Raw genomic sequence first — 57,671 nt, forward strand, 5'->3', positions numbered from 1 at the left:
AAACACTACGTTATTTAAATTCCGAAAATTAAAACAAAGACTTGCTTTGATACCCGTTTTAACATCTCAAAAAACGAATAAAATTTTTCCAAAAAAATACTATCCCAATAAAAAAAGCATCAAAACTAGCCCAGTTTACTAGTTTTGATACTCTTTTTAGCTATATTTTTATCAATGAAAATTATTGATCAACACGTGCTAAGAAATATTTCTTCTTTCCACGACGAACAATCACAAATTTACCATCAAAGCTTTTGCTTGGATCTAACACGAAATCCAAATCTTGTTGTCGTTGTCCATTAATATAGATTGCACCGTTTTGAACATCTTCACGTGCTTGGCGTTTTGATGGTTCAATCCTATTGGCAACTAACCAGTCTACTAAGTTAGCCGCTTGGGAGCTAACATGTACAGTCGGCATGTTTTTAAAGCCTTGTTCGATTTCTTCAACGGTTAAATCTTTAACTTCACCTGAAAATAGTGCCTTAGAAATATGTTGTGCTTGTTGTACTGCTTTTGCGCCATGAACAAAAGTAGTTACTTCGGTCGCTAAAGTTCTTTGTGCTTCACGCTTTTCAGGACAAGTCTTAACTTGTTCTTCTAAGTGAGCAATTTGCGCTTGATCTAAGAAAGTAAAGTATTTCAAATATTTAATGACGTCACGGTCATCTTGATTTAACCAGAATTGGTAAAATTCATATGGTGTTGTCTTTTCGGCATCCAACCAAACAGCACCACCAGCGGTTTTACCAAACTTAGTTCCGTCTGCTTTAAGCATCAATGGAATCGTCAAACCATAAGCTTGCACATCTGAGCCTTCCATTCGATGAATCAAGTCAATTCCCGCCGTAATGTTACCCCATTGATCGGCACCACCAATTTGAAGTTGCACATCATTTTGCTTTAACAAATGATGGAAATCAATCGATTGTAAAATTTGGTAGGTGAATTCTGTATAAGAAATCCCAACTTCCAACCGACTCGCAACCACTTCTTTATTCAACATGGTATTTAAATTAAACAATTTACCATAGTCACGCAAAAAACCTAACAAATCAATCTTAGATAACCAATCATAATTATTAACAATCGTAATATTATCTTGTCCAAACAAAGCTTTCATCTGTGCTGTCAAGCATTGTTCATTATGATGGATTGTTTCCATTGATTGTAACTTTCTTTCAGAGTTTTTACCAGAAGGATCCCCAATCGAACCCGTTCCTCCTCCAATTACAATGTGTGCACGATGGCCTGCCATTTGAAATCTTTTCAACATCATAAATGGAATCAAATGACCAATATGAAGACTATCTCCTGTTGGATCAACCCCACAGTATAAACCCACGGATTTTTCACTCAAAAGCTTAGCCAAGCCTTCTTCGTCTGTGATTTGATTCAAGGCATCGCGCCATTTCAATTCTGCCAATACGTCTTGCATCTACAAAAAACCTCCTAAATTAGTTTGAATCAAAGCCAAATCGCGCTAAACAGGCAATAAAAAAAGTCCCCAATGCTCCAAGGCATCAGGGACGAAAATAACATCTTCCGCGTTACCACCCAGATTACTCATCATAAAATGAGTCAACTCTGCCATCGTTATCGGAATGACCCGTTTAATAACTCCATAGTGTAATTCAAAGCAACGATATGCCTTGGTTTGCAGCTTCCACCAAGTCTCTAAGCCAGTGATCGTCCTTTTACTGCGCTACTTCAACGTCAATTCTTACCATCATATTATGCTATTCATTTTAAAAAAGCAAGTATTATTTAGCTTGATAATGTTGCTGACACTCTGGGCACAAGCCATAAACTTCATATTTGCTATTATAGACATGATATCCAGTAACTTGAGCAGCATCGTTTTCTAAATCACGGTAAGCGCCATTTTCAACATCAATAATCTTATCGCAATTAACACAAATAACATGATAATGTGGTGTTCCCAAATAATCATAGCGCATATGTCCACTATTATCTGGTGCAACTTCGACGATTAATTTGTGCTTTAATAACAATTCCAAGGTATTATAGACAGTCGCTAAACTCACGCTAAAACCATTTTGGCAAACATATTCATAAATCATTTCGACTGAAGGATGCTTGCGCCCGGTCATTAAATAAGCCAAAATAACTTGTCTTTGTGGTGTATTTTTAATTCCATTTTTCTTTAAGCTATCTGCAGCTGCCAATAAAACTTCTTGGTCCCGCAACATATCATCGCCCCCTTTTATCTTTTGAAAGTTTATATCTTAATAAAAATTGTAAATGTGTGTTTTCTTGCCTATATTATCGCTCAAATCAGCCTAAAAGTCCAATTAAAGTATCTTAATCATATGCAACGTTGCAATGCCAAAAAAGCATCTTGAAGATGAATCATCCACGTTTGCGGAAACAAGTTAACCAAAGTTCCACTGACAAGTGCATGTATTTCAAGCAATAACAAACATAAAATCAAACCTAAAACCAAAATCTCTTCGATTCCACCTGTGCGATAGTAGAGTAGTTTACCCTTGCGTTTATTGCGCTTTTGTTTTTTTAACGGCCATAACCAACGAACTGTTTCCTTAGAAAAAGTATCTTCTAACAAATGAGCTAAATAGCCTAAAATCAGCCAAAAACCCACGTATTGAGCCGCATTGGTCAAATATTTATCTTGTAGCCAAGCCATAATCACAAAAACCACCACAAGCGCCAATAGCGAATGTGTCGCTCCACGATGCCCTAAGGTTTTATTGGTTACTTTGCTGACGATTTTATTACGTTTACCTAAAAAAGACTGCGGATGGTCAATATCTGGCAACAATGCACCTAAGCCCAAAGCAAATAAATTGAGCGGACTAACTTGTTGAACGCTAGCCATCATAGGTAAGCCTAACACAACAGTCGTTGCCAAATGAGTTTTATATTGCACGAACGTTTTCCTTTCTTAACATAAATCAGTTTATTTCTTGATAGCTAACTTGGCTTTTACCATTTTTATTCGTAATAATCAATTTAGCCGGGATTCTTTCTCGCAATTCTTGCACGTGACTAATAATACCAATCATTTTGTTTTTACCTTCGATGGTTTGCAAGACATTCAACGCAACATCAAGTGCATCGCTATCTAGCGAACCGAAGCCTTCATCAATAAATAAAGCATCGATTTGCACGCCACCAGCTTCATTTTGAATGACTTCACCTAATGCCAAGGCTAAACAAAGGGCCGCAATGAAGCTTTCACCACCCGATAAAGTCTTGACTGAACGAATGGTTCCGATATTACCATCATAAATATCTAATTCCAATCCTGTACTTGATTGAGCACGCCCCTTTTGATTATCTAAGCATAACGCATAACGTCCATAGGTAAGTTGGTTTAACCTTTGATTTGCTAAGCGCAAGACTTCAATGAATCTTTGCCGTAGCACATAACGTTCAAAGCTTAACTTCAAAGGATTCTTACCACTCATGGTTTCACTTAATTGCATATATTGCATAGCTAACTCTTGTTTTGCGGCATTTTCTTTTAATAACTTTAATATCTGAACTTGAGCATTTTGATTATTTTGATAGTTAGCCTGTGCTAGCATCGTTTCTTTATTGATAGCTTCTTGAGCTAATTTAGCCGCTTGTAATTGCGCTTTAGTTTGATCTAAGTTTGGTCGTTGCTTAGTTGCTAACAACTCGTTTGCTTGCTCAATAATCTGTTTGGCTAACTGATAATTTAAATAAAAATCGTTGACCTGTTGGCGTTTAGCATTAAGTTGATTAAGTTTTGTGCTTAAAAGTTGCATTTGCTGATAATCTTTGACTTTTGCATCGGTAGCAAAAAGAGCCGCTAAATCCTGTCTAGCTTGTTGCAAAATTTGTTTTTCTGCTTGAATCTGTTGACTAAGTTCTACTTTTAACCCTTGAAGTCTCCCAAGCTCGATTGCTTGTTGATATTCTTGCTCTTTTACTTTGGTCAATTCTGCTTTGTAGTCTTGTAAGACTTGTTGTTTAGCCGTTAAATCTGTGCGCAATTGCGCAGTATTTTCATATTGTTTAGGAACATGTTTTTGTTGTTCTTGTTTACGTGCTTGTAAAATATTACATTGCTCAGTAACTTGTTGATAATTATCTTGTTGTTCCTTTAAGGCTTGCTCAGCTTTTTTTAGCTCGTCTGTTAAATAATTTAATTTTTGCGCCATTTCTTCTTTTTGAGCGCTTTGTGTTTCAAAATATTTTTCGTCTTTTTCTTGGCGCTTAACTAAGGCTTGATAGAAATTGTCAAATGTTGTTAAGCTTGGTGTCTGCGCCAATTGCCACTTAGCAAAAGTAACCGTCAAAGTCTGCGTTAACTCCTCTTGAAGTGCGTGCAGTTGCGTGGTACGTTGCTGTTGAACACCTAGCATATTATTTAACAACGAACTTTGTTTTTCTGCTTTTTGACTCAAAGCATCAAGTTGTTCTTGACTAAGAACTTGTTTTGTCATATCTAAGCTAGCTAGATTAGGATGATGAATCGAGCCACACAACGGACATGGGGTACCTGGCTTTAGTTTGGCCGCTAACTGGGTAATTTGGTGCATAATCGCATCGTTTTGTTCTTTTTTTAATTGCGCATTTAAAGCGGTAACCTCTTTTTGTTTAGCATCAATTGTTTTTTGTGCTGTACTAACTTCTTGGTAAAGTTTATCCTTATTGTCGGCTAATTTATGCAGCTGTTTTTGATCATTAGCGAATTCAGTTAGTTTAGCTGCATTAGCTTGCAATTTAAGCTTTAATTCTTCTAGATTCTCTAACTTTTCATAGCGTTCGCTTAAATCTTGCTGTTGTTGACTTAACGTTGCTTGCTTTTCATTAGCAAGTTTTACTTTTTGCGCTATTTTCGTTTGAGCCTGCATTTGCGCTGCGAGCTGCTCTAGCAATAATTCTAATTGTTCAAATACAGCTAAACTAGTTGTTAATTCCTGAATTTCTTGTGCTAAATCTTTCATCTTAGCATCTTGTTGCTCAAGTTTAGCTAAATCGCTTTGCGTTTGTTGCTGTTTTTTTTGAATTACTTGCAAATCATTTGTAAGATTAGTTTCTTTATCTGCTAACATCAAGCTTTTAGCCTGCGAATCTTGCCATTTTTTCAAGATTATCAAATTTTTTTGAACCCATTCTAATTGATTGACCTCATCAGATAAAGCATCCATCTGAGCTTTTTTAGCCTCTAATTTTTCTAGTTTAAAGGTTGCTTCATCTAAACGTTTAAACTCAGCGCTCAAACTTTCTTGTTTTTGTAATTCTTTAGCCAACTGCTCGACTAAGTCATTTTTTTGTTGCATTTTAACTTGTAAATCAGCGGCTTTTTGTTTGAGCTCATCCAAATAAACGGTAAAATCTTGCAACCACTCTTCATTTGTTTTAGTACTGTCTAAATTCGTGATTTGTTGTTTGATTTGGTTAATTTGCTCATTTAACTTTTGCACATCGCCTTGTTCTTTTTTGGCGCGCTCTTGTACCTTTTGTCCCCAAAGATTAAACAAGGTAGTCCCAAAAAGATCACGTAAAACCTCTTCTTTTTTATTACTATCGGCCAATAAAAAGGTTTGAAACTTTCCTTGTGGTAATAAAATCGTTTGAACAAACTGTTCGGCTTTTAACTTCAACAAATTTGTGATAAAGTCTTGAACTTCACGCGTCTTTGTCAATTCAACTTGTGTTCCATCATCTTTTTGATAACGCAAACAAACACTGCTACTTTTTGAGACTGTTTTATCTTGGCGTTTAGATTGGAGAACTTGTGCAGGCATCCTAGTGATTTCGTATAGTTTTTGTTGATGTTCAAAAGTAAAATAAACACTAGTTGGTTGCGTTGGTTTAGCAAATTCTGAGCGCATTTGTTCGGCACTACGTAAATTGCCCGAAGTTTGGCCGTATAAGGCATAACACATTGCATCAAACAAGGTACTCTTACCACTTCCGGTCTTACCGGTAATCAAAAACAACGCTTGATGGGTAAAGCGCTCAAAATCAATTTCTTGATCGACATAAGGACCAAAATTTTGCAGTCTTAACATACGTGGCTTCATCACTAGACCTCCTTTTGCACATCTATCAAAGCTTGTTTAGCCCATTGTAATTGTTTTTGACTAATAGCGTTTTGATTAACCTCTTCAAAAAAGCCCTGCAATAATTCGATTGGTTCTAGGTGTTTAAGTTCTTCTTTAGGCGTAAATCCTAACAAATCATTGCTCCAATTAACGCGCTTTAGACTCAATATTTTAGGGTAACAACTACGCAAGCGCTCTATTGCATTAACAATTATTTGTGTATCGGTTAGTTCGATACCAATATAATCATCGCGATTGATAGTCGCAACAAAGCTTGGCTCTGTTAAATCAGCAAACGCTCCTTTAAGAACTTTAACATCATGTTTAGGCTCTAACGCAATAAATTCACTGGTTTGTTCTTTCGTATCGACTAACCACACACCTTTTTGACTGTTAGCTTCTGCTAAAGAATACTTCAAAGGCGTACCACTGTATTTGATGTTAGGATGTTTAAGAGCATTTTTATCATGCAAATGTCCCAAGGCAACATAATCAAAAATTTCTAAACAATCCGTTCCTACTGGGCTAAGTCCCCCGACTTCTAATAAGGTTTCGGATGCACTTTTAGTACTACCGGCCGCAAAAAAATGTGCGATTAAAACATGCTTTTTATCTGGTAAAAACAACTTTTGCATCTCTTTAACCGCTCGTTTTACCGCCTGTGCTGTAGTAGCAATTTCTTGATCTTCAAAGTAATTGCGTGCTTCTTGTGGTTCAAAATAAGGCAACATAAAAAACTGCACGTCAGCAAAAACAACTGGCTCAAAAGCTTGAGCAAATGAGGTGCGCAAATAAAAATCCGTCGCATCAAACCATTGACTCCCTGTATCTAAACGTACCGCTGAATCATGGTTGCCATTGATAACAAACAAAGGTAGTTTAGCTTGCAAGTTTAACTCTTCTAAAAGTTGATTAACCGTTTGGACACACTGCTCGTTTGGCAAGGAGCGATCATAGATATCTCCTGCAACCACTATTGCATCTACTTTTTTATCTAGACTGATGTTTTTTAATTGTTGAAAAATATAAAGTTGATCTTCTAGCAGATCAAAACCATGTAATTTTTTGCCAACATGCCAGTCTGCCGTATGAATAAAGCGCATCTTAACCACCCTTTTTTCCAAAATCTCTCTGTCTTTTATTTTACGGTATCTAGCCGGCAAGTGCTAGTTTTTGACAAACATTTGTTCAGTAAAAAACCGCCCACTTCAACCAAAGCGTGGGCGGCCTTTCTTAGGCTAATTTTTCTTTAATCGCTTGAATCATTGCTAACTCTTCATTAGTTGGAATTACCAAGACTTTGATACGAGCATCTTTAGATGAAATTTCACCTACTTTAACGGTGGCATTTTTTTGTTCGTCGATTTGAACGCCTAAACAAGCCAATTGATGGCAAATTTGCGCACGTAATGCCGGATTATTTTCGCCAATTCCTCCAGCAAAGACTAAAACATCGGTTCCACCTAACTCAACAAAATAACTTCCGACGTATTTAACAATTCGATTAACGAAAATGTCTAGCGCTAACTGACAACGTGGATTATCTTTTTGTTGTAGCAAATCACGCATGTCAGGCGAAACACCCGATATCCCTAATAAACCTGCTTTTGTGTTTAATAAATCTAAAACTTCATTTACATTAAGTGCTAATTTATCCATCAAAAATGGGATTATAGACGGATCACAATCTCCACTGCGCGTCCCCATCGTCACTCCAGTTAAAGGAGTAAAGCCCATCGAAGTATCATAAGCCTTACCGTCTTTAAGTGCTGCTAACGAAGAGCCACTTCCTAGATGCAAAGTAATCATCTTCAATTCTTCTAGTGGTCGCTTTAGATAAGCCGCAGCTTGTTTAGAAATGTAATCATGACTGATTCCATGTTCACCATAGCGTCTAATATGATACTTTTGTGTTAAATCATATGGCAAACTAAAAATCGCATTTGTTTCTGGCATTTGCGTAAAAAAGCTACTATCAAAAACCGCATATTGGGCAACATCTGGCAAAACTTGTTGCATTAACTCAATATATTTAGCCTCCATTGGATTATGCAATGGTGCGTGATCGCTTAAAGCCTTAATTTTAGCTAGACTTTCTTTAGTAATCAACGTTGCTTCGTGGAATTCTTCTCCTCCTGCAACAACTCGATGCCCGACACAAACAATCTGCTCTAACGTCGTGATTTTTAATTCAACTAATTTTTCGATAATCAAACGTGCTGCTGTTTCATAATCTAAATTATCAATACTCGTTTGATAATTTTGCACACCATAGCTAATCTCAAACAGCGCACCAGGCATCAGCATTCTTTCAACCAATCCTTTAGCCACAACCGCTTCGGTATCTGCATCAAAAAGTTTCCATTTAACCGACGAACTGCCGGCATTCATTAATAAAATATTTGCCATTTTGCCACTCCTTAACATTAATATTTAAATTATATAATACTTTTCAGAAAAATCAGCTTTATTTTCACTAAAAATGAAAAAATATCGCTTACAGCAAGATTGTGCTACAATTGAATCAAAGTAATCTAAGGAGGTTTTCATATGATTACTAAAAGTACCATCCGCACGGCACAGACTACTTTTATTTGGTATGACATTGTGTCGACATCAGCAGCTGAACGCGAAATTTTATTAACCAAACATGGGTTCACACCTAAAATGCTAGATTATGTCAACGATCAACACGAGCATCCACGTTATGATTTACGTGAAGATGCGGCAATGTTGGTTTACTCAACTCCTGAAATCTTAGACAAAAAACAAGCGCGTTACATCACTAGCCCGATTACTTTTGTTTTAAAAGACGATACATTTTTTACTTTTCATTCACCTGGAACACAATACATTATCGAGCTTGTCAAAAATGATGAACACCTAGAAAAACTAGACGGGATGGCAGAATTCATGTTACTAACACTTTATTATGCAACGACTAGCTTTACAGAGACCATTTTAAAAATCAATGATGTTAAAAACCAGTTAGATACTTCCTTAAACGTCGCGATTACCAATGATAAATTACGTTTTTTAGCAGAAATCGAAAAAAGCCTAATCTACATCACAAGCGCAACGCAAACGAACTTGTTAATGCTAGAAAATCTCAAATACATGACTATCGGTCAAAAGCTAAATCACAGCAATCGTATCTTGTTAAAAGACATTTTATTTGATGCTCGCCAAGCCCAACGCATGGCGCAAATTTCAAGTGACGTGACCGCACGCATCTCGGCGACCTCAAACACGATTCTAAACAACACCCTCAACGATACGATGAAATTTTTGACAGTTTGGTCACTTGTTTTGACTATTCCTACCATCATCACCGGCTTTTATGGCATGAACGTCTTATTACCAGCCGCCAATAACGATTGGGCTTGGGCCTTAATTATCTTATTGAATCTACTCTTTATCGGTGGCTTAATCGCCTTTTTGAAAAAACACCATTTATTGTAAATAAAAAGGAGTTTTCATCGCAATAATGAAAACTCCTTTTTTAATTAATCAACTAATTTGCCGACTACCGGTAATTTAGCTAAAACACGAGGCCCATGCGGTGATTTTGCCAATCCCGCTGTCACGTCATTACCAACCTTATTACCATGGTGAACCAATTTTTGCCACCCTTTAGCATTGGTCACATCATATATCACACCATCAACTGCGATATATGCTGGTTTACCTTCACCGTTATAAGTTGCCAATTGTTCTTTTGTAAATGTTTGTTCTGTCATCTTAAAGCCTCCCTTAATTCGCACGTGCTAACTATCTTAAGTGTAACACTTCTAGCTTGCTCACACAAAAACGATGCCTAACTTATTTAGCTGGTCTAAGAAAACATTCTAAGCCTCGTTCAAACCCGCGATCTAAAAAGCGCGCAAAGTCTTCTTGGTTAAAATCGATTTCTGTTTCTTCTAAATCCATTAAAACATCATCAACCACAAAATCGACTAACACATCATGTAATTGTTCGATAAAATCTGTGTCTTCTTCAGTTAAATTAAACTCTGCTTGATCTTTTTTTACATTAGCTTGCACCTTTTTTAAGATCGTCAAAGAAGTGTATGCTCCCGCGTGTTCACCTAAGGCATCAACAAAAAAACTAGCAGGTCTAGATATACCTAATAGTTGCTCGTAACATTCTTGTTGTTTTTGTAACAACCCATATTGTTGCAACAAGAAATGACTTAAGTCTTCTTTTTCTTTACTTAAATTGTACATCTGCTGACCTCCTTAAAATTTAAATAACTTTACCTTGATAAGTCGAGCTAACAACATGTCTAAAATCATAGGTTGCTAATTCGGAAAGTTTGATAACGCGTGTCACCCCTAAGGCCACCATCAAGTTGATTGGAGCTTCGTTATCATCGGGCACAACTAAAACAGCTTGCTTGTTGTTGCCCCGCAAGAAACCACATTCAAAGGCTACCCCATCATCAAAACATTCTGGGGTATACAACATGATCCCTAGATCTGCTCCCATCATTCCTTCGATATCTGATACATAAGTCCGACTTTGCCATTCAACATCTTCTAATAATTCAGGATGTTCTTCGACGCTTAAGCCTTTGTATGAATAGTCTAAAGGCCAGTGCGAAAATTTCCGAGAAATAGATGGATTTTGTTCAATCGCAGCTAAGCCTGCCTTCATATGTGCAACTTGTTTTTCGTTAAACCAGCTACATGCGATATAAGCCTTAACGGGACTTGGTTCAAATTCTGTTTGTGTCATCTAAAACACTCCTTTGGTCATTCATTACTTAAGTTTAATTCTATCAAAAAGACGCACATTTTAAAACATAATTGCAAAATTTAAACATTATTTAACGTAAACTTCACTAAAAAAGCGTTAATCAACTTATTAATGTTCATAATTCATCTAAAATATAAATTTGTTACTTATCATTCCACTAGATCTTGACAACTAAAAGCGCTCTCCATATAATAACGGTAATTTGTTTGTTATTAGAAAATTGGGGATTACTATGAAAAAAAGGTATCTAATAATTATTTATGCTTTATTATCTCTTGTCTTTAGTTTTATCTTGTTTGTACTTTTTAAGATTGAATTTAAATGGTGGACAACGCTAGCTATCAGCATCAGTTTCATATCCTCATATTTATATATTATAGATAAAGAAAAAAAGAATTAGTTACAAAAAAGCGAGCCTCTTTTATGGGGCTCGCTTTTCTTAGTAAAGAATACTAATTAAAGTTTTTCTTTACCAACGATGTTTAATTTTTCATCTAATGTGTAAACAACTGGTTGACCTGTTGCCATTTCAACATCCATGATATCTTCATCAGAGATTTGTTCGATGTATTTTGTCAAAGCACGTAAAGAGTTACCATGAGCTGCCACGATAACGTTCTTACCAGCTAACAAGTCTGGTGCAATGTGATCTTCCCAGAAAGGAATTACACGTTCCAAAGTAACTTTTAAGTTTTCGCCACCTGGGATTGCATGTGGATCTAAGTCAGCATAACGACGATCATTTGCTGCAGAACCTTCATCATCTGCACTCAAAAGTGGAGGTAATACGTCATAAGAACGACGCCAAATGTGAACTTGTTCGTCACCATATTTTTCAGCTGCTGCTGCTTTGTTTTTGCCTTGTAATGCACCATAGTGACGTTCGTTTAAACGCCATGACTTCATTTCTGGTACCCATAATTGGCCAGATTCTTCTAATGCGAAGTGTAAAGTCTTGATCGCACGAGTTAAAACAGATGTATAAGCTTGATCAAATTCGATACCAGCTTCTTTTAATTTACGACCAGCTGCCTTAGCTTCTTGTTCACCTTGTTCACTTAAATTAACGTCTACCCAACCTGTGAAAAGATTCTCTAAGTTCCATTCACTTTGGCCGTGACGGATAAATACTAATTTTGGCATAGTATTCCTAACCTCTTTCTTTATTTTAGATTACATGCCCTATTTTACACTGAAAAGCAAAAAATTCCTAGTCTTTGCGACAGAAAATTAGCTTTGTTTTGCTTGCAAGGCATTTAACAAGGATGTAACAGCTTTCTTGATATTATCTGGTGTCGTAGCTAAGTTAATGCGAATATGTCCGCTCCCACCAGCTCCAAACCAATCTCCAAAATCAACGGCCAACTTAGCATCGTTGATAATAAAACTTTCTAAACTATCATCAGCTACCAATTGGTTCAAATCAATCCACGCTAAGTAAGTACCTTCTAGGTTTGAAACCACAATCTTTGTTGAAAATTCTGTCAGTTTTTCTTTTAGGTAAGCAAAATTATCGGCAATCACGCCATTCATGCACGCTAACCATTCACTTCCATCTTCATAAGCAGCCTGTGCGGCAATTTTGCCTAAAATATGTCCGCCTGGAGCAGCTAATCTTTGCTGTAATTCATCATATCGCGCGCGTAATTGCGGATTAGGAATTGTAACATGACTAAAAATCAACCCTGCCATGTTAAAAGTTTTAGATGGAGCATCCACCATCACAAGGTTATCACGGTATAACCCGTTTTTAACTTCAAGTACTGAGACAAATTGTTTTTTAGCATCGATGATTAAATCATGATGAATCTCATCTGCAATTACTAAAACATGCTCTTCACAACATATTTCAAGCAAGGTTGTAAGTTCTTCTTCACTCCAAACCCTACCAACTGGATTATGTGGGCTACATAAAATAAGTACTTTAACAGCATTGGTTTGTATTTTAGCTTTGATGTCTGCAAAATCCATTTCATAATATCCATTAGTATTTTTAAGCTCAGAGACGACTAATTTACGCTCATTATTTTCTATTACATTCATAAATGGATAATAAACTGGTTGTAAAACCATGATAGCATCGCCTGGTTGTGTCATAAACTGAACACAAGTGCTCAATGATTGCACCACGCCCGTGCCAAAACGCAACCAATCACGCTGCATTTCGATACCATAGCGTTGTTTTTGCCAGTTAAAATAAGCATTATAGTATTCTTCAGGTGTCAATGAGTATCCAAAAGCCCCATGTAAAACCCGTGTAACCAAGGCTTCTTGAGCTTTTTTGGGAATCTTAAATTCGGTATCGGCCACCCACAAAGGCATTAAGTCAGCCCGACCGAATTTAGCCGCTAAACCATCCCATTTGACAGCTGCGGTATTTTGCCGTTTAACGGCATATTCCTTAAGAAATTCTTCTTTATTCATCGCTTGCATCCTTCTTTCTAAAGCGGGTCTTTTTTTTCTTAGCGCAAACGGGTTTAACCCCTAAAACATCTAACGCAAAAGTAAAGATCGGTATCCCAACAATCAAGCCCCACACCCCAAATAAATGCTCGGCTACCAACAAGACCACGAAGGTATAAAAGATTGGTAATTCGGTTCTACTCGACATGAATTTAGGATTAAGAACATATGACTCAAGCGCATGAACCACTAGTAACATTATCAAGACATAAATCACAAGCCGAATACCCCCATCGCTATATGCGATAAATGACATCGGAATCGCCGAGATGATCACCCCAGCAACCGGTACTAGACTCAAAATAAAGATCATCACGGCTAAACTAATTAACTGCGGCATTTGCATCACGGCTAAGCAAAGAGTCGTCAAAATTGTGTTGACAATCGCAATCATGAACTGCGCTTCTAACACAACCCCAAAGGTATTGACAAAAATTTTGGCAAAATAATAAATGTCTTTAAAAAGCCACGCGTAAGGGCCTGTTAAAAAGCTCTTAGAAAACTGAGCCATCTCGTCTTTTTCGACCGTAAAAAAGAAACTCAACAATAACGACATGATTAACGTAAAGCCCATGCTACCTAAGCTTGTAATGTAATTAAGAACGATCCCCACACCATTTTTAAGTTGTTTGACGATATCTGATTTACCGATATAATCGTTGATATATTGAACAAGTTCGCCGGTACCTTTAGGCGGATGCTGATAAAAATGCAAGACCGATTTGACCATTGCTTCTGATTGTTCTAGCAAGGTTGGCACATAAACCGTGATTGCCAGATAAATCAACGCAATAATCAAGACATACAAGGCAACGACAATGAGTTTAGGCGAAATCTTGATGTAGCGTTGGACCGCTTTAATCAAGCGGACAATCAAAAAAGTAAAGATAAACGTCAATAAAATAATACTCATCATGCTGCGGGCCAAATACAAAATAGCCACTAAAAACAATAAAACTGCCATGCGGCGCAAGCGGACATTGCTTAAAAAGCGATCCCATAAATTCATAAGCTCTTTCTCCCTTTTAAGATTACTAATCTTATTTTATTATAGTATCGTAAATTTATCTAATACCTTAAAATCCTACAGATACTAAAATCAATGAAATTTTTTCATGCTTTCTTACTTCAAGAAAAGTATGTACTAACAGTAGGCAAAATAACGTAATGAGCCCTGTAAAATATAAAGTTGTTATAATGAAAGAAGAAATTGTACTATCCATAAAATTATCCCTTTAATTCAGCTCTTTTCTTTGCAATCAGATTGCTTAATTCTTTAAGCGTTTCTTCATTGTCTGATTGTTTAATAAAGTTACTTGCAAGTTTTGCAAATGCAGACTTATTAATAAAAAAGGAGAAATAATCTGCTTCATCTATAGATGGCCGAAATAATCTAGTCAATGATTTTTTGTTCAATTCTATATTTGATATGTGAATGTAGTTTATTTTTAGTAATTTATGTAAAGTTTGCTGAACAGTATTCAAACAAATCCCGTTTGAGGCATTCATAATGTCATTTGCTGACATTGGCTTATCACTATCCCAAAGAATTGACATAATTTCCTCTTCTTTTTTTGTTAATTTTGAAATTTTCATAAAATCACCACTCTTTCATTTATATTATATTATAACTTTTACTAAAATGCAGAAGCTTTTTAAAAAAATAAAAACGTTATCTAATACAAAATAGATATAAGTTTTATTTATTTTGAAAGAAAGGATGCTGGTTTTATGGACCTAAAAACTTCAGTTGGTTTGATCCGGTTAGGGCGTAACAATTATGAACAAAAAAACATTTAAAATAAACTTAATCAATATAATATTGAGCATAGTTGTATCCTTATTAGGATATTTTGCATCTAATATATTTTATGGAATTATTACATTACTAATTTTAAATTTGTTTGCTTGGTTTGATTATTACATTAAAAAACTTTAGTAATAATGTTAAAGCGTCCAAAAAAAGATGCTTATTTGAAATTTTTAGTTCATCATTAATATCTGTCTTTTTGCTATATATATTCTATAAAATAAATGGCATAAAAATAATGTATTTGTTTGCTTTTATACCAATTCTAGCGGCAATTTGGCGCTGGTGGAAAGAAAAAATATATAACATTGATATAAATAAAAAAGAATGCTATAGCGTTAAACTTTTCGAAGACACTACAGCATTTTATTTTTTATAATTTCAAAGGTACTATATGCTTAATACATTGTTCTTTTCTGTTTTCCTATTTTTTCATATAAAATATTACTTGCATTCAACTAAATTACATTATATAATGTTCAGGTAACAGTTTGCCACTTTAGCTCAGCAGGTAGAGCACCACCATGGTAAGGTGGGGGTCACCGGTTCAAGCCCGGTAAGTGGCTTAGCAAAAAGCCAGTCGTTTTGAAGTGTAACAAAAAAGTTAGACAAAAATAAAATATTTTTAAGCAACTAAGACATGGGTTCGGTAATCAACCGGACTCATGTTTTTTGTTTTATTGGAAATTCGGTCATTATTGTACCAATTGACATACTTGTTAAAGAACTGTGTGAACTGAGAAATATTCTTACACTTCTTTATTTCAGGCTGTGATTCAACTTTAAAAAGATGGAAAAAACTTTCCATTGGAGCGTTATCTAGGCAGTTTCCCTTGCGGGACATACTTTGAATTAAACCTAATGAATCAATCTTTTCACGATAATAGTCTAATTGGTAGTGCCATCCTTGATTAGAATGGATAATTGGATTAAAGTTATTGGGGAGGTTATCCTCAAGCTGACTTAATGTATCCATAATCAACAGTTTATTTGAGCTTTGGCTAACAGAAGCGGCTAAAACTTCTTTGGTAGCTTGATCTAAAATGACTGACATGTAAGCCCAGGTCGAATCACCCAAACGTACTTGTGAAACATCCGTATGGAGAACAGTAAAAGGGGATGTAGCATCAAATGTTTGGTTTAACAAGTTATCCTTACCAACTGTACCTTTATAAGAAGAATAGTGATTATTTTTACGGCGATTATACATAGCTGGTTGTACACCTAATTCGTTCATTAAGCGACGTAAAGCAGCTTCAGCCATGTGATATCCAGCTTTCTCAAGAAGTGGCATTATACGGCGATAGCCGTATGTGTAAGAACCTCTCCATTTACCTTTTTCCGCTATTTCCTTGATTACCACCTTAACATCAGCATACTTATCATTTTTATTGATGATACGTTTGCGTTCGTCGTAATAAGTTGGTCGCTTCAAGTCAATCATTTTTAGAAGCTCACCAATCCCATATCGCTCCTTTTTTGGCAAGTTTTGTTGTTCAACCCTGATCTGATCCACAATTATTGTTTTCTCCTTAGCTTTGAGGGTCCGAACAGGATCAACGATTTTTTTAAGATATCACGCTCCATTTTGGTTTGACGTAATTCACTCTTTAGTGCCGCAATTTCATTACTTTCCTTTTTTAAAATTTTACGTGCATCCTTCTTTGTCATTTTTGACATCTTACTTGGCCTACCTTTCTTCTTGGATTTCAAGGCCTCAGATCCACCTTCCATAAACAACTTCAACCAGATAGATATCTGTGAACACAAAAGATTATGGGGAGCCGCCACTTTGGACATTGAAACATCATTATTTAGGTAGTAGTTTATCACACGAAGTTTAAAATCAACAGTAAATTTACGTTTGAAATGTCGTAATTTCAACCCTTCGGGTCCTTTTAAATTGTATACAGTCCACCATTTTTTTAAGGTATCCTTTGGTAAAGAATATTTATTTTCTAGACATCGTTGTGAACAGCCAGTATGGTTCTGTTGCAAAGTTTTAAATAAAGAATAAAATCCCTTACGGTATCTATGATTTAAGCTGGGATTCCCAATAATACCTTGATTTCAGTACAGACCGAAAACCCGAAGAGAGTGCCTTCTTTTCGGGTTTTCTTATATAATCCTCGAATGGCTTCCATGCCTTTAATCGTGGTAGAGGCAGTGCGTAAACTTCGATAGAATTTATTGCGTCTCTTTACTGGACGATGGTCTTGTTCAATCAAATTATTCAGGTATTTAATGGTACGATGTTCTGTCCCTTGATAAAAGCCGTATTCTTTTAGTTTCTTAAAGGCACTTGTAATAGAGGGGGCTTTATCTGTGACTACAACCTTCGGTTCATCAAACTGCTTCACTAACCGCTTAAGAAAAGCATAGGCTGCTTTTGTGTCCCGTTTTTTACGTAACCAAATATCCAAGGTTAAACCATCTGCATCGATGGCTCGATACAAATAATGCCATTTTCCTTTAATTTTGATGTACGTTTCATCCATTTTCCATGAATAAAAGGATTTTTTATTTTTCTTTTTCCAAATTTGATAGAGTAGTTTGCCATATTCTTGCACCCAACGATAAATCGTCGTATGAGAAACGTTAATGCCACGATCATATAAGATTTCTTGAACTTCACGATAGCTAAGGTTATAACGAAGATAGTAGCCCACGGCTACAATAATCACATCCTGCTGAAATTGCTTTCCTTTAAAATGATTCATCGTCATTCCTCCTGCTATCTTTTTCTATTATTCTACCTTATTTGATAGTAGATTTAAAACTTTGCAACAGAACCATTTAAAACTTAGTTTATATGTGGTAAAATGTTTTAATCAAGTTTAGGAGGAATTAATTATGAAGTGTAATTAATGTAACAGGGTTCAATTAAAAGAGGGAAGCGTATCATTAACCCTATAAACTACGTCTGCCCTCATTATTGGAGGGTGAAATGTGAATACATCCTATTCACAATCGAATTTACGACACAACCAAATTTTAATTTGGCTTTGCATTTTATCTTTTTTTAGCGTATTAAATGAAATGGTTTTGAACGTCTCATTACCTGATATTGCAAATGATTTTAATAAACCACCTGCGAGTACAAACTGGGTGAACACAGCCTTTATGTTAACCTTTTCCATTGGAACAGCTGTATATGGAAAGCTATCTGATCAATTAGGCATCAAAAGGTTACTCCTATTTGGAATTATAATAAATTGTTTCGGGGCGTTAATTGGGTTTGTTGGCCATTCTTTCTTTTCCTTACTTATTATGGCTCGTTTTATTCAAGGGGCTGGTGCAGCTGCATTTCCAGCACTCGTAATGGTTGTAGTTGCGCGCTATATTCCAAAGGAAAATAGGGGTAAAGCATTTGGTCTTATTGGATCGATAGTAGCCATGGGAGAAGGAGTCGGTCCAGCGATTGGTGGAATGATAGCCCATTATATTCATTGGTCCTATCTTCTACTCATTCCTATGATAACAATTATCACTGTTCCGTTTCTTATGAAATTATTAAAGAAAGAAGTAAGGATAAAAGGTCATTTTGATATCAAAGGAATTATACTAATGTCTGTAGGCATTGTATTTTTTATGTTGTTTACAACATCATATAGCATTTCTTTTCTTATCGTTAGCGTGCTGTCATTCCTGATATTTGTAAAACATATCAGGAAAGTAACAGATCCTTTTGTTGATCCCGGATTAGGGAAAAATATACCTTTTATGATTGGAGTTCTTTGTGGGGGAATTATATTTGGAACAGTAGCAGGGTTTGTCTCTATGGTTCCTTATATGATGAAAGATGTTTACCAGCTAAGTACTGCCGAAATCGGAAGTGTAATTATTTTCCCTGGAACAATGAGTGTCATTATTTTCGGCTACATTGGTGGGATACTTGTTGATAGAAGAGGTCCTTTATACGTGTTAAACATCGGAGTTACATTTATTTCTGTTAGCTTTTTAACTGCTTCCTTTCTTTTAGAAACAACATCATGGTTCATGACAATTATAATCGTATTTGTTTTAGGTGGGCTTTCGTTCACCAAAACAGTTATATCAACAATTGTTTCAAGTAGCTTGAAACAGCAGGAAGCTGGTGCTGGAATGAGTTTGCTTAACTTTACCAGCTTTTTATCAGAGGGAACAGGTATTGCAATTGTAGGTGGTTTATTATCCATACCCTTACTTGATCAAAGGTTGTTACCTATGGAAGTTGATCAGTCAACTTATCTGTATAGTAATTTGTTATTACTTTTTTCAGGAATCATTGTCATTAGTTGGCTGGTTACCTTGAATGTATATAAACATTCTCAAAGGGATTTCTAAATCGTTAAGGGATCAACTTTGGGAGAGAGTTCAAAATTGATCCTTTTTTTATAACAGGAATTCAAATCTTTTTGTTCCATTAAAGGGCGCGATTGCTGAATAAAAGATACGAGAGACCTCTCTTGTATCTTTTTTATTTTGAGTGGTTTTGTCCGTTACACTAGAAAACCGAAAGACAATAAAAATTTTATTCTTGCTGAGGTTCTGTTGCAAAGTTTTAAATAAAGAATAAAATCCCTTACGGTATCTATGATTTAAGCTGGGATTCCCAATAATACCTTGATTTCAGTACAGACCGAAAACCCGAAGAGAGTGCCTTCTTTTCGGGTTTTCTTATATAATCCTCGAATGGCTTCCATGCCTTTAATCGTGGTAGAGGCAGTGCGTAAACTTCGATAGAATTTATTGCGTCTCTTTACTGGACGATGGTCTTGTTCAATCAAATTATTCAGGTATTTAATGGTACGATGTTCTGTCCCTTGATAAAAGCCGTATTCTTTTAGTTTCTTAAAGGCACTTGTAATAGAGGGGGCTTTATCTGTGACTACAACCTTCGGTTCATCAAACTGCTTCACTAACCGCTTAAGAAAAGCATAGGCTGCTTTTGTGTCCCGTTTTTTACGTAACCAAATATCCAAGGTTAAACCATCTGCATCGATGGCTCGATACAAATAATGCCATTTTCCTTTAATTTTGATGTACGTTTCATCCATTTTCCATGAATAAAAGGATTTTTTATTTTTCTTTTTCCAAATTTGATAGAGTAGTTTGCCATATTCTTGCACCCAACGATAAATCGTCGTATGAGAAACGTTAATGCCACGATCATATAAGATTTCTTGAACTTCACGATAGCTAAGGTTATAACGAAGATAGTAGCCCATGGCTACAATAATCACATCCTGCTGAAATTGCTTTCCTTTAAAATGATTCATCGTCATTCCTCCTGCTATCTTTTTCTATTATTCTACCTTATTTGATAGTAGATTTAAAACTTTGCAACAGAACCGCCAGTATCTAGGTATTCTTGAATAAGATCTAATTTGAATTTTTAAGTATATTTAGTCATACGAAAAAAGCACCTCACAATCGCTAGACTTTGTCTAACAATTGTAAGGCACTTCACTAACTAGTCTTTTTAGTATAATATTTTAGGCTTTCTTACCTGGTTGCGATGCGATGATTTGTAACTCACCGTCAAGTGTCCATTCTTTTACAGCAAATGGCAAGATGAAATGCACACCTTTTTGAATTGGGTAAACTTGATCTTCAACCGTGATGGTTCCTTGACCATCTAAAACTGAAACTAAAGTATATAAAGCATCATCACGTGTGAAATGAGCTTTACCTGCGACATCCCATTCATACACTTCAAAGAAATCTGTCTTGACATAAGTTGTAACTGTCGCATCATCAACTTTAGTCTTTTGAATATCAAGTTTTGGATCAACATGTGGCACATTGGTGCAATCTAAGGATTGTTGAATGTGCAATTCACGTTTTTGACCTGTTGTTTGATCAACGCGATCAAAATCATAAACTCGATAAGTTGTATCACTACTTTGTTGCGTTTCTAAAACCATGATTCCTTTGCCAATAGCATGAATCGTACCACTTGGAACATATAAGAAATCACCAGCTTTAACTGGAACACGGCGTAATAATTGATCCCATTTACCTTTGGCAATCATTTCAGCCAATTCTTCTTTACTCTTAGCATGATGCCCATAAATCATCTCGCTACCTTCATCAGCTTTAATGACATACCAGCATTCCGTTTTACCTAATTCATGTTCATGTTCCATAGCATAAGCATCATCAGGATGAACTTGGACAGATAAATCTTCTTTCGCATCCAAAATCTTAGTTAACAATGGAAAAACATCTCCACTCGCATTGCCAAAGACTTCACGATGCTTAGCCCAGACTTCATCTAACGTCATACCTGCATAAGGTCCATTTTGCACTTTGGCTGGACCGTGTTTGTGGGCTGAAATTGCCCAGCATTCACCGGTGTGATCGCTTGGAATATCATAGCCAAATTCGCTATGCAAACGATCTCCTCCCCAAATTTTTTCTTGGAAAACAGGTTCTAAAAACATTGGTTCGCTCATAATAATACTCTCCTTAAATCATATTATACTTACTCATCCGCTACCTATCATAACACGACTAGGTAACATAATACTAGGTCATCCATGTTCTTTAAATTAAGACCACTACTTTTTTCAAATTTTTCTACTTGATATTGCAACGTATTGCGATGAACATAAAGTTTTTTAGCTGCTAAAGTCATATTTCCTTGTGCTTGATACAACGCAACAATTAATTCACGTAAGTTCTTTTGTTCACTAATTTGTTGTTTTAAGGGTCTTAAAACCAGACTTTTTTGTGCTCTTTCTTTTCCAAAATAACGCAAGGCTGTCGTTGCTAGCGTGCTGACACCACCGCGTTGGCTGGCCTTAAAAATTTGTTGTTCTTCATTGAAAACTTGCCGCAAATCATTTTTAAGTATAGCAACATCATTAAACTCACCCACATATATTTGTCCTTTGGCATCAAAATCTAAGGCCAAAGTCTCCCAGATTCCCTTAAAATCAGCAACATTATAGTTATAGTTAGCCCTTTTTTCCACGATGACACCACTATTTGGCGTTAACATCACATTGGCTAAAACAGGAACGGTAAACATCTCGGCAAAAGCAGTAGTCCAATCGGTAAACTTAAAATCCACCCCGACTTGAACTTGATAGAGAATAAATCTAACTTCACCTTCATCAAGTGGCACTTGGGAACTCAACTCACTAAGATAAGCTTGCCATGGTTCTACTTTAACTTGACGTTTTTGCTCTTTTAGCCAAAGTTTTAAAAGTGCTTGTTCTTTTAATGTTAAATCTTTTTTAGGAATACATAACCATTGCTCTTCTAAATATAAATTCAAGAACTCTTCACTACTCAACGGAGCTTGACTTTTTAAAGCCTGTGGATAGAGTTCTTTAATCTTAGTTGTCAGCATTTCCATCATCCCATCTTTCTTGCAGTATTGGTCATCGCACGATATTCTTTAGGCGACATTTTTGTATGTTGCTTAAATATCCTAAAAAAGTAACTTGAGTTTTGATAGCCAACCTGAACTGCGATTTGATTGATGTCTTCATCGGTCTTTTGTAAAAGTTCAATCGCTTGAGCAATTCGCCACTCATTTAAATACTTGGCAAAACTAGCCCCTACTTCTTGTTTAAATAATGCACCTAAATAAACCGAATTAAGATGTAGTTTGTCTGCAATATCAATCAAAGTCAAGGGTTGTGAATAATCTTTTTCAATTATCTCCAGTACGCGGGTAATGTTAAATGAATACCGCTTGACTACTCCTCTTGTTCCATCAATTTGGACGTTAGCCAAGACCGCCTCAATTTCACCGATCGTCTTGGCAGAATTAATGACCGCAACATTTTCAGGCGCAGTCAAGCTATAGCGAATACTACTTTCCCGTAAGGCTAAGGCTACAAGTAGCGCATACTGACGTACCAAAGCAACTGTCACATGTTGTTTTTTCAAATCATTTAACTGTAAATTAAGCCATTGCTTGAAATCTTCGACATCTTTTAATTGTGCAATTGCTTCTTTTAGCTTACTGAATTTAGGAATTACAGCCATGATTTGGGTAACCTTACCTTCTTCAAGCATCGTCAAGCCATGAGACGATTCAAAAAAGTACTGGCGGCCAATTTCTGCCATGATTTCCCCATAAGCTCTAAACAGCAAGGCTGGATCATCCATCTTGCTACTAACGATTACTGGACGATACAGTGGCGAAACTTTGACAGGTAATTCATGTAAAAATTGATTCAAACGGGAGCGCTTGCCTACAAATAAAAACAAGACGTCTCTTTTTTCTTTAAAACAACCGCAAACTTCTGGAATATTTTCGAGATGATCTAACAACAACTCAACTGGAATCGGATTCAAAACAGCCAATAAATACATGCTATCTGTTGTTTGTAATCCTAAATTTGCTAAGAGATTTTCTTTTTGATAAGCTTTTTCAAGCGTTAATAATTCTCTTAAACGTACCCCTTTAGCCATATTAGCATTGGTTTGATTTTGTTGTTGCTTTGTTACCTTTTTGATGGCAACTTCAAGCGTTTCTTTTAGTTCATCTGGATCAACTGGTTTACGTAAATAATCGATTGCCCCTTGTTGAATACCTGCCTTGACATACTCGAAATCTGCATAACCTGATAATACAATCAAGGCAATTCCAGGTTGAATTTGATTGACCTTTTGCAAAAATTCAGGTCCTTTCATCTCTAACATATTCATATCAGAAATCAAGATATCCACATGATTTTTACGCAAATACTCTAAGGCTTCGAGAGGATTTTGAAAGGTCATTTCGACTGTTAAATCTAAGTCTGTCAGCGCAATCAACTTAGGTAAACCGCGCAAAATCATGTATTCATCATCGACTAATACTACTTTCATGTTCAATCCTCCTTAGGTTTAAAGCGTAAAACAACCGTTACTCCGCCATAAATATTACCTTGCAAGCGCATGTTAAAGCTTGGACCAAAATAATTTTGCGCACGTGCATAAACATTTTGCAAACCTATCGACTTGCGCTTTTCACCACTCAACTTATCTAACATCCGCACGTTAAGGGTGGCTAGCTGTTCTTGGGTTAAAGGTCGTCCATTGTTGATGATTTCAATGTAGACGTACTCATCTTTTCGGTATGCTTTAATCGAAATCACATTATCACTTCGACTAAAATCAACGCCATGAACAAAGTAGTTTTCCACTAATGGTTGGAGCGTAAACTTAGGCAATTCAATTCCTTTTAAATCATCATCTATTTTAATTTGGTACGCCAAGCGATCTGGATAACGCGTTTGATATAGGTAAATATATTTATCGATAAACTTTAACTCAGAACCAAAACTTGTCACCTGTGCTTGATCGATATTATTTTGCAACAGCGCTGAAAAACTATAGATTACTTTGGCTAATTCATATTGTCCCGCATCTAACGCCGCCATTCGAATGTATTCTAATGTATTAGCCATAAAATGCGGATTGATTTGTGAGCGCAAGGCCTTCATGTGTGCATCTTGTTGTTCAATTTGCAGTTGATAAATCGTATACACATATCGATCAATCTCATCTAACATATAATTAATTCCTATAACCAACTCGTTTAAGTCTGTATATTTTTCACTTTGATTAATCCGTGCTTTCAAATCACCGTGACTAACTTTTTTCATCGTATCTAAGATTGCTAACAGCTGCCTTTGATAAGTCTTAAAAGTCACTTGTAGCATCACCAATAAGAAAATCAGCACTAATAATCCAAGCAAAGCAATCGGAACCAAGCGTCCAAACAACACACGCTCGCTACCTGAATTACTAAACAAAATTGACATCTGATAATTACCACTCAAATAGTCGGTTTGAATGGAATAACCCTTCAAAAGATTAAACTTATCATCGCTGATTGCACGTTTTACTTCTTGGCGCTCTTTTTTGGTAACCATCGGATCATCATAGTGCAATAACATGCGCCCTTCATCGTTTAACACCACGATTTGCATATGCGCTTGGCTATTAATCTGTCCTAATTGTCGCAATAAATCTTGCGTTTTAAATTCCAACTCAATTGTACCAACTACCCCTAGCGTCTGCGGGTTAATTAAGGCACAAGTAAAGGAGTTTTTGGTTGGTAAAGTGCGATTGTTAATCACATAGCCGCTGCGATTTTTTTGTGTCGCTACAAAGGTTGCATCCATATTGGTCAAACGCAATTCAAGGCGTGCGATTTCTGGATGTTTAATCAAATAACTCGTTGTTTCACGTTCCCAACTAAAGTACTTGCCGGTCTTTATACTTTGATCGATTGTATATTGCGCATAAGTTGGTGTATCCAATTGGAAGTATTGTTCTAGATTACTTAAAAAATCGACATCAGACGATAAATACTCCCCGTATTCATTGGTCGTTGCCCGATAACGTTCGATCATTTCGCTGACACAGTTACGTGCTAAAATCTCGGCTTGTTTGCGATTGATAAAGTATTGCTTAACGTTGTTGGCCATCAAGATAGCCGTAATACTACTCATGACTACAATTAACAACACCATGTATAAGATCATCAAGCGTTGAAAACTAAATTTTAATCTATCATTTGATCTATTTTTTGATGCCATTTACGTGAGCTCCAATCCGTCCAAACAATAAAAGTTGCAATCGTAATAAACAAAATAAAGCCCGGCCATAATTTGGTAACAACCACCAACACGACGATTCCAATTAAATACACTAATAAGTCTTTAAAGTCTGCAAAAAAATGACCTAACGCCAATTTTAAGGCCGATTTTAAATTCGTATCGTAACGACTAAGCAAATCTAGTGTAAAAGCTGCCGAAACAAAGGTTAAAACCAAGGCAAAGACTAAGATAAATTGTACAAATAAGATCCACGCTTGTCTGATTTGTAGGCTTAAATACAAGTTATATATCAAGATAAAAAAGACTACTGCAAACAAATAAAAGTGAAGATTGGCCACCACGAAATATTTTTTGTAAGTTTGCCAAGCATCCTTAAAATGGTAAGCTTGATATTCATAGCGGTTATCCATAAATTGTTCAGTTACGGTCCGTAAGGCAGGCCCTATTCCTAAAACAACCCCTCCTATCAAGGTAAACAACCAAAAAATCAAGTTAAGGCGCAAAATCACATAGATTTTGACAAAAACATTTTGCATCACGCTTGCTAACATAGTCTTTCTTCCTCTCTAAAACATAATCATATTTTCTAATATATCGCCTAAATTATAACACAAAAATCGCCCAGCAATTTTTGCAAGGCGATTTTGTCGCATTCATTATTTCTTGTCAGCTAAGAACTTATCGTATTGTTCTTGTAAGGTCTTTTGTACCTTGTCGAAACCAGCGCCTTTGAGTTCTTTATCCATCTTTTCAATTGTAGGAATTGGATCTGCGGTACCGGTGTTTAAGATATCAGAGTATTTACTCATAACATTTGAAATGTTAGTAATTTCTGTCTTAACTTTTGAAGTATCAGGCACAAAGCCTAAAGCTGCAGATTCTTTAGCATTTGCAATGTTATCTTTACGTTCTTGGATTTGTTGTGGTGTAATTGTATCTTGTGTGTATAAGATATCGTTGTTACCCATCATCCAAGCACCGATAAAGTAGCCTGCTTTATACTTGTTAGTTGTCTTAATCTTACCAGCTGCTTTATCTGTAAAGTTCCATTGTTGCCCTTGTAAGCCCCAAACGATGTTGTTTAACAACTTAGGATCTGTGTTTAACAAGTTCAAAACTTGCATAGCTTCTTTCTTGTGTTTAGAAGTCTTAGAAATTGTCCAGATAGCAACTTGAGCTTGAGCTTCACTCTTGTATGCATCTGTGATTGGTTCTGTCACAATCTTATCTTTTTGACCAGCAGAGTTGTTCAATGCTGTGTTGCCATAATCGTATGGTCCAACTGTTTCTTGACGAGTGAACCAAGTGTTATCTTGCAAGTTGTATTGTGTACTTGAAGTTGCAGCATCTTGAGGAATGTAGCCTTTCAAGTAGTAGCTATGCAAGGTTTCTAAAATATGTTGCATTTCTGGTGTATCATAAACATTTTTAACTTTTGTATCTTTACCATCAGAATCAACAACAAATGGTAAGCTGTTTCCTAATGGGAATTCCATTGCACGTGGGCTAGCTTTGAAGCCTTGACCAATAGCAAATGCTGCCACGCTAGGGTTTTCTTTATGGAAAGCTGCCAATAATGGTTCTAAGTCATCATAGGACTTAACGTTGCTTGGATCTAAGTTATATTTCTTCAAGAATGTATTGTTGAATGCGATTGTATTTTGGGCATAAACGTTAGCGTTAATTGGGAAACCATAAATCTTGCCGTTAACGGTTAAACCTTTCCAGTAAGCTGGATCAACTTTTTCATAGGCTTTCTTAGCTGTTGTCTTTAACATATCAGTCATATCAGCATAAGCGCCTTTTTGTGCGTTAGTTGTGTAATCTTGTGAGAATGCCAAATCATAGTCATCACCAGATGTCACCATAACTGAGAATTTTTGTGCATATTCACCCCAGCCGATAAATTTCATATCCAATTCAATCTTAGGATAAGTTTTTTGGATTTCTTTATTGGCTGCTTTAATCATAGCCGAATAGTTCTTTGGCTTATCACCTGGCATATACATCGAAACAACTGTTTTGTCCGAGTCACTCGAACTGCTCCCCTTGCTTCCGCAGGCTGCTAAAGTTAAAGCACTCATAGCAACTGTTGCAAAAGTAAGAACTTTTCCCCATTTTTTCATATGAGAAGTCCCTCCATAAAAAATATAATTTGAAATAATTAAAAATTATTACCGTAAATTAAAATAACTAACCTTTAACCCCACCAATAGTCATACCTTTGACGAAGTACTTTTGGAAGAATGGATAGGTTAAAGCGATTGGTAAGGTTGCAACCACAACGATCGCAAACCGCATACCTTCAGTTGGTACTTGTTGACCAGCAGCGATAGTTGAACCACCTTGTTGCATTTGTTGTGTAAGCATTTGGATATTGTTTTGAATCCGAACCAACAAATATTGTAATGGCATAACATTTTCGTTGGTTGTATACAACATAGCGTTAAACCAGTCGTTCCAATAGCCCAAACAAGTAAACAAACTAATTGTAGCAATCCCTGGAATTGCCAAAGGAACAACGATACTTCTAAAGATCTTAAGTTCTGTTGCACCATCAATTCGTGCGGATTCTAGAATCGATTCTGGAATCGAAGTCTTAAAGTATGTCCGCATGATCAACACGTTATAAACCCCAAAACACATTGGTAAAATCAAAGCCCATACATTATCGCGCAAACCAAGCATTTGAGTTACAACCAAGTAAGTAGGTACCATACCTGGTGCAAAAAGCATTGAAATCAAAGCAAAAATCGTAAAGAAACGCGCATAAGCAAAGTCACGTCGTGAAATCGCATAAGCATATGTCGAACTAAACAAACTGTTCATAATCGTTCCAACAACGGTTACAAAGACTGTCACGCCTAAACTACGCAAAACTTGTGTCCCCATAGAAGACAAGTATTGATAACTTGCAAGCGTCCAATGTTTTGGCCAGAATTGATAACCATACTTAGTAATATCGGTTTCATTTGTTAACGACAAAATAATGATGAAGAAAAACGGTACGATACAACTTAAGGCAAAAATTGCTAAAAGCACGTTAAAGCAAAAGTTAGGTCCCGCACTAAAACTACGAATATCGACCGCTGAAATGTGTTTTTTCTTACGCAATTTTTCCACCTCCTAGAATAATGCTGATTCTGGTTGCAACTTACGTACGACTGCATTAGAAACCAAAATCAATAATAAACCAACGATTGATTGCAACAACCCTGCGGCAGTTGACATCCCAATATCGTTAGTAGATGTCAAGGCACGGTAGATGTAGGTATCAAAAGTTTGTGTAACATTAATCAATGTCCCAGAACTTCGTGGAATCAAGTAAAATAGCCCAAAGTCACTTCTGAAAATCCCACCGATATTTAAGATTAACATCAAAGTTGCAACAGGCAAGATGTGTGGCAAAGTAACGTTTTTAATTTGTTGCCACTTGTTAGCCCCATCAATCATCGCAGCTTCATAGTAGGTTGGATCAATACCCATAGCGGTTGCAAAATACAAGATACTGTTGTATCCAATACCTTTCCAAACACCCAAGAAGACTAAAATAAATGGCCAAACTGCTGGCGTATTATAAAAGTCGATTGGTTTGCCGCCAAATGCTTGAATAATATGATTTAAAATCCCTTTATCTGGACTTAAGAAAGCATAAATGAAGTATGCTAAGATAGCCCAAGATAAGAAATATGGAAAGAGCATCGCTGTTTGATAGCACTTAAGCAACTTACGGTTACGCAATTGACTCATAACAATCCCAAAGAAAATTGCAAAGAAGAAATTAAGTAAAAGGAATGTCAAGTTATATCCTACAGTGTTACGTAACACAATCCAGAAATCGGCTGATTTAAAGAAGAATAAGAAGTTCTGTAATCCGACAAATGGACTATGGAACAAGCTGTAAATAAAACCATTTTCTGAATATTGGAAGTCTTGGAAGGCCACCACGTTAGCTAAGACAGGAATATAGAAGAAAATAATCAAAAATAATGTCCCTGGTGTAACTAATAAGAAAAATACCCGATTTTCCCAGAGTTTTTGAAAGACATTCTTCTTTTTCTTTCCATTGTGTTTTTTGGTAGTAGGTGTTGTTGCTTCCACCTTCTTCAACCCCTTTCAATCTTTATAAATTAATATTAAAGCGTTTTCTGTATTTTCTAAATATACAAACTAAAGAGGTTAGTGCATAAACTAAAGATTGCGGATATATCTTATACCCAAACAATATACCAACTTTACTTTTTTTAATAAAAAACCCAAAGACTAGCAAGGCTAATCTTTGGGTTCATTTTTACGGTTGTATAATATTTAGGACTGATAATGTAAAATTTTTTTGCATTACGGTCCTTCTTTTATTTTCTCCATTTTTACGGCAAAATAAAAGAGATGGCCCACAACGCCAATCTAATTAAAGAAAGGACACCATCTCTATGGATAATAATATCAAACTTTTACTTGGAATTACAGACCCTAATTTAACTATTGACCCTAAATATCAATATACTTCGTATATTGAAGAAAAAATTATTAAAAATAGTAAGGCTTTGCTCTGTCATCTATATTTGTCTTACCCTATGTATTGCCCTAATTGTAAAGCATTGATGTTACATAACGGCACTAAAGTAGTTAATAATATTCATCTTTCTTCTGCTGGTAAAAAGCTTGTGCTTTCTATAAGAAAACAGAAGTATCTGTGTCCTGAGTGCAAAAAGACTGCGACAGCTAAATTTAAAGATACTAACTATCATGATCATTTTTCTAATGCTGTTAAAGCCAAACTTGTACGTGATTTAAGTCTATCCAGACCTATGTGTGAAATTGCTGCGGACTCTTTTACATCTTCAAACACAATTATTAGATCTTTAGAGAATGTAGAAAATAATTTTAAAGTCAATTGTAACTGGCTTCCTAGTCACTTATCCTTAGATGACTTCAAATCTGGTAAAAGATTTTCATCTAGTGGTATGAGTATGTGTTTAATCAACGCAGTCAATCATCGGATTATAGATATAATTCCTGAAAGAAATAATAAATTCCTTAGGAATTATTTCATTCAATATAGTTACAAAGCTAGATTATCAGTAATGACTATAACTGTTGACTTATATGCACCTTACCGCAGTTTGATTAAGGAGCTATTCCCTAATGCATTTATTATTGCAGATAAATTTCATGTGGTTACACAGGCATATACAGCTATGAATAAAATTAGAATTAGGGTTATGAAAGAATATGGAGCTGGAACCCATGAGTATCGAGCTTTGAAACGTTTTTGGAAACTACTTCTAAAAAATCAAGATGATGTTGATTATCATCGATATTATCCAAGGATAAATTTTAAATACGCTGAATTAAGCGATTCTGAAGTTTTAGATCGTTTATTTGATATGTCTTCTGAATTGAAAACAGCCTATGAATATTATCAGTTACTTCTACAAATGTACCGTAAAAACAGTTGTCAATTACTAAATTTATTAACTGATACAGTTTCTTGGAATCCTCCACCAGAAATGAGACAAGCTTTAAAAACTATCAAGAAGCATAAGGCAGAAATAGAAAATAGTTTTGTTTTACCTAGACTTACCAATGGTCCTATTGAAGGCGTCAATAATCACATTAAAGTAATTAAGCGTATAGCCTATGGCTATAATAATTTTAAGCATTTTAGACTCAGGATTCTGCTTTCGCTAAAAAATAATGTAATTTTCTTCTCCACCTAAAACAAAAAAACTATTAGACTTCCATCTAATAGTTTAAAAATAATAATTAAAATTTTGGCATCAGTCCTTTTTGACAAAGAACCATTTTTACCAGGAAATATCACTAGCACTAGCGATTTCCATATAGCGACCATGTCCAATTGGACCACTCGTAAATTTATCCATCAAAACTTTTGGTGCAAAGACATCACTTAATTCATCTCGACCATCTAACCAATTATTTAAGCGAACCTGCGCAGTTTGAATTCGTGCAAGTTGTCCACCCAAGCGAATATCGATGACTTCATAGCCTTGTGGATGACGCTTATCATGCCAAATAGTCCGGAAATTAGCGCTAAAGTCTAATAAACTATTACGGTATGCCACCAAGGCTTCTTGGGCTTGTGCGACTGTTTCTTTAGTTACTTCTTGAATCAACTTGACTGCTTTGGCCTTTTTGCTTAGCGTTTGTGCTAACAAGTAATAATGTCTAAAGAGCAATTCATCTTCAGCACTAACCTTAGCTTTTTTAAGCTTAGCGGCTAATTGTTGATAGTAGCTTTCTAAATCATAGCCTTGATAATTCAAATAATAACGTGGATTTAACAAATCTTCATACAACATAATCTTACTTAAATTATCGCCATCATGGTTTACTTCACCTTCAAGCAAATCAAATCGATCTAACAGCATAAAACTGTCATAGTCTTTCTCTTGCAAGAGTTTAAACATTTTGCGCAAATGCTTTGCATCAACATTGTCATAGTAATTATATTCGGCAAATGTCTGCCACCCAAGCCACATTGCTTCAAATGGTGTTTCTGCACCATCATCATGCCAAGAAGTAGCTGCAATTTGTTTAATACCGGTTGCTTTGGCTGCTGCCGTTCCAGCTTTTAAGGTTGCAAGCATCTTTCCTTGACTTGGTGCCATTCCAATCCAACTCCAAATCCCAGCCGCAAAGACTACATCATCAGTCAATTCAAAATGACGTTTCATCAAAGGTTCATAGTGATCTTGGTATTCATTATAGTAATCCCAATAAACTTGGCTGATATTTGGTAATTTATCATAGATGCTAAAATCAGCGTCTAGGTCATACATTTGGTGTTTTGGACTTGCGATTGTAAACCACATATCGCTCCACATCATAGGTTTTAAATCTAATTGTTCACACAATTCATTGACCACATCAAGATGTTCTAAAATTAATTTAGATTGATCACGATAACCCATCTCATCCATGTAACGGCCACGCCCTAATTTATAAGCTTCATCCATCCCTAAATGAATCTTTTTAGTTAAAAATGGTGCACTAGCTGCTTTTAGTTCGGCTAATAAGAAATCTCTTGTTTCTTTTTTACCGACAAATAAGTTTTCATCAGAATCGCGAATCGTTTCAAAAGCTTGCCATTTCAAAGCATTACGCAAATGTGCTAACGTTTGGATTGCTGGAACTAAAACCAAGCCTAACCGATCAGCATAAAGAGCTAATTCGTGTAATTGTGCTTGACTATAACGCCCACGTTGTGCTCCAAAATAAGGATATTCCGGAATTTCAAATTCATCTTCAAGGTATAACCACAATTCTGTGTAGCCTAAACTAGCCAAACGAGCAATCATTTTCTTTAAATAAGCAACGTTTGCTACCCCATTACGAGCAACATCAAGCATTGCTGCGACTGTTTCAAAGCGTGCATCTTCATCCACTTTAAAGTCTGCTTGTTCTTTGGCTAACGCTAAATACATATTGAGTCCACGTAAAAAGTTAGTTACACTGCTAGCTTGAATCTGTCCTTTTGAGCCTTGTTTAATGATGCTTATCCCTGCTTTTGGACGTGGACTAACCGTGATTTCGTCGTCTAATACATAAGTTTTTGTAGCTAAAAATTCAGTAGCGGCTGTTTGATATTGCTTTGATAAATCAACAAAATTTAACTTCATTTACTCCACCTCTAATTTTTAAAATTGATAGGTTCTAATTTCTGCTGGACGTAAGGTTGTATTTGGTGCAACCACCATTTTAGCATTGTTCAAATCAACCACACTATCAGCCTCTTGTCCTTGATACTTAACAACTACATCTTGTGCTTGCGCAGTCATATTATAACCACGTACCAAAACCTCACCACTTGGCAATTTTTGTGTAGCTGTAATCGCAAATGCAGGATTATCTACGCTTAAATAAGTTGCACTTGGAGCTAATGTTGCTGCGTGATGTTGGCTTTGAACGCTCAAGAGTTTAACTTGGGCACTTCTAGCTTGTTTATAAGCCATTAATTCTTCTACTTGCGAGCCATCGGTAAATGCTAATGAAAGTTGCGCATTGAAAGGTCCTTGACATTGCGCTTGTGGTGTTGGGAAATAACCCCAGTCACCCATTTCACCGACACACCGCAATAATGTCACTGCAATTTCATTACCATTTTGGTCTACTTCATATTCATTCAAACCAAAATTGCCCACAACAATGCTTGCATCTGTGCCTTTTAAAGCCACAAAACTTTGTTGATGTTGTGGATTTTCTGGGTTTTCCCAAGTCTTAGCCACTTTATTTGGCCGTTTAACCACTTCATAAATCGATTCAGCAAAATGCTCTGTTGCACCAAAATCAGTCGTCACCACAGCTCTTAGACGATGATCTAAGATGTTGTTATCACCTGAAACATTGATTTGCAAGCGATTTTCATCATCCAATAATTTAAGCTCTACATCAAGTTTAAATGGCACTAATTTTTGACTGCGGCCAGCTGTACGGTTTGTAATATCAATCACCGCTTGTTGTTCATAAACCAAGCGCTCATCAGCACTTTGTGGTAAAAGCTCTTCATGTGAATAACGTAGAACTTGGCCGTTTAAGAGACTATCTTTAACCATCTTTTTAAGTGGTGCCTTGAAGAATAAGCGTTTATTATCGCTAGAACGCTTGTAAATATACTCATTACCAATATCTCCTGTATCTTCAAAGCGCAAGACGTCAGTGTATTGTTTATTGGTCTTTTTATCCAAAACATCGATTTTTCCATTAGGAGTCACGCTTACCTTGAGACGCGCATTTTCTAAGATTGCTTGCGTATCTTGGCACAAGTTTTCCTTAACAACTTGTGGGCAATCACTTACTAACGCTAATGTCTTCCATGAAAATGCTGCAAGTTTTGGTGCAACCGCAACATCAACATAAGCCGCCATGTATGGCACACGGAACTTGTCATCTGGCAAATCATAATTAAAGCGAGCATAACGGCGTAAAATTTTAGCCGGTTGAATCTGTTTGTCTTCATCGATTATTGCTAGATCTTTTAATTCATTGACATACGCTAGCATTTCATCATAAGCGGCTTGTGGTGCACTGTCTTTAAAGAGACGTTGGTTTACCTTAACACTGATAACAACTTCTTCTTGTTTAGGACTTTCACTAGTGTTAATCACCACAAATGGATGTGCCTTGGCACTAAACTTGCTGGTATCGATTTGAGCGGCAAATTTAGCCAACGCATTTTGGGTTAAATCTTGTCCCACTTGGCTGGCCGTTTCAAATCTATGCATTACACCAGGGAAGACTTCATCAACCGAACAACCGCAAATACTATCGTGTGGATGATTTTGCAAAAGCGTCTTCCAAGCAAAATCCAAGCGATCTTGGTTGCTTTCATTATTACCATCTGCAATTAATATTGCTGGTTCTGTGATATTTTCTAACAAACGTTGTACTTCGGTATTCTTTTGTTTAATATACACACGTGCAGATGAAGTGTTAGCCAAAGTATACCAACCACTTGTTGCTTGAGAAGTCAATTCACCAGAGATGGTTGATAAATCCTTTGGCAAATCTTTTTTCAATGCCGTGATATATTCTTCAAAGCTTGAATGGATAAATTCGTAATCTGGGAATAATTCATTGGCAACCTTGATAGCTTGACTGAGGTCTTTTTGGACCGGTTGATGGTCAACCCCATTCATCATCAACAAATCATCGGTAGCTGCAAATTTTTCGGCATCCGCTAGCTTTTGTTGCCAATATTTTTGCGCAGCTTGACGTTCAACTGGAATTTCATTACCGTTTGAATACCAGTTAGCAAATAAAATCCCTAAAACCCTGCTGCCATCGGGACCATCCCACCACATTTCTGAATAAGTCGAGTCATACTCGCCTTGGCCTGTTTGATTGTTAAATCCAGTTGGTGTAACCCCACGTCCAAAGGCAACCGTATCAAGACCTGAAAGTTGCATCATTTGTGCAGTTTGGCCCATATTTCCAAATGTATCTGGGAAATAGCCTAAAGGAACGGGTTGACCATATTTTTTAGATTCCTTAATCCCGTATTGTGTGTTACGCACATTTGCTTCTGAACTGATCAAAAAGTCGTCTTGCAAGATATAAAAAGGTCCAATCTTAAGCTTACCCGCTTTAATCCAATGTTCTAGTTCGGCACGTTTTTCTGGACGTACTGCCAAATAATCATCCAAAATGACTGTTTGTCCATCTAAATGAAAACTGTGAAAGTCTGGATCGTTTTTAAACAAATCAAACAAATCATCCATCAATTGCACTAAGCGCATATGATGATGTTCAAAACCCATGTACCATTCACGATCCCAATGGCTATGAGAAACAATGTATACTTTCTTTTTTGACATTTTAAATTCCTCCATTAATCTTTGACACGAATATCAAAATAATCTAACAACAATTCACAAAACATCATATTTGCCCAAGAAAACCACTCACGGGTAAATTGACTTGGATCATTTACATCAAAGCCTTCATGCATCATATTAGTCCCAGCTGTTGTTTGGGTTAGATTATCTAAAATTTCGGCCTTACGTTTCTTATCAGATTGTGTTAAGCCTTCGATAGCTAAAGCGATTGGCCAAACATAATTAGCAGGTGTATGTGGCGAACCTAAGCCTTTAGCATATTTACCTTCGTAATAATATGGATTTTCCTTGCTTAATACCGTTGCACGTGTTGCTTGGTAGATTGGATCGGCAATATCGATGGCATCTAGATAAGGCAGACTCAATAAACTTGGAACATTAGCATCATCCATAAACAAGTAATTTCCTAAACCATCAGTTTCATAGGCGTAAATATCTTGATTTGCTTTATTTTTCATCAAACCATATTCTTGAATGCCTTGTCCGATAATTTGGGCTAATTCAAAGCAACGAGTAGCAAAGGCTTCATCGTTTTTGACTTCGCTATAAATTTCGGCTAATTGCAACAAACTAGCTTTAGCAAAAAGATTGGCTGGAATTGAATAGCCATACTTTGCTCGATCATCGCTAGGACGAAAAGCGCTCCATGTCATCTTAGTCAAGCCAAAGTCCCCACCTTTACCCGCATTAGGTAAAGTATCTTCAGGATGATCAACGGTACGAATAAAATAATAGCTCGAATTATTATGGTCTAATTCTGTTTCTAAAACATCTAACATCTTAGCCGTTGCACTTTCAAATTCCGCATCAAAATGTTGAGTACTTGCGGTTTTTTTCCAGAATAAATACGCCAAGTTGACTGGATAGCACAATGAGTCGATTTCATATTTACGCTCCCAAATCCATGGACTCATCTGCGTACCATCACTTTGATGGCCTGCGCCATTCGCACTTTGATTAAAGGCATTAGCATACGGATCTAGATTCATATTAAAAAATTGACGTTTAATAACCTTAGAGATAATCGCAAATATCTCTGGATCTTTATTGGCTAACACCAGATAAGGTCTTAATTGAGCCGTGGAATCACGTTGCCACATGGCTGGGATATCACCGGTCAACACAAAGATGCCATGTTCATCTTCAACAAGTGCATTTTTTAAAGTATCTGCAAAGGTCAATTCAAACGTCTTGGCCCAAGCAGCATGTTGTGTGCCGCACTTATTTTTGATTTCTGTAATTAATTGGGTAACTCCTGTGGGTAATTGTTTTGTCATATTTTAATTCCCCTTTGGTATATTTTTATACTTGAAATATATCATGTTATCTGTTTAAATTGTTAATGAAAACGCTAAATCCTTTAAAAAGTGGGATGTTAGTAATATACCAACCAGGAGGATGAAGATGGCAAAGTATCAAGAAATCTATGAAAAACTGCGCTTAGCTGTCTTGCGGGGCGAATATGCTCCCGATCAACAGCTACCCAGTGAAAATGCTCTTTCGCTCAAATACGGTGTCAGTCGTATCACCTCAAAGCATGCCTTAAACAAACTTGAAGAAAATGGCTTGATCTATCGCATTCAAGGTAAAGGCAGTTTTGTTAAACCACATGTCGGCACTAATTCACGCAAACTATTGCTTGTATTACCTTTTGCCGGCGATTTAGATCTTGGTAATTATCTTAGTGGGATTCAACAAACTTTAACTGGGACGACTTGGCAGTTGTTGTCGATTCAAAACTCAGCATTTTTAAATATGGATATCGACAAATTATTGACCGAATATGCCGGGATCATCTACTATCCACAAAATCTCACCTTGGAATTACCTTATCTTTTACAACTTTACTTAGCCAAAAAACCATTAGTTTTGTTGGATAAAGAAATCGCTCATCTTGGCATCCCAAGCGTTACCAGTGATAACAACTACGGCGGCCAAATTGCCGTTGAACACCTAGCTATCCACGGTTACCAACGGATTGCTTTTTTTGCTAAGACACCATTTTGGGAAGATTTCAGTGGCACAGTGGCTGCGCGCTTTTTTGGTTACCTCAACGCTTATCGGACATTTTGTGACCGCCAAAGCACACCACTTTCTTGGACCCAACAGATGGCGCAGCTTGAAGAAAACGAGTTAATTAGTTATTTAAAAGAACAAAATATTCAAGCTTTGATTGCCGAAAACGACATCGTGGCTTTACGTTTAGGACTTGAATTAAAGAAAAATGGCCTAAAAATTCCTGAAGATATTGCCTTGATTGGCTTTGATGACTTGCCAATGGCACAGTTATTCGATCCGCCTTTAACCAGTATCGGACAAGATTTCTATGAATTAGGTCAAAACGCCGTTGATTTGTTATTAACTCAAATCAACGATCCGGCACGTTTGTTAAATCAACATCAAACAGTGCCCGTCAAGCTAGTCGCGCGTCAATCAACATTAAAGGAGTAAATATCAATGAACATCACACAAATCGATACCCGTCTAGGAACGGACAGTACTTTTGCTTTTTCAAACGGTAACACCTTACCTCTAACTGGGGTGCCGTTTGCGATGAATTATTTAAGCGTTCAAACGACCCCAGAAGAAACTAGTTGGTGGTTTAATCCTAATGCCCACACTTATTGTGGCATTCGTCTAACTCATCAACCAAGTCCTTGGATTGGTGATTTCCAACATTTTACAATGCAAGCTCAAACAAAGCTTTCCGCCGAACCAAGCGATTATGATGCAACTAAGGCACACTTTGCACCTCATTTCCTACGCATTCAAGACATCACTCAAAATGTCTTAACGCAAGCTTGTGCAACAACTTATGGTGGTTGTTTACAGTTTAGTGCTTTGAACCAAGAAAAACTTTGGTTTAAGTTAAGCGCACCTAAGATGCAAGTCATAGGAACCGATGCTTCAACTTTACTTGTTAGCTTCAAGAACTTTGCAGACTGTGAAGATCCTGATTTCACAATGTTTACAGCCTTCAAATTACCAACAAGCGCTACTTTAGATACTTTAGAAATCAAAGATAACACGCTTTATGTAGCATTAAATTGTGTCGCCTGTGAAATTCATTTCGCTACTAGCTTTATCTCAACTACCCAAGCTAGCCTTAACTTGAAACGCATTGCTGCTGATGATTTTGAAACACTTTGCAACCAAAGCCTCCAAGCTTGGAATGAAAAGTTTAGCATAGTTGAAATCAGCGATAATAATCACAAAAATGTCAGCACGTTTTATCATAACCTTTACCGTGCATTGCTTTATCCAACACGTTTTTATGAATTAGATGAACAACAACAACCAATTCATTACAACACTAAAGATAAAAAAGTCGCTAGTGGTAAATTATTCACCAACAACGGTTTTTGGGACACATATAAGACAAGCTTCCCACTTTATTCGTTGTTATGGCCAAATCAATATGCTGAATTTTTAGAAGGCTTCTTGAATAGCTATCGTGAAACCGGCTTTTTACCTCGCTGGTTATCTCCTGACGAACGTGGCATGATGCCAGGAACAATGATTGATGCATTGATTGCCGATGCTTGTGTTAAAGGCATTGCAACTGATTTGATGCCGGAATTTTTAGAAGCAATGATTCATGGCGCTGAAACGATTAGCGATGATCCTAAATACGGGCGTGAAGGTCTAGCAGAATACCTCAAATTAGGTTATGTCCCTTGTGACATCCACGAAAGTGTCAACAAAACACTAGACTATGCTTATTCAGACTGGTTGATCAGCGTTGTTGCTAATAAATTAGGCAAACAAGACATCGCTCAAAAATATCAAAAACGTAGCCAAAACTACCGTAACTTATTTGATAAAGAGCACAACTTGATGCACCCTAAAGATCGTAACGGCAACTTTACATCCGATTACGAAAGCATCACTTGGGGATGCGGCTTTACGGAAGGTAGCGCATGGCAAAATAGTTTTGCCGTTTACCAAGATTTCCCTGGCTTAATCGAACTTAGTGGCGGCAATCAAAAATTTGCCCAAACGCTACATCAATTAGTCAATCAAGATGCTCGCTATAATGTAGGAAGCTACAACATGACAATCCATGAAATGCGTGAAATGGCAGCCCAACCATTTGGCCAGCTTGCTATTTCTAATCAACCAAGTTTCCATTTACCATACTTGTTTGCCCTTTGCCAAGAACCAGCTAGCACGCAACTTTTAGTCAAGCAGTTATTGACGACTTGCTTTGATGATGGTTTTACCGGTTATCCAGGCGATGAAGATAACGGTTCGATGAGTAGTTGGTATCTCTTCTCTAGCTTAGGCTTTTATCCAGTAACACCAGGTTTAGGGCAATATGTCTTAGGCATTCCGTTGTTTGATAAGGTAGTCTTGCATCTAGCAAACGAACAAACTTTATGCTTGCAAACTTATAACAACTATCCAAGCAACAACTTCGTAGATTACTACCGTTTAGATGGACAAGAAATCACGACTACGATTAAGCATGAAGACTTGATCAAAGCTAAAAAACTTGAAGTCCGCTTGCAAGTCCTTCCTAAATAACAAAAAACCCGTTCGTTTTTTGAACGGGTTTTTGTTATAAAAAAGCTTCGTTTAAGCCATAAACTTGCATTTCGTAGATACGAACCGCAGTGTCTGAGCCTTGGGTTGGCTTATCTACTACTAACTTGACATAGCGTCCTTGCGTTGGTGCAAAGGTATTATTGCTTGTTCGTGCGACTTTGGTGAAATCTCCTTTAATTTTATCTTAAGCCCAAATCTCTTAAAGAAACCCACGACTGATTAGTACTAAAAATCGTGGGTAAAATTAAGCTATTTAACAATTTTAGTAAACAGAAAGTTCAGTTTCTGAATCAAAGAAGTGTGCCTTATTCAAATCAAAGCCCATCTTGAGTACGGAACCTGGTTTCACAAAGTCACGTGCATCAACTTTAGAAATGAATTCAGTTTTGCCTACTTTATTATAAAGTTGCGATTCAGCCCCTAAAAGTTCGGAAACGACCACGGTTGCTTCAACCACCGCATCCGGGAAGGTTTCTAAGAAGGCTGGTTCGGTATGAACATCTTCTGGACGAATACCAAAGATCAATTCTTTGTTTTCATAACCTTTTTCGCGTAAAACTTTCAAACAACCTTCCGGCACTTTCAAGCTGAAGTCGCCATCTTTGTCGATAATCGTATCGCCTTTAAGGCTAACTTTAAAGAAGTTCATCGCTGGTGAACCGATAAAGCCACCAACAAAGACATTAGCTGGATTATCATAAACTTCTTGTGGTGTACCAACTTGTTGGATCTTACCATCACGCATAACAACGATACGATCAGCCATTGTCATCGCTTCAGTTTGATCATGTGTAACATAAATAGTAGTTGTCTTTAATTCTTGGTGCAACTTAGCAATTTCAGCACGCATCGAAACACGTAACTTAGCATCCAAGTTAGATAATGGTTCGTCCATCAAAAAGATTGGTGCATCACGCACAATCGCACGTCCTAAAGCAACACGTTGTTGTTGCCCACCAGACAAAGCTGCTGGCTTGCGATCTAAGTATTCTTTTAAGCCTAAGATATCAGCAGCACGTTGCACACGTTTGTCGATTTCTTCTTTAGAATATTTACGTAACTTCAAACCAAAGGCCATGTTATCATAAATTGTCATATGTGGATAAAGCGCATAGTTTTGGAAAACCATCGCAATGTTACGATCTTTAGGTGCTTCATCGTTAACAACCTTGCCGTCAATCTTGAATTCACCTTCTGTAATTTCTTCTAATCCGGCAATCATACGCAATGTTGTTGACTTCCCACAACCGGAAGGACCAACAAAAACGATGAATTCGCAGTCTTTAATGTGTAAATTAAAATCTGTTACAGAATAGTTTTCCGCATTTTCGTATTTTTTATAAATGTGATCTAAACTAATTTCAACCATATTTTTCACCTATTCATTAAATTTCTTGATTACGTTTTCATTTTAACGCAAGCGTTTTCTTCCTTCATCGGCAAAACTTACAAATTAATTTATCTTCTTTGTGCACATTTACAATATACAAAAAAGATGTCTCATCCATTTGGATGAGACATCTTTTTTAATAACCAATTCGTTGGAAATTGTATTTCTTTTTGAGATAGTTGCGTACAAAAAATGCAGCCACTGCTAAAATCGCATAAATAATTGGATTTAATGGTACATTAATGCTTTGTGGGATAAATGGAATCAAACCAAATGCCAACAACCAAACAACCACCATCAAAGCCGTAATTCCTAGACCGCGCAACCATTTGTTTTTAGCTTCTTTCATCTTTTGTGGATCCATCATCTTATAGAAGAAGGCCAAACCTAAACCAACGATGATTGATGTGACAAATAAGGTTAACCAACCATTGTTTTGTTGATCTTTTTCGTTTCCAAAGAAGCCCAAAACGCCATACAAGACACAAAACATCATGAAAATAATCAAGATGTTATCGACCGCTAGTTTCCAAAACTTGATTGGTTCACGTGGAGGTTCTTCACCTTTTTTACGTCCTGAAACAATTTCTTGGGCATATTCTGTCACGGTTCCAAATAATTTAACAGCGGTTATCCCTTGACGTTGCTTTTCTTTTAACTCCTTGTAGGTTGTTTCAAGAATTGCTTGTTTCTTGTCTAAATCGTAGCCTTTTTCTTCTAAAAGCTTGTTTAAACGAAACATGTACTCTTCGTTTTTCTTAGTTAAACCTGCATACTCACCATCACGAACAGTCACTTCAACTTGTTGAACTTCTTCGTTTTGTACTTCTACTTCTTGTTGCTTTGTTTCTTCAGCCAATCTTGAGTCCTCCTACTCTTATTAGACATTGAATCTAAATTCAATGATGTCACCATCTTGTACTTCGTATTCCTTACCTTCCAAGCGCAAACGCCCAGCTTCTTTAACGGCTTGCATGCTGCCATATTTGTCTAAATCGGCAAACGAAACTGTTTCAGCACGAATAAAGCCACGTTCAAAGTCAGAGTGAATAACGCCAGCTACTTGGGGGGCTTTCATGCCTTGTTTGAAGGTCCAAGCACGTGTTTCTTTACCACCAGCAGTAAAGAAGGTTGCTAGCCCTAGCAATTTATACGAAGCTCGAATCAAACGATCTAAGCCAGATTCACTAACGCCTTCTGCTTCTAAGAATTCTTGTTTTTCATCGTCGTCTAATTGAGCGATTTCTTCTTCAGTACGTGCACATACAGCTAGTGCTTGAGCACCTTCGCTTGCAGCAAAATCTTTGATTTGTTGATAGTATTTGCAACTATCTGGATCAGCCATATCTTCTTCGGCAATGTTAGCCACGTATAAAACAGGTTTAGTCGTCAACAAGAACAAACCTTTAACAATCTTTTGTTCTTCAGGACTAAATTCAAGACTACGTACAGCTTTACCATCTTCTAAAACAGGCTTAATCTTTTGTAATACTGCAAATTCAGCAACTGCATCTTTATCCTTGCTACGTGCCATCTTTTCAACACGGGTATAACGCTTATTGACAGATTCCAAGTCAGCTAAAACCAACTCGAGGTTAATCGTATCGATATCTTCAAGTGGTGCGACTTTGTTTGCCACGTGGGTGATATTTTCGTCTTCAAATGCACGTACAACATGTACAATTGCATCAACTTGACGGATATTTTCTAAAAACTTGTTTCCAAGTCCTTCACCTTTGCTAGCGCCTTTAACAATCCCTGCAATATCGGTAAATTCAAAGGTTGTGTGGACAATTTTTTTAGCCGGAATCATTTCGTCGATTCGTGCTAAACGGCTATCAGGAACTTCAACCATCCCGACATTTGGATCAATCGTCGCAAATGGATAGTTTGCCATTTCTGCGCCTGCCTTAGTAATTGCATTAAACAAGGTTGACTTACCAACGTTTGGTAACCCAACAATCCCTGCTGTTAGTGCCATAATGTAAATTCACTCTTTCTTAGTTAGTTTGGTTTGCTTTTTGCAAAACCTTTTTAAATCTTCTTTCAAATTCACGGCGTGGTAGCATAATCAAACGATTACACTGTGTACAGCGAATTTTGATGTCCATCCCCATGCGGATAATTTCCCAACGATTTGCACCGCATGGATGAGGTTTCTTCATTTCAACAATATCATGTAATTCGTACAATGTCATCACCTTGTCGTATTATTTCAATCCAAACTGATATTTAAAATCTCTAAAATGCGATTTAAATCGTCTAAGGATAGATAATCGATTTCAATCTTGCCTTTACCGCTAGTGTTATTTTTAATGGCAACCTTCGTGCCAAATTTTTCACCTAAAAGCTGTTCACTTTGCTTAAAGTAAGGTGATTGCAGTTTTTCTTTTTTCAGTGGTTTTTTTGTTTGTTCGTTTAACTTAGCCACTAATTGTTCTAACTGACGCACGGTAAGATTTTCTTTAACGGTTTTTTTAGCCACTTCGATGATTTTTTTCTTATCTTTAAGCGACAATAAAGTACGCGCTTGCCCCATCGAAAGCGTCTTTTCTTGAATCATCTGCTTGACTTGCGCAGGTAAACCTAATAAGCGCACACAGTTAGCAACGTATGGCCGGGATTTACCTAAACGCTCTGAGACTTGCGCTTGAGTCAGATGCAAGTTTTCCATTAATTGGCTATACGCTTGAGCTTCTTCTAACGGTGTCAAATCTTCACGTTGTAAGTTTTCTAAAACAGCAATTTCCATCATCGCTTCTTCGTCTAACTCGCGTACGATAGCGGGAATCACTTCTTTATTAGCCAATTGTGACGCACGATAACGGCGTTCACCTGCAATGATATCATATCCTTGAACGCTTGACTTACGCACGATAATCGGTTGAAAGACACCATTTTTAGAGATAGAAGCTGCCAATTCTTTTAAGGCATCTTCATCAAAAATCTTACGTGGTTGATATGGATTAGGACGAATTTGGCTTAATTCAAGTTCGATGACTTCTTCTTTTTGGCCATTATTTTCTTGCGCAATTTCTTCAAATAACGCTTCGATACCGCGTCCTAAGCCACGTGCATTGCTTTTTTTATTTGCCATTTGCTGCCAAAACCTCCTTGGCTAATGCCATATATTCCTTTGCTCCACGTGAGTTTGGATCATAATCAATGATTGCCAAACCATGGCTTGGAGCTTCTGATAAGCGAACGTTTCTTGGAATGATGGTTTGATAAACCTTGTCTTTAAAGTAGTTTTTAACTTCTTGTACGACTTGATTTCCCAAATTAGTCCGTGAATCATACATTGTCATTAAGACACCTTCGATCTTGAGGTTTGGATTGAAGTGTTTTTGCACCAATTTAATCGTGTTCATCAACTGGCTTAAGCCTTCCAAAGCATAGTATTCGGTTTGGACTGGCATCAAGATTGAATCACATGTCGTAAAGGCGTTGATTGTCAATAAACCTAAGGAAGGAGGGCAGTCAATCAAGATAAAATCGTATTGATCTTTTAGCGGTAAAACTGCACTGGCTAGCCGTTTTTCACGTGCCATTTGTGAAGTCAATTCGATTTCTGCTCCCGAAAGTTGAATCGTTGCTGGAGCCACATCTAAACCTTTTCTTTGCGTATGTTTAATGACGTCTTCTAACGCAACATCATTGACTAAAACGTCATAAATATCTTCTTTTATCTCTGGCTTTTTTATACCTAAGCCACTTGTTGCATTGCCTTGAGCATCGATATCAATCAACAACACTTTTTGGCCTAACTGTGCCAAACAAGCACCTAAATTCACGCTGGTCGTAGTCTTGCCTACGCCGCCTTTTTGATTCGCTAACGCAATAATTACTCCCATTGTTGCTCCTCCGTTTAGTTTTTATTGTCAGTCGCAATATCGATAATGATGCGATGATAACCTTCGATGTCTTCTTCACTGGCTTTAACTTCAATACCAGTCTTTTCAATCATCTTGAGTGATTCTTTGATCGTATTGACGGCTAACTTGCTGTTGCGTGCTACTGCCTTAGTGTTGACCTTTTTAACTTTTTTAGGGACACTTGGTTTTTGTAACTGCTTGATAAAAGCTTCTGTTTCTTTGACCGACATGTGTTTAGCTAAAATCTCTTTTAACACTTGCACTTGTTGTTCAGCACTTAGACTGACCATACAACGGCCGTGCCGTTCACTGACATTACGATTCATGATTTCTCGTTGTACACCTGGTGCTAATTTTAATAAACGCATCTTATTGGCAACAAACGATTGACTCTTTCCGATTGCTTGAGCCAGGTTTGTTTGCGTCATTTGATTTAATTCCATCAAGCGTTGATAAGCCTGTGCTTCCTCAATTGCCGTTAAGCCTTCACGGTGCAAATTTTCGATAATAGCCATCGATGCTGAAGCTTTATCGTCCATCTCTTTAACTAAAGCTGGAATCGTCTGCCAATTTAATGAGCTAACTGCCCGAAAACGGCGTTCACCTGCGATGATTTCATATTTTTGTGGTTCATATTCACGTAAAACTACCGGCTGTAACAAGCCATGTTCTTGAATTGTAGCTGCTAGTTCTTGGATGCTTTCTTTGCTAAAAACTTTACGCGGTTGAAACCGATTGGCTACGATTTGACTCAATGGTATTTCTTGAACCCTGGTGGCATCGTTTGTGGCGTCTTTTTTATTATGATCTTTAAAGAAAAATGAAAATGGCATCTGCGTCGTTTGTTATCCGCATGGAAATGTATTAAAGAAAGATAACCCCACCTTTCTTAAGATTTTGACTGTTCTCGAAATGTCCATGCTTTGATTCTTTCAGTTTCGAGTTTACATTTATTCACCCAACGGTTGCTTAGCTGGCGTACCGGCTTTACGTGGGTATTTAGCCGGTGTTTGTTTAGTCTTGCTAAACACCAAGATATGACGTTCATCGTTTACTTGCGGTAAAGTTGTTTCATAATCAGCTGTAAGTTTAGCCCCTAAAAGCGCTAAAGCTCGCTTGGCTTGGCTTAACTCTTCGCTTGTCTTAGCCGCCTTAAGTGCGATGAATTGTCCGTCTAATTTAACTAAAGGTACACATAATTCTGCTAAAACACTCATCCGTGCAACGGCACGTGCGGTCACTACATCAAAGCTTTGTCGTGCTGGACTCTTTTTACCACCAAATTCTTCGGCTCTGGCATGTATAAAATGTACATTTTCTAAGCCCAATTTAACGGCTAACCGCTCTAAAAAGCCAATCCGCTTATTAAGCGAATCGATGATGGTAACCTCAAGTTGTGGAAAAGCAATTTTTAATGGTAAAGACGGAAAACCCGCACCAGCTCCCACATCACACAAGCGCAGCGGTTTGGTGCGCAAATCCGCAACAAACAAAGCAGGCAATAATGAATCACAAAAATGCTTCAAATAAACTTCTTGTTCTTGCGTAATCGCCGTTAAGTTCATCTTTTCATTTTCCGCCACTAAAAATTCATAGTATTGCGCAAACTGTTGCATTTGTTGGGCACTTAACTCGATTCCTTGTTGGGCAAAAAAGCGTTGAAATTCTTCTGGTGTCATGGTTATCCCCTTCACTGCCAAATTATTGTGAAACACAAGTAAATTATTCAGTGTTTCACGCACAATACAAGTGTAATTTATTTAGCCGTGAAATACAAGTTAAGTCCCAGATTTTTTATAAGTTTTTGTTTGCATTTTCAAATAATTTCAGCTACATTATTTTCAACAAAGATTATATGAAAGGAACTTATCATGAGTATCGAAATTATCACTTCACACGAACCGACTACCAACCAGCAGCCTCACTTACAAACACTGGCTTTTGAACCCAACAATGATATTGAACTCATCTTGCCACCTCAGGTAAATGAAAAGCCTTTTAGCTTTATTATCTGTTTGCAATCTCAACCAACCAGTTGGCCTTTGCAAGCATTATGTACACTGGTACAAAATAATTTAGCACTTGGATTAGTCAAAATCGAGCCAACTTTAAGTCAAAAAAAGCAAATCGCCTTAATTCATCAAGCAACACGCCACTTATTATTGCATGCTTATCGTTTCAACTTAGATACCAATCGTTACTTAATCTGGGGAATACGGCAAAGTGCATGGCTTGCACATCAAGCCTTAGTAACGATGCGGCAACAAGCTTATCATACCCAGGATTGTCGGGTCTTGCCTTTACGTTATCGTGGAGTGATCATGAGTGCACCAATTCAGCTTGAAAACCTATTATGGGCCGACAATAGATTTAAGCAAGCTCCTTGCTTTATCGTCAGCTGTGATGATCCAAAACAAGACTGCATCGCTAAGCTTACAGCAAGTGGACATGAAGTACTTTTTTACCACCTACCAGAAAGTCAAAATATGGACGATTCTTTTTACACGCCCTATATTTTAGACAAGATGATTACCTTTGCTAAAGAAATTTTAGAAAAAAAATAAGCAACAAATGCCAACATTTAAGGTTTTGCACGCACAACTTTGCTCAGTATATATTTTTTCAATATTTCTTCACAATTTCTTCACAATTTTAGATTATATTACAATTATACCTAATAACAACAAACAAACTTTTCATTTACTCCCCCCTAAACAGTAAGTGAACCCAACCAATCGGCCCCCCCTAATCCGATTGGTTATATATTCCTTTTTCTCCACGGTTTCCCGACTGTGGAGTTTTTTTATTTCTAAAACAATTATATATTAGTGATTAATTTCACATTTTAAGAGGTATTTTATTAATGACTAAACAAGAACAACAATTAACTCAAATTATTTCTTACGCTTCTGTTGCACTAGCAAACGATAAAACCGGTCATGACTTGGCGCATCTTAAACGTGTGGCTTCTTTAGTTGAAAAGTTACATCAGGAATGTGATTTTGATCTTTTCATCGCTTTGAGTGCCGCTTATTTACACGATGTAATCGATGATAAATTATTTGCAAATCCAGCCACGCAACTGGCAAAACTCAAAGAATTCTTGGTTGCGCTTGATTTAGATGCTACACAAATCACAGCCATCGAAGACATCATCACACACATGTCGTTTGCCCATTCACTAGAACAAGAAGTTAATTTACCTATAGAAGGACAAATCGTCCAAGACGCCGATTGGCTTGATGCAATTGGTGCAATTGGTATCACACGTGCCATTTATTTTGGTGGAGCACATCATGAAAAAATCTATGATCCGACAATGAAGCCACGCCAAAACATGAGTAAAGAAGAATATCGCAATTTAGATAACGAAACGATCATCAATCATTTCTATGAAAAACTTCTCTTACTCAAAAATAAATTAAACACTTCAGCCGCACGCAAATTAGCTGCCCACCGTCATCAAGTCATGCTTGATTTTTTGAGTGAATTCAAAGCGGAATGGGATGGCCAACGTTAGCTTTAGCTTTTTTTAAATAAATCGCTAGTCTTTTTTAACTACTTTCGTGACTATTATTTAAGAATTATCGTTTATTATCCTAAACATAACCTGATAATTAAAACTCCGAGATATGTTACACATGTCTCTTCTTCTAAAAAATCAATGTTAGCGTCCTTTGACTAACTGATTTTGCTATATAACATACTCCTTTTTCTCCACGGCATTACGTCGTGGAGTTTTTTTTAAATCGTAATATGTTTTTAACAAATACTTAAATAATAACTTTTTACTATTTTCTAAATCGTAATGAACAACATTTAGCTCGCAAAAACACTTGACACAACAAGCTTTTTCCCCTAAGATACTAAACAGTAATCATTACTCAATAAAGGAGAGCATAAATCTACATGAAAAAAATCATCTATACTTTAGTATTGTTACTTACTAGTTTTTTATTCGCCCCAAGCGCACATGCCAAGGATACTAAGTTAAATATCGTGACTACCACCGATTTTTACGGCGAAGTTGCCAAAAAAGTTGCCGGTAAATACGCAACCGTCACTTCAATCATCAACAGTCCTAACATTGATCCACATGATTTTGAGCCAACGACTAAAACAGCTAAACTCGTTGCCAAAAGTGATTTAGTCTTATATAACGGCATGGGCTATGATACTTGGGTTAAAAAACTTGGTGGCAAAAAATACATCTCGGTTCAAACCATCATGCATGCCAAAGACGGCGCTAACGAACATTTGTGGTACAAGCCTCAAACTATGGCTAAAACTGCAACATATTTAGCCAAACAATATGGTAAACTAGATCCTAAACACAAAAAACAATACAGCGCCAACGCTAAAAAATACATTAAACAACTCAACGAACTCAACCAAAAATTAGCCCAAATTAAAAAGACTGCCAACAACCAAAAAGTAGCTGTTAGCGAACCTGTTTTTGATTATGCCTTAAAAGCAATGGGCTTTAAGATTGCTAATCAACATTTTGCCAAAGCAACCGAAGAAGGCGCAGATCCTTCTTACTCTGATATCAAACACCTTCAAAACGATATCAAGAACAAAAAAATTGCCTTTTTCGTTGCTAACAAGCAAAGCGATAGCAAAGTCATCCAAAACATGATTGAGTTGTGTCAAAAATCCGATGTTCCAGTAGTTGAAGTTACAGAAACACTCCCTAAAGATCACAGCTACATTCAATGGATGACTGCACAATATGAACAAATTCTTAAGTTACAAAAATAATTGGAAGTGAAATAAAATGGACAGTATCCTCAAAGTAACAGGACTTAACCTCGATATCCCTGGTCGGCGTCTTTTTAATGATTTACGCTTTGAGATTCCCAAAAACGCCTTGACTTGTATCACAGGCGAAAATGGTGTGGGCAAAACAACTTTGATCAAACACCTATTAGAAGACTTAGAACACGGTCATCAAGTCCACACACATTTTGATATCAGTCGCGATCAGGTACAATATGTGCCTCAATTACGCAGCATAGATGACGAATATCCTCTTTGTGTGGCTGATTTTGTCAAGTTCGGTATCAAAAAATGTTTCTGGCCTTGGAACAATAAACAAGCCAAAGATAAAGTCATGCAAATCTTAGCTGAAACTAAATTAACTAAGTTAGCTAAACAGCCTTTAGGCAAAGCTTCTGGGGGCGAAAAACAACGGACCTATCTTGCACAAGCTTTGTGTGCCGATCCAAAACTATTAATTTTAGATGAAGCAACTGCTAATCTCGATCAAACCTCAAAACATGAGTTGTTGTCATTGCTACGTAAAAGCATGCGTGAACATGGCTTAACGGTCATCTTCATCACTCATGACCCTGAATTATTGGCACAATACGCTGATTATGAGCTACATTTAGCTAATCAAACATGCACACTCATCAAAAAGGAGGCACAAAGCTGATGTTTCAATATGATTTCATGCGCTATGCATTTATCTCGGGGATTTTTATTGCCCTTATCTGTGGCATAATGGGCGTTTTTGTTGTCGCACGCCAAACGTCATTTTTCACCCACACCTTATCTGAAATCGGCTTTTCGGGTGCTTCGTTTGGTGTTTTTGCTGGGATTTCCCCGTTGCTTGGTATGTTGACTTTTACTTGTGCCAGTGCTATTTTCATCGGCTTATCTGGTCAACGTTTAGGCCGACGTGAAGCATCTATCAGTGTTTTTTCAGGGATCTTTCTTGGTTTAGGCATCTTGTTTTTATCTCTTTCAGATAAGCAAACTAGTTATGCAACAAGCATCTTGTTTGGAAGCATCGTTGGCATCAATCGTGATAATCTGTTGACCTTAGTCTTGTTAAGTATCGTTTTGCTTGTAGTCATCGGTGTATTATTTCGCAAACTGGCCTATAATTCATTTGATGCACAAGGCGCAGAGTTCAACCAACGTTTCAACCAATTAATCTCGGTTATCTTTTTAGTCTTATTAGCTTTGACCATCAGTATTACAGCGCAAATCGTGGGTTCGTTACTTATCTTTGTTTTATTGACGATTCCAGCTTCGGCGGCTAAATACTACACCCATTCACTTTACAAAATGATTGGCTTAAACATTGCATTTGCCTTGTTTGGTATCTGGTTAGGGCTTTATTTAAGTTATTTAACCGACTGGCCGGTCAGCTTCTTTATTACTTTGATTGAAGCTTTAATTTATGGCAGTGCCCTATTAAAAGAATATCTAGCAAATACACATAATTAGCCTTAACCCTCGCAAAAAAGCGAGGGTTTTTAATTTATTTTCAATCCCCAAAAACTGCACGTTATCAGCTTCACGGGAACATTTTTAAAAAAAAGTTAATTTTTTCTCTTGATTTTTTAATCTTTTAACCATATAATTTATAACAATCTAATCATTCTATAATTTACCTAAAAAGGAGAGTGTGTCTATGAAACTTAAAAAATTGCTTGTAACCGGGACTATCTTAGCTTGTTCTAGCCTAACGGTCAACTTACTTATTCCTGCTAGTGCCAGTGCCGCTAGCTCCAAGAAAGCCTTAAACTGGAGCATCCCATCTGAACTGTCTACAATCGATCCTTCTAAAGTTACCGATACTTATGGTGGTGACATGGTCAGCAACACGCTAGAAGGTCTTTATCGTTTAGGTAAAAACTCTAAGATTGAATCGGGTATGGCTAAAAAGACAACAGTCTCTGATGATGGCTTGACCTATACATTTACCTTACGTTCTAATAACAAGTGGTCTAACGGTGATCCTGTGACTGCACAAGACTTCGTTTATTCTTGGCAGCGTACGGTCGATCCTAAGACAGCCTCTTCTTACGCTTATTTATTTGACGGAATTAAAAATGCTAACGACATCATGGCAGGAACCAAAGCACCTGAAACCTTAGGCGTTAAAGCCCAAGGCAAATACAAGTTGGTCGTAACATTAGAAAAACAAATTCCTTATTTCAAATTATTGATGGGCTTTGATGTCTTTTTCCCACAAAACCAAAAAGCCGTTGAAAAATACGGCGATAAATATGGTACAGCCGCTAAATACATGGTTTATAACGGACCATTTAAGATGGTTGGTTGGGATGGCTCTAACCTCAAATGGAAACTCGTTAAAAACAACAGCTATTGGGACAAGAAAAATGTAAAATTAAAACAAATCAATTTCCAAGTTACCAAGAGTACTACAACTTCTTATAACTTGTATCAAGCTAACAAACTCGATCAAACCAACTTAAGTGCCGAACAAGCACGCCAATTGAAAAATCAAAGTGGTTATACCGTCTTAAAGCAAGCACGAACAAACTACTTAGAATTCAACCAAACAATGCCAATCTTCCAAAATCAAAAGATTCGCCAAGCTATCTCTTATGCAATCAACCGTAAACCTTTGGCTAATACCGTAATTGGCGGGGGCTCAACTCCTGCTAAAAGCGTAGTTTCTTCTGGTTTAGCCAGTCGTGATGGCGTAGATTTTGTCAATGCAGCTAAAACTTCTGTTGGTACGACTTATAACAAGAAAAAGGCTCAACAGCTCTTACAAGAAGGACTTAAAGAAATCGGCAAAGACAGCCTTAGTTTCACCCTTTTAGGTGACGATACTGATGCAAGCAAAAAGATTACAGAATACTTGCAAAGTCAAATCGAAGCTAACTTGCCAGGCACAAAAGTTACCGTAGAAAACGTTCCATTTAAAACGCGGGTCACACGTTCACAAAATACCGATTTTGAAGTCGTAGTTTCTAGTTGGCAAGCGGACTTCTCCGATCCAATCAGCTTTTTAGATATGTTTACCTCTAACAACAGCTACAACTTTGGTAAATGGAAAAATGCAGATTACGACAAGTTGATCACTGCATCTAAGACAACCGATGCAACCGATCCTGCAAAACGTTGGGATGATTTGGTTGCTGCTTCTAAACTATTAAATGAAGACCAAGGTGTAGTGCCATTAGTTCAAATCAACACCCCACAAATGATTCGGCCTGATGTTAAAGGCTTGATTCAAAATACAGCCGGAATAACTAATAACTGGAAAAACGTTTATTTTAAATAGTTAAAAACTCTAAGGTTTTTTGACCTTAGAGTTTTTTGCGTGAAGCTTTCAGACTAGCTTTTAGACTAGCTTTTAGACTACATTAATGTTATAATTTCATGGTTAGGGGTAGGAGATTTAACGTTAAGGATCGGTGGAACGGAATGTGAACACCGATAGAAAGACGCTGTTTCTGCGCTTATTTCTCCGCATTCACCAAAAATCAATTAAATAATTCCTGGTGCTTGTCTCCTTTCAAAATAAATTTTGGGAGATGTTTTAATGTCAAAACTCACATGGAAAAGTCCTAAACTGACGGTACGCATAATTGCGATCGCGGCTTTATTGATTGCTTTAAAGGTTATCTTAAGCAAGTTTTCAATCGGCTCAGAATCGCTAGTTAAAGTTAGTTTTGGCTTTGTTGGTACGATACTTGTCGGCTATTACCTAGGTCCTTGGCTTGGTGGAGTCGCAATGGTTATCTATGATTTAATCGCCAACACGATTTTTGCGACTGGTGGTAACTTTTTTATCGGCTTTACTTTTTCTGCTTTCCTAAGCGGTGTATTAGCCGGAGCATTCTTTTACCAACAAAAAATCAGCTGGCAACGCGTCTTGATCTATGAGTTTATCCAATCGTTAGTTTCAAATATTTTATTGACAACACTTTGGATTCATATTTTGTACCACGCACCATTATGGTCATTGTTAGTCGTACGTGTGCCTAAAAACTTGATTATGTGGCCGATTGAAACCTTGATTGGTGTCATCGTGTTAAATGCTATTGTCAAGATTGAGCACACTCGTCCAGAATCTTATAGCTAATAAAGCAAGCCATACACTGGCTTGTTTTTTTATTGCTCAAAAATGGTATAATAAAGGTAAATTAAGTAAGGACGTGATTGGATGGAAAAATACGCATTAATCACCGGCGCTTCAAGCGGCATCGGCTTTGAAATGGCACAAATTCTCGCACAAAACGGCCACAATGTCATCTTGGTAGCTAGAAACAAAAAGCGGTTAACCGAACTGCAAGAGATTTTAAGCATGAATTATCGGGTCAAGGCACTAGCTTACCCTTGCGATCTAACTAAAGAAGGTGCGTGCGTTGAACTTTACCGTGAATTAATCGAAAATCAAGAGCTTAACATTGACTTTTTAGTCAACAACGCCGGTATTGTGATTAGTGGTAAGTTTTTAGGTACGCCATGGCAACAAAGCGAAGAACTTTTACGGCTAAACATCACCGCTGTTTGTGAGTTGAGTTTCTTGTTTGGTAATCACATGAAACACAATCATGACGGACGCATCCTTAACATTGCTTCATGTGCAGGAATGTTGGCTGGCCCAGAATTAAACTTGTATTATGCTTCTAAAAACTTTGTCTTGGCCTTTTCACAAGCGCTAAGTCTTGAATTAAAGCATACTGGTGTAGCGGTAACAGCCTTATGCCCTGGCCCTGTGGCAACAAACTTCGCTAATAATGCTGGTTTAAACAATTCTTGTATGTTCAAACGCCTTCCAATCATGGATGCGCAAAGCGTTGCACAAGCAGGTTATCAAGCAGCTATGCAGAAAAAAAGCCTCAAATACTGCGGTGGGATTGCTCAAAGCGTCAACCTTGGTGCACGTTTGTTCTCCCGCAAATTCATGGCCCGCTTAGCCTATCGCATCAATAAGGTTAAATAATCTAGCATCGATAATACTAAAGTTGTTTAAAAGTAAAATCCGTCAAACATAGCGGATTTTTTATTTTTCTTTTTAATTGTAAACGCATTTTTTTAATATCGCTTGAATTTTATGTGAGTGAGTGCTATTCTTGTTTAAAAGTATTTTTTACTTAATTATCGCGCGCAAATTAAAGTAAATTTTATTTTTATACCCTTTTAAAAGTAATTGTTACTTTTAATCTCAAAGAAAGGCGTGTATTTACGTGCAAATTAGCAATACACAGAAAAAATCTACTCTTTTTATCTTTATGATCATTGGCACGGCTTGGATGTTTGATGCTTTAGATGTCGGCTTATTATCTTACATCATGCCACTAATCCACAAAGAATGGCTTTTAAGTGAATCTCAAACAGGCTTAGTTAGCTCCGTTAGTTCTATTGGAATGATTTTTGGAGGTTTCTTATTCGGTCGTCTCGCAGACAAAACGAGTCGCAGTCATGCACTTGTCTTGAGTATCTTAGTTTTTTCGTTAGGAAACTTCTTTTTAGCATTGAGTCCTGGGTTTTATAGCTTTTTGGTAATTCGTTTTATCGTTGGTTTAGGTTTAGGAGGCGAACTACCCGTAGCAGCTACTTATGTTGCAGACTTATACAGTGCCAAAGATCGTTCTAAAATGTTGATTTTAGCCGACAGCTTTTGGGCAGTTGGTTGGTTAGTCGCAGCGGCCCTCTCCTTTTTGCTTAGCCCTGTTTTAGGCTGGCGTGGCTTATTGATTTTAACGGCATTTAGTGCCTTTTTTGCACTAGTCGTACGTAAACACGTAGAAGATATCAGCAAACAAAAAACATCACTAGCAACACTTAATGGCTTAGATGCCTTGAAACAATCGTTTACTTGGCATACTCCACTTCTTTGGATTGCTTGGTTTATGGTCATGTTTAGCTATTATGGAATGTTCATGTGGTTGCCAAGCATCTTAGCGGCACGCGGAAATGATGTTGTCGAAGGTTTTGGTTACTCAACAATTATTGTAGTCGCCCAACTTCCAGGATATTTTGTGGCAGCTTGGTTGAGTAGCAAGATCAAGGTCCGTTACGTCTTTGCCATTTACATGGCGGGAACAGCGGTTGGTGCTTTATGGTTTGGACATGTTTCTGGTGCTTTATTGACGATTTTAGCCGGTTGTGTCTTATCATTTTTCAACCTAGGGGCTTATGGTGCTATCATCGCATTAACTCCACAACTTTATCACAACAACGTCAGAGGAACTATGACGGGCTTAGCACAAGGTATCGGTAGAATCGGTGCAGTCGTTGGACCTTTGTTAGTTGGTATCTTAATCGACCATAGCGTTTCGGTTAATAGCGTCTTTAATATTTTCATGCTTTCTTTATTAATCGGTGCGCTTTGTGTCTTAATCGTACCTGAAAATTTGCATGATGAGGATTGATACTAATGAACAACTTTTTAGTCAAAGAAAAAATGGCAGAATTTTTAAAAGAAGACTTTGGTATTGCGGATTTAAATTCCATTTGGTTACCACAACAAGAAATCAATGGTTATTTTATCGCCAAAGAAGATGGGATAATCTGTGGCCAACAAATTCCTAGTGCTACTTATGAACTTTTAGGAAACGCCACTTATACTCCCTTAATAGCCGATGGTAGCAAGGTAACTAAAGGGACCAAAATCGGGCAAGTTAAAGGCTTAGCTGCAAGTGTCTTAGGCGGAGAACGTGTCATCTTAAACTTACTCCAACGCATGAGTGCGATCGCAACTAAAACACATTATTTAAACGCTAAACTAAATGATCCAACCATCAAACTCACGGATACACGCAAAACGTTGCCTGGTTTGCGGATGTTTGATAAATATGCAGTCAGCTGTGGAGGCGGACATAATCATCGTTTCGACCTAACCGGAGCAATCATGTTAAAAGACAATCACATCGCTGCTTGTGGCCACAGTATTGCTACAGCTGTCGCTTGCATTCGTCAAAAACAAGGGCCGTTAACTCCAATCGAAGTCGAAGTTGAAACCAAAGAACAACTACTTCAAGCTATCGCAGCTGATGTTGAAGTCATCATGTTTGATAATCAACCTCCAGAAGTAATCAAAGAATGGAGAAAACTCGTACCTGAACATATCAA

51 protein-coding genes, 1 tRNA gene, 1 riboswitch and 1 other annotated feature (1 of these 54 running past the window's edge) are annotated in these 57,671 nt (G+C 37.0%); of the genes, 16 read left to right on the forward strand and 36 right to left on the reverse strand.

Annotated features, from left to right (window positions below; genetic code table 11):
• Positions 1-181 precede the first annotated feature (181 nt).
• From tyrS to QM017_RS08155, 6 genes are all read right to left on the reverse strand, one after another.
• Positions 182-1,438, reverse strand: coding sequence for a tyrosine--tRNA ligase (gene tyrS / locus QM017_RS08130; protein WP_282709438.1), 1,257 nt, complete (start codon positions 1,436-1,438; stop codon positions 182-184).
• 84 nt (positions 1,439-1,522) lie between these two features.
• Positions 1,523-1,723, reverse strand: a binding site (T-box leader).
• Between the two features lie 40 nt (positions 1,724-1,763).
• Positions 1,764-2,213 (reverse strand): transcriptional repressor, encoded by a 450-nt coding sequence (locus QM017_RS08135; protein WP_282709439.1) that lies wholly within the window; start codon positions 2,211-2,213, stop codon positions 1,764-1,766.
• 116 nt (positions 2,214-2,329) lie between these two features.
• Positions 2,330-2,911, reverse strand: coding sequence for a metal-dependent hydrolase (locus tag QM017_RS08140; RefSeq protein ID WP_282709440.1), 582 nt, complete (start codon positions 2,909-2,911; stop codon positions 2,330-2,332).
• Between the two features lie 25 nt (positions 2,912-2,936).
• Positions 2,937-6,044, reverse strand: a complete 3,108-nt coding sequence (locus tag QM017_RS08145) for an SMC family ATPase (protein WP_282709441.1) — start codon at positions 6,042-6,044, stop codon at positions 2,937-2,939.
• Positions 6,045-6,046: 2 nt separating this feature from the next.
• Entirely contained in the window at positions 6,047-7,168 is a 1,122-nt protein-coding gene (locus tag QM017_RS08150; protein ID WP_282709442.1) for an exonuclease SbcCD subunit D, read from the reverse strand.
• A 130-nt stretch (positions 7,169-7,298) separates the two neighbouring features.
• On the reverse strand, positions 7,299-8,474 hold the full coding sequence (locus QM017_RS08155) for an acetate kinase (protein WP_282709443.1): 1,176 nt from the start codon (positions 8,472-8,474) through the stop codon (positions 7,299-7,301).
• A 141-nt stretch (positions 8,475-8,615) separates the two neighbouring features.
• On the opposite strand from QM017_RS08155, the gene QM017_RS08160 reads away from it, so the two are divergent.
• Positions 8,616-9,527, forward strand: coding sequence for a magnesium transporter CorA family protein (locus QM017_RS08160; RefSeq protein ID WP_282709444.1), 912 nt, complete (start codon positions 8,616-8,618; stop codon positions 9,525-9,527).
• 44 nt (positions 9,528-9,571) lie between these two features.
• Here the strand turns inward: QM017_RS08160 and QM017_RS08165 are convergent, their stop codons facing one another.
• The 7 genes from QM017_RS08165 to QM017_RS08195 form a co-directional block, all read right to left on the reverse strand.
• A complete protein-coding gene (locus tag QM017_RS08165) occupies positions 9,572-9,805 on the reverse strand; it encodes a cytochrome b5 domain-containing protein (RefSeq protein WP_282709445.1) in 234 nt (77 codons plus the stop codon).
• Positions 9,806-9,887: 82 nt separating this feature from the next.
• Complete coding sequence (locus QM017_RS08170) at positions 9,888-10,292, reverse strand: hypothetical protein (protein ID WP_282709446.1); 405 nt, start codon at positions 10,290-10,292, stop codon at positions 9,888-9,890.
• A 19-nt stretch (positions 10,293-10,311) separates the two neighbouring features.
• On the reverse strand, positions 10,312-10,803 hold the full coding sequence (locus QM017_RS08175) for a nucleoside 2-deoxyribosyltransferase (RefSeq protein ID WP_282709447.1): 492 nt from the start codon (positions 10,801-10,803) through the stop codon (positions 10,312-10,314).
• Between the two features lie 477 nt (positions 10,804-11,280).
• Positions 11,281-11,967 (reverse strand): 2,3-diphosphoglycerate-dependent phosphoglycerate mutase, encoded by a 687-nt coding sequence (locus QM017_RS08180; protein ID WP_282709448.1) that lies wholly within the window; start codon positions 11,965-11,967, stop codon positions 11,281-11,283.
• Positions 11,968-12,054: 87 nt separating this feature from the next.
• Positions 12,055-13,248 (reverse strand): PatB family C-S lyase, encoded by a 1,194-nt coding sequence (locus tag QM017_RS08185; RefSeq protein ID WP_282709449.1) that lies wholly within the window; start codon positions 13,246-13,248, stop codon positions 12,055-12,057.
• Entirely contained in the window at positions 13,241-14,296 is a 1,056-nt protein-coding gene (locus QM017_RS08190; protein WP_282709451.1) for an AI-2E family transporter, read from the reverse strand. The genes QM017_RS08185 and QM017_RS08190 overlap by 8 nt, the downstream gene beginning before the upstream one ends.
• 218 nt (positions 14,297-14,514) lie before the next feature.
• The gene (locus QM017_RS08195; RefSeq protein ID WP_282709452.1) at positions 14,515-14,883 is read right to left on the reverse strand and encodes a BlaI/MecI/CopY family transcriptional regulator; all 369 of its coding nucleotides are present in this window, start codon (positions 14,881-14,883) and stop codon (positions 14,515-14,517) included.
• A 707-nt stretch (positions 14,884-15,590) separates the two neighbouring features.
• Between QM017_RS08195 and QM017_RS08200 the strand changes: the two genes are divergently transcribed.
• Positions 15,591-15,663 (forward strand) — tRNA-Thr (locus QM017_RS08200).
• A gap of 59 nt (positions 15,664-15,722) precedes the next feature.
• Here QM017_RS08200 and QM017_RS08205 read toward each other — a convergent pair.
• The 3 genes from QM017_RS08205 to QM017_RS08215 are packed head-to-tail and all read right to left on the reverse strand — an operon-like array spanning position 15,723 to position 17,817.
• Positions 15,723-16,613, reverse strand: a complete 891-nt coding sequence (locus QM017_RS08205; RefSeq protein ID WP_282709453.1) for an IS3 family transposase — start codon at positions 16,611-16,613, stop codon at positions 15,723-15,725.
• Positions 16,614-16,615: 2 nt separating this feature from the next.
• Positions 16,616-17,095: a transposase gene (locus QM017_RS08210; protein ID WP_349238484.1), complete on the reverse strand. Its 480-nt coding sequence runs from the start codon at positions 17,093-17,095 to the stop codon at positions 16,616-16,618.
• Positions 17,096-17,136: 41 nt separating this feature from the next.
• Positions 17,137-17,817, reverse strand: coding sequence for an IS6-like element IS1216 family transposase (locus tag QM017_RS08215; RefSeq protein ID WP_282709455.1), 681 nt, complete (start codon positions 17,815-17,817; stop codon positions 17,137-17,139).
• 229 nt (positions 17,818-18,046) lie between these two features.
• Here QM017_RS08215 and tet(L) point away from each other — a divergent pair, with 229 nt between their 5' ends.
• Positions 18,047-19,423 carry a tetracycline efflux MFS transporter Tet(L) gene (tet(L), locus tag QM017_RS08220; protein ID WP_178197151.1) on the forward strand — a complete coding sequence of 459 codons (1,377 nt, stop codon included), beginning with the start codon at positions 18,047-18,049 and terminating at the stop codon, positions 19,421-19,423.
• Between the two features lie 254 nt (positions 19,424-19,677).
• Here the strand turns inward: tet(L) and QM017_RS08225 are convergent, their stop codons facing one another.
• The 9 genes from QM017_RS08225 to QM017_RS08265 all read right to left on the reverse strand — a co-directional run bounded on the left by QM017_RS08225 (position 19,678) and on the right by QM017_RS08265 (position 29,751).
• Complete coding sequence (locus QM017_RS08225) at positions 19,678-20,358, reverse strand: IS6-like element IS1216 family transposase (RefSeq protein WP_282709456.1); 681 nt, start codon at positions 20,356-20,358, stop codon at positions 19,678-19,680.
• A 216-nt stretch (positions 20,359-20,574) separates the two neighbouring features.
• Positions 20,575-21,537, reverse strand: a complete 963-nt coding sequence (gene manA / locus QM017_RS08230; protein WP_282709457.1) for a mannose-6-phosphate isomerase, class I — start codon at positions 21,535-21,537, stop codon at positions 20,575-20,577.
• A 47-nt stretch (positions 21,538-21,584) separates the two neighbouring features.
• Entirely contained in the window at positions 21,585-22,445 is an 861-nt protein-coding gene (locus QM017_RS08235; protein ID WP_282709458.1) for a helix-turn-helix domain-containing protein, read from the reverse strand.
• Positions 22,445-23,911: a response regulator gene (locus QM017_RS08240; protein ID WP_282709459.1), complete on the reverse strand. Its 1,467-nt coding sequence runs from the start codon at positions 23,909-23,911 to the stop codon at positions 22,445-22,447. Before QM017_RS08240 ends, QM017_RS08235 begins: the two co-directional genes overlap by 1 nt.
• A gap of 2 nt (positions 23,912-23,913) precedes the next feature.
• Complete coding sequence (locus QM017_RS08245) at positions 23,914-25,629, reverse strand: histidine kinase (protein WP_282709460.1); 1,716 nt, start codon at positions 25,627-25,629, stop codon at positions 23,914-23,916.
• The gene (locus QM017_RS08250) at positions 25,596-26,201 is read right to left on the reverse strand and encodes a DUF624 domain-containing protein (RefSeq protein ID WP_178196234.1); all 606 of its coding nucleotides are present in this window, start codon (positions 26,199-26,201) and stop codon (positions 25,596-25,598) included. The genes QM017_RS08245 and QM017_RS08250 overlap by 34 nt, the downstream gene beginning before the upstream one ends.
• Positions 26,202-26,306: 105 nt before the next feature.
• On the reverse strand, positions 26,307-27,776 hold the full coding sequence (locus QM017_RS08255; protein ID WP_282709461.1) for an ABC transporter substrate-binding protein: 1,470 nt from the start codon (positions 27,774-27,776) through the stop codon (positions 26,307-26,309).
• 67 nt (positions 27,777-27,843) lie between these two features.
• A complete protein-coding gene (locus QM017_RS08260) occupies positions 27,844-28,764 on the reverse strand; it encodes a carbohydrate ABC transporter permease (RefSeq protein WP_178196230.1) in 921 nt (306 codons plus the stop codon).
• Between the two features lie 12 nt (positions 28,765-28,776).
• The gene (locus tag QM017_RS08265) at positions 28,777-29,751 is read right to left on the reverse strand and encodes an ABC transporter permease subunit (RefSeq protein WP_282709462.1); all 975 of its coding nucleotides are present in this window, start codon (positions 29,749-29,751) and stop codon (positions 28,777-28,779) included.
• Positions 29,752-30,080: 329 nt separating this feature from the next.
• Between QM017_RS08265 and QM017_RS08270 the strand changes: the two genes are divergently transcribed.
• A complete protein-coding gene (locus QM017_RS08270) occupies positions 30,081-31,370 on the forward strand; it encodes an ISL3 family transposase (RefSeq protein ID WP_282708737.1) in 1,290 nt (429 codons plus the stop codon).
• 87 nt (positions 31,371-31,457) lie between these two features.
• On the opposite strand, the gene QM017_RS08275 is transcribed toward QM017_RS08270, so the two are convergent.
• Genes QM017_RS08275 through QM017_RS08285 form a run of 3 tightly spaced genes read right to left on the reverse strand, consistent with a single transcriptional unit; the run spans position 31,458 to position 37,285 of the window.
• Positions 31,458-33,293 carry a beta-N-acetylhexosaminidase gene (locus tag QM017_RS08275; RefSeq protein WP_282709463.1) on the reverse strand — a complete coding sequence of 612 codons (1,836 nt, stop codon included), beginning with the start codon at positions 33,291-33,293 and terminating at the stop codon, positions 31,458-31,460.
• A gap of 18 nt (positions 33,294-33,311) precedes the next feature.
• Entirely contained in the window at positions 33,312-35,987 is a 2,676-nt protein-coding gene (locus tag QM017_RS08280; protein WP_282709464.1) for an alpha-mannosidase, read from the reverse strand.
• Between the two features lie 14 nt (positions 35,988-36,001).
• Positions 36,002-37,285: a glycoside hydrolase family 125 protein gene (locus QM017_RS08285; RefSeq protein ID WP_178196222.1), complete on the reverse strand. Its 1,284-nt coding sequence runs from the start codon at positions 37,283-37,285 to the stop codon at positions 36,002-36,004.
• A 127-nt stretch (positions 37,286-37,412) separates the two neighbouring features.
• On the opposite strand from QM017_RS08285, the gene QM017_RS08290 reads away from it, so the two are divergent.
• Together QM017_RS08290 and QM017_RS08295 are read left to right on the forward strand one after the other, a co-directional pair.
• Positions 37,413-38,459, forward strand: coding sequence for a substrate-binding domain-containing protein (locus QM017_RS08290; protein WP_178196220.1), 1,047 nt, complete (start codon positions 37,413-37,415; stop codon positions 38,457-38,459).
• 6 nt (positions 38,460-38,465) lie between these two features.
• Positions 38,466-40,535, forward strand: a complete 2,070-nt coding sequence (locus tag QM017_RS08295) for a GH92 family glycosyl hydrolase (RefSeq protein WP_282709465.1) — start codon at positions 38,466-38,468, stop codon at positions 40,533-40,535.
• 283 nt (positions 40,536-40,818) lie between these two features.
• Here QM017_RS08295 and ugpC read toward each other — a convergent pair whose 3' ends face one another.
• From ugpC to rsmG, 8 genes are all read right to left on the reverse strand, one after another.
• Positions 40,819-41,925: a sn-glycerol-3-phosphate ABC transporter ATP-binding protein UgpC gene (ugpC, locus tag QM017_RS08300; RefSeq protein ID WP_282709466.1), complete on the reverse strand. Its 1,107-nt coding sequence runs from the start codon at positions 41,923-41,925 to the stop codon at positions 40,819-40,821.
• A gap of 157 nt (positions 41,926-42,082) precedes the next feature.
• A complete protein-coding gene (locus QM017_RS08305; RefSeq protein WP_178198076.1) occupies positions 42,083-42,805 on the reverse strand; it encodes a DUF1129 domain-containing protein in 723 nt (240 codons plus the stop codon).
• 21 nt (positions 42,806-42,826) lie between these two features.
• Positions 42,827-43,927, reverse strand: coding sequence for a redox-regulated ATPase YchF (gene ychF, locus QM017_RS08310; protein WP_282709467.1), 1,101 nt, complete (start codon positions 43,925-43,927; stop codon positions 42,827-42,829).
• A 19-nt stretch (positions 43,928-43,946) separates the two neighbouring features.
• Positions 43,947-44,138 carry a DUF951 domain-containing protein gene (locus QM017_RS08315; protein ID WP_178198080.1) on the reverse strand — a complete coding sequence of 64 codons (192 nt, stop codon included), beginning with the start codon at positions 44,136-44,138 and terminating at the stop codon, positions 43,947-43,949.
• Positions 44,139-44,161: 23 nt separating this feature from the next.
• Positions 44,162-45,043: a ParB/RepB/Spo0J family partition protein gene (locus QM017_RS08320; protein WP_282709468.1), complete on the reverse strand. Its 882-nt coding sequence runs from the start codon at positions 45,041-45,043 to the stop codon at positions 44,162-44,164.
• Positions 45,033-45,800 (reverse strand): AAA family ATPase, encoded by a 768-nt coding sequence (locus QM017_RS08325; RefSeq protein WP_178198073.1) that lies wholly within the window; start codon positions 45,798-45,800, stop codon positions 45,033-45,035. The genes QM017_RS08320 and QM017_RS08325 overlap by 11 nt, the downstream gene beginning before the upstream one ends.
• Before the next feature lie 14 nt (positions 45,801-45,814).
• Positions 45,815-46,654: a nucleoid occlusion protein gene (noc, locus tag QM017_RS08330; RefSeq protein ID WP_178198072.1), complete on the reverse strand. Its 840-nt coding sequence runs from the start codon at positions 46,652-46,654 to the stop codon at positions 45,815-45,817.
• Between the two features lie 117 nt (positions 46,655-46,771).
• Positions 46,772-47,500: a 16S rRNA (guanine(527)-N(7))-methyltransferase RsmG gene (rsmG, locus tag QM017_RS08335; RefSeq protein WP_178198071.1), complete on the reverse strand. Its 729-nt coding sequence runs from the start codon at positions 47,498-47,500 to the stop codon at positions 46,772-46,774.
• Positions 47,501-47,692: 192 nt separating this feature from the next.
• Between rsmG and QM017_RS08340 the strand changes: the two genes are divergently transcribed.
• The 10 genes from QM017_RS08340 to nadC form a co-directional block, all read left to right on the forward strand.
• A complete protein-coding gene (locus tag QM017_RS08340; RefSeq protein WP_282709469.1) occupies positions 47,693-48,385 on the forward strand; it encodes a hypothetical protein in 693 nt (230 codons plus the stop codon).
• 299 nt (positions 48,386-48,684) lie between these two features.
• On the forward strand, positions 48,685-49,341 hold the full coding sequence (locus QM017_RS08345) for an HD domain-containing protein (protein WP_282709470.1): 657 nt from the start codon (positions 48,685-48,687) through the stop codon (positions 49,339-49,341).
• Positions 49,342-49,730: 389 nt separating this feature from the next.
• Complete coding sequence (locus QM017_RS08350) at positions 49,731-50,582, forward strand: zinc ABC transporter substrate-binding protein (protein ID WP_282709471.1); 852 nt, start codon at positions 49,731-49,733, stop codon at positions 50,580-50,582.
• Between the two features lie 16 nt (positions 50,583-50,598).
• Positions 50,599-51,258 carry an ATP-binding cassette domain-containing protein gene (locus QM017_RS08355; protein WP_178198067.1) on the forward strand — a complete coding sequence of 220 codons (660 nt, stop codon included), beginning with the start codon at positions 50,599-50,601 and terminating at the stop codon, positions 51,256-51,258.
• Entirely contained in the window at positions 51,258-52,058 is an 801-nt protein-coding gene (locus tag QM017_RS08360) for a metal ABC transporter permease (RefSeq protein ID WP_282709472.1), read from the forward strand. Before QM017_RS08355 ends, QM017_RS08360 begins: the two co-directional genes overlap by 1 nt.
• A gap of 187 nt (positions 52,059-52,245) precedes the next feature.
• On the forward strand, positions 52,246-53,871 hold the full coding sequence (locus tag QM017_RS08365; RefSeq protein WP_282709473.1) for a peptide ABC transporter substrate-binding protein: 1,626 nt from the start codon (positions 52,246-52,248) through the stop codon (positions 53,869-53,871).
• A gap of 102 nt (positions 53,872-53,973) precedes the next feature.
• A riboswitch (THF riboswitch) is annotated at positions 53,974-54,071 on the forward strand.
• Between the two features lie 61 nt (positions 54,072-54,132).
• The gene (locus tag QM017_RS08370; protein ID WP_282709474.1) at positions 54,133-54,675 is read left to right on the forward strand and encodes a folate family ECF transporter S component; all 543 of its coding nucleotides are present in this window, start codon (positions 54,133-54,135) and stop codon (positions 54,673-54,675) included.
• A gap of 81 nt (positions 54,676-54,756) precedes the next feature.
• Positions 54,757-55,539: an SDR family oxidoreductase gene (locus tag QM017_RS08375; RefSeq protein ID WP_282709475.1), complete on the forward strand. Its 783-nt coding sequence runs from the start codon at positions 54,757-54,759 to the stop codon at positions 55,537-55,539.
• Positions 55,540-55,789: 250 nt separating this feature from the next.
• The gene (locus QM017_RS08380) at positions 55,790-56,971 is read left to right on the forward strand and encodes an MFS transporter (RefSeq protein ID WP_282709581.1); all 1,182 of its coding nucleotides are present in this window, start codon (positions 55,790-55,792) and stop codon (positions 56,969-56,971) included.
• 5 nt (positions 56,972-56,976) lie between these two features.
• A protein-coding gene (nadC, locus tag QM017_RS08385; protein WP_178198062.1) for a carboxylating nicotinate-nucleotide diphosphorylase crosses the window boundary here: on the forward strand, positions 56,977-57,671 show its 5' portion. 163 nt of this gene lie beyond the right edge of the window; only the first 695 of its 858 coding nucleotides appear in the window; its start codon is at positions 56,977-56,979; its stop codon lies beyond the right edge, outside the window.

This window comes from Ligilactobacillus sp. Marseille-Q7487, assembly GCF_949152225.1.
Classification (GTDB): Bacteria; Bacillota; Bacilli; order Lactobacillales; family Lactobacillaceae; genus Ligilactobacillus.

Coding starts and splice junctions, on each gene's coding strand:
- QM017_RS08255 (WP_282709461.1), bottom strand. CDS start 27,776: ATGAAAAAATGGGGAAAAGTTCTTACTTTTGCAACAGTTGCTATGAGT.
- QM017_RS08375 (WP_282709475.1), top strand. CDS start 54,757: ATGGAAAAATACGCATTAATCACCGGCGCTTCAAGCGGCATCGGCTTT.
- rsmG (WP_178198071.1), bottom strand. CDS start 47,500: ATGACACCAGAAGAATTTCAACGCTTTTTTGCCCAACAAGGAATCGAG.
- QM017_RS08275 (WP_282709463.1), bottom strand. CDS start 33,293: ATGAAGTTAAATTTTGTTGATTTATCAAAGCAATATCAAACAGCCGCT.
- ugpC (WP_282709466.1), bottom strand. CDS start 41,925: ATGGTTGAAATTAGTTTAGATCACATTTATAAAAAATACGAAAATGCG.
- QM017_RS08345 (WP_282709470.1), top strand. CDS start 48,685: ATGACTAAACAAGAACAACAATTAACTCAAATTATTTCTTACGCTTCT.
- QM017_RS08235 (WP_282709458.1), bottom strand. CDS start 22,445: ATGGAAATGCTGACAACTAAGATTAAAGAACTCTATCCACAGGCTTTA.
- QM017_RS08155 (WP_282709443.1), bottom strand. CDS start 8,474: ATGGCAAATATTTTATTAATGAATGCCGGCAGTTCGTCGGTTAAATGG.
- QM017_RS08135 (WP_282709439.1), bottom strand. CDS start 2,213: ATGTTGCGGGACCAAGAAGTTTTATTGGCAGCTGCAGATAGCTTAAAG.
- QM017_RS08295 (WP_282709465.1), top strand. CDS start 38,466: ATGAACATCACACAAATCGATACCCGTCTAGGAACGGACAGTACTTTT.
- QM017_RS08145 (WP_282709441.1), bottom strand. CDS start 6,044: ATGAAGCCACGTATGTTAAGACTGCAAAATTTTGGTCCTTATGTCGAT.
- QM017_RS08270 (WP_282708737.1), top strand. CDS start 30,081: ATGGATAATAATATCAAACTTTTACTTGGAATTACAGACCCTAATTTA.
- QM017_RS08340 (WP_282709469.1), top strand. CDS start 47,693: ATGAGTATCGAAATTATCACTTCACACGAACCGACTACCAACCAGCAG.
- QM017_RS08365 (WP_282709473.1), top strand. CDS start 52,246: ATGAAACTTAAAAAATTGCTTGTAACCGGGACTATCTTAGCTTGTTCT.
- QM017_RS08175 (WP_282709447.1), bottom strand. CDS start 10,803: ATGACACAAACAGAATTTGAACCAAGTCCCGTTAAGGCTTATATCGCA.
- QM017_RS08190 (WP_282709451.1), bottom strand. CDS start 14,296: ATGAATTTATGGGATCGCTTTTTAAGCAATGTCCGCTTGCGCCGCATG.
- QM017_RS08215 (WP_282709455.1), bottom strand. CDS start 17,817: ATGAATCATTTTAAAGGAAAGCAATTTCAGCAGGATGTGATTATTGTA.
- manA (WP_282709457.1), bottom strand. CDS start 21,537: ATGAGCGAACCAATGTTTTTAGAACCTGTTTTCCAAGAAAAAATTTGG.
- noc (WP_178198072.1), bottom strand. CDS start 46,654: ATGCCATTTTCATTTTTCTTTAAAGATCATAATAAAAAAGACGCCACA.
- QM017_RS08170 (WP_282709446.1), bottom strand. CDS start 10,292: ATGTACAATTTAAGTAAAGAAAAAGAAGACTTAAGTCATTTCTTGTTG.
- QM017_RS08240 (WP_282709459.1), bottom strand. CDS start 23,911: ATGAAAGTAGTATTAGTCGATGATGAATACATGATTTTGCGCGGTTTA.
- QM017_RS08285 (WP_178196222.1), bottom strand. CDS start 37,285: ATGACAAAACAATTACCCACAGGAGTTACCCAATTAATTACAGAAATC.
- QM017_RS08250 (WP_178196234.1), bottom strand. CDS start 26,201: ATGTTAGCAAGCGTGATGCAAAATGTTTTTGTCAAAATCTATGTGATT.
- QM017_RS08350 (WP_282709471.1), top strand. CDS start 49,731: ATGAAAAAAATCATCTATACTTTAGTATTGTTACTTACTAGTTTTTTA.
- QM017_RS08370 (WP_282709474.1), top strand. CDS start 54,133: ATGTCAAAACTCACATGGAAAAGTCCTAAACTGACGGTACGCATAATT.
- tyrS (WP_282709438.1), bottom strand. CDS start 1,438: ATGCAAGACGTATTGGCAGAATTGAAATGGCGCGATGCCTTGAATCAA.
- QM017_RS08360 (WP_282709472.1), top strand. CDS start 51,258: ATGTTTCAATATGATTTCATGCGCTATGCATTTATCTCGGGGATTTTT.
- QM017_RS08325 (WP_178198073.1), bottom strand. CDS start 45,800: ATGGGAGTAATTATTGCGTTAGCGAATCAAAAAGGCGGCGTAGGCAAG.
- QM017_RS08245 (WP_282709460.1), bottom strand. CDS start 25,629: ATGGCATCAAAAAATAGATCAAATGATAGATTAAAATTTAGTTTTCAA.
- QM017_RS08165 (WP_282709445.1), bottom strand. CDS start 9,805: ATGACAGAACAAACATTTACAAAAGAACAATTGGCAACTTATAACGGT.
- QM017_RS08320 (WP_282709468.1), bottom strand. CDS start 45,043: ATGGCAAATAAAAAAAGCAATGCACGTGGCTTAGGACGCGGTATCGAA.
- QM017_RS08180 (WP_282709448.1), bottom strand. CDS start 11,967: ATGCCAAAATTAGTATTTATCCGTCACGGCCAAAGTGAATGGAACTTA.
- QM017_RS08160 (WP_282709444.1), top strand. CDS start 8,616: ATGATTACTAAAAGTACCATCCGCACGGCACAGACTACTTTTATTTGG.
- QM017_RS08355 (WP_178198067.1), top strand. CDS start 50,599: ATGGACAGTATCCTCAAAGTAACAGGACTTAACCTCGATATCCCTGGT.
- QM017_RS08185 (WP_282709449.1), bottom strand. CDS start 13,248: ATGAATAAAGAAGAATTTCTTAAGGAATATGCCGTTAAACGGCAAAAT.
- QM017_RS08280 (WP_282709464.1), bottom strand. CDS start 35,987: ATGTCAAAAAAGAAAGTATACATTGTTTCTCATAGCCATTGGGATCGT.
- ychF (WP_282709467.1), bottom strand. CDS start 43,927: ATGGCACTAACAGCAGGGATTGTTGGGTTACCAAACGTTGGTAAGTCA.
- QM017_RS08195 (WP_282709452.1), bottom strand. CDS start 14,883: ATGAAAATTTCAAAATTAACAAAAAAAGAAGAGGAAATTATGTCAATT.
- QM017_RS08290 (WP_178196220.1), top strand. CDS start 37,413: ATGGCAAAGTATCAAGAAATCTATGAAAAACTGCGCTTAGCTGTCTTG.
- QM017_RS08225 (WP_282709456.1), bottom strand. CDS start 20,358: ATGAATCATTTTAAAGGAAAGCAATTTCAGCAGGATGTGATTATTGTA.
- QM017_RS08150 (WP_282709442.1), bottom strand. CDS start 7,168: ATGCGCTTTATTCATACGGCAGACTGGCATGTTGGCAAAAAATTACAT.